Origin of the sequence: Streptomyces sp. NPDC048383, assembly GCF_040651775.1 — a bacterium.
Taxonomy (GTDB): domain Bacteria; phylum Actinomycetota; class Actinomycetes; order Streptomycetales; family Streptomycetaceae; genus Streptomyces.
The window spans coordinates 46,984-89,266 of record NZ_JBEZKS010000034.1; the positions used below are offsets into that span (position 1 = coordinate 46,984).

The window sequence follows — 42,283 nt, forward strand, 5'->3', positions numbered from 1 at the left end:
TGGTGCCGAGCAGAAGTCGCAGGGTGGCTCGCGGCCCGAGCCGGACGCCGGGCAGCAGCCGCAGGCCGTGCCCGGCACCGAGCGGAAGCCGCAGGGTGGCTCGCAGGCCGAGTCCGGTAGCGAGCGGCGGCCGCAGGGCGGCTCGCGGCCCGAGCCGGACGCCGGGCAGCAGCCGCAGGCAGGCTCGCGGCCCGCGCCCGGCGCCGGGCCGGACGCCGCTTCGGCTGGGGGCGGCGGTGAGCGGACCGCCGTCTTCCGGACGGTGAAGCCGGGGTCGGCGCCCGCCGCCCCGCCCGCCCCCGACAAGTCCGCACGGAGCGCTGCTCCGGCCGAGGACGCGCAGGACAGCCCGGGGGCCGAGGCCACCGACGCCCCCCGGGGCGGCGGTCCCGACAGCGAGCGGACGGCCGTCTTCCGCGCGGTGAAGGCGGACTCCGCCCCGCCCGCCCCGGCGAAGACCCCGCCCGCGGCCCCGGACAGCGAGCGGACGGCCGTCTTCCGTACGGTGCGGCCCGACGCGGCGCCTCCCGCCCCCGGGAAGACCCCGCCCGCCGCGCCCGACAGCGAGCGCACGGCGGTCTTCCGCGCCGTGAAGCCGGACTCGGCGCCCCCCGCCGGCCCGCGCGGCCCCGGCGCGGCCACGGCCGGGCCGAAGAAGCCCGCCGCGGACGCCGCCGACCCCACGAGCGCCGCAGCAGCCAAGGACGGCCCCACCGTCGGCAAGGCGGCCCCGAGCCCCACCGCGGGCAAGGGTCCGGGCGGCGGCAAGGACAGCCGGGACGGCGACGGCGCCGGCTCCGACAACGAGCGCACCGCCGTCTTCCGCGCCGTGAAGCCGGGCGGCGCTCCGCCGGCTCCCGCCGGGGAGGCCGCCAAGGCCGCGGGGGAGCGTGCGTCCAGCACCTTCGTCCCGCTGCGCGGTGACCTCCCGGCCCCGCCGAAGCCGACCCCGGTGGCCGGATCCCCGGCCCCGCCGAAACCCGCGCCGGCGTACCCGACCGGACCCAAGCCGTCGACCCCGTCGACCCCTTCGACCCCGTCGACCCCGTCGACCGCCGCCTCGGCCGCCGCCGCGGCGGCGAGCGGGCTCGACTCCAGCGAGCGGACCACGCAGCAGCCGCTGCCGCCCAGGCCGCCGCTCGACATGCTGGCGGACCTGACGAACAACCCGCCCCCGCCGCCGAGCCCGCTGCGCACCGCCGTCCGGCGGTTCAAGATCTACGCCCCGATCGTGCTGCTGCTGGCCGTCGTGCTCGCCGTCGTGCAGCTGGTGCGCCCGCTGCCCGCGCCGACGCTCGCGATGACCGAGAAGGCCTCGTACACCTTCCCCGGCGGGAAGCCCGACCTGCCCTGGCCCACCGAGGGGCAGGCCTCCATGGCCGCCGCCGGCCTCGGCACGATCGGGTCCTCCGGCGAGCAGAAACCGGTGCCGATCGCGAGCGTCACCAAGTCGATGACGGCGTACATCATCCTGCGCGACCACCCCTTCAAGAAGGGTGAGAAGGGCGCGATGATCGACATCGACAAGACCGCCGAGACCGAGGGCCAGAAGGACAAGTCGGACAACGAGTCGACCCTCAACACGGTCAAGGAGGGCGACAAGATCTCGGAGTACGACGCGATCGCGGCCCTCATGATCCCGTCGGCCAACAACATCGCGCGGCTGCTCGCGCGCTGGGACGCCGGTTCCCAGGAGGCGTTCGTCAAGAAGATGAACGACACCGCCAAGGAACTCGGCATGACCAACACCACGTACACGGACCCCTCGGGTCTGGACGCGACCACGGTCAGCACCGCCGAGGACCAGGTCAAGCTGGGCCTGAAGATCGTCGAGATGGATGCGCTGGTGGACATCACCCGCAAGCCGGCCTGGGTCGACCCGTACGGCAAGACCTGGTCGAACTGGAACCGCCTGGTCCCGCTCAACGACTCCCTCGGCATCAAGACCGGTACGACGACCAAGGCCGGCGGAAACCTGCTGTTCGCCGCCCAGAAGAAGGTCGGCGGCACCAACCAGCTGATCGTCGGCGCGGTCCTCGGACAGCACAAGCCGCCGATCATCGACAGCGTCATCGCGGCGAGCCGCACGCTGCTCATCGCCACCCAGAAGTCCCTCGAAGGCGCGGTCGTCGTCAAGAAGGGCGCCGTCGTCGGGTACGTCGACGACGGCCTCGGCGGCCGGACCCCGGTCGTCGCCACGGCCGACGTCCAGGCCGTCGGCTGGTCCTCGCTGACCGTGGACGTCAAGCTGGGCGACGGCGGTACGAAGCTCCCCGCGACGGCCAAGGCCGGCACGGAGGTCGGCGTGCTGACCATCGGCGACGGAGCCAGCCAGGTGAAGGTGCCCGTGGCGCTGAAGACCGAGCTGGCCGAGCCGGGCATCGGCAGCAAGCTCGTCCGCGTCGGCTGACCGCAGCCGCGCCGGACCGGCGCCCCGGGCAACCCCGGGGCGCCGCGGCGCGTCCAGGTAACCGGGACGGCACCCACGTGCGCGTGTCGGGGAGAGAGCGTCATCGGTGACCACCGCTGAGCAGCACCAGAAGTCCGGACAGCCCCGGCCCGCCGGGCCGTCGGGCCGGTCCGACGCGCCCCCGGGCGGTTCGGGCGCGTCCGGCGGGTCGGCGCCCGGCCCCTCCGGCGCGGGGGAGCAGCCGGCGGCGCCGGCCGGCCCCGACGGCATAGCGGCGCGTGCGCTCGCCGGTGCGCACCGGCACCCGGTGGCCGTCGCCACCGCGCTCGCCGCCGTGCTGCACGTCGTCTGGTTCTTCACCTTCGCCAACAGCGGCGGCGACCTGGCCGCGCAGGACGCGTGGGCCGAGTTCGTCGGCCGACATCCCGACACCGCGTACAACCTGGCCTGGTACGGGGGCATGCACCCGGTCTCGTACAGCGTCGTGTCCCCGTACGTCATGCACATGATCGGCGTCCGGACCACGATGATGATCGCCGGGACCTGCTCGGCAGGACTCCTCGCGCTGGTCCTCACCCGCTGCCGGAACACCGTCCGGCGCCCCCTGTGGCCGGCCCTGGCCGGGGTCTACGGGCTGCTGTGCAACGCGCTCTCCGGCCGGGTCACCTTCGGCCTCGGCGTGCTGTTCGCGCTCGGGGCCGTCGCCGCCGTCTTCTGCTGGCCCCGCAAGTGGGCCCACCGGCGCTGGGCGAAGGCCGCCGTCGCCGCCCCGCTCGCCGCGCTGGCCACCGCCGCCAGTCCGGTCGCCGGCCTGTTCCTCGGGGTGGTCGCCGCCGCGCTGTTCCTGAGCGGCCGGCGGCCGGGCGCGTACGCCCTCGGGCTGGCGCCGGTGGCCGTCGTCGGGCTGTCCGCGTGGCTGTTCCCGTTCTCGGGGACGCAGCCGATGAAGATCGGCTCGGCCTGGCTGCCCTTCGTGTTCGGCCTGGCCATCGTCTTCCTCGTGCCCAAGCGGTGGAAGACGGTCCGGATCGCCTCCGCCGTCTACGCCCTCGGGGTGTTCCTGACCTGGGCGATCGACTCCCAGGTCGGTTCGAACGTCACCCGGCTGGTCATGCTCTTCGGCGGCGCGGTGCTCCTGGCCGCCGTCCCGTACGCCGCCCCGCGCTCCCGGCGCCGACGCGCGCTGCTGCTCGCCTTCGCCGGCCTCACCGTCTGGATCACCACCAACAGCGTCACCGACATCGTCCGCACCACGCCGGTAGCCGCCTGGAACCGCGAGCTGGCCCCGCTGATCGCCCAGCTCCAGAAGGCCGGTGCCGACCGCGGTCGGGTCGAGGTGGTCCCGGCCAGCAGCCATCGCGAATCCTCGGCGTTCCCCGCGTACGTCAACCTCGCGCGCGGCTGGAACCGTCAGGCCGACCTCGAACGCAACCCGCTCTTCTACGACGACACCCTCACCGCCGAGACCTACCGGACCTGGCTGGACCGCTGGGCCGTGCACTACGTCGTCCTGCCCGCCGACAAACCCGACTCGGGCGGCGAGGACGAGGCGAAGCTCCTGCGCAAGGGCCTCCCGTACCTGCGCGAGGTGTGGGGCGACGCGAACTGGAAACTGTTCCAGGTCCAGGACCCGGGCAGTCTGGTGGCCGGCCCCGCGAAGGTCGTCCGGGCGGGCGCGGACCAGATGGTCATCGACGTCGAACGGCCCGGCCGGGTCCTGGTCCGCATCCCCCACTCGCCGTGGCTCGGCCTGGTCGACGCCACCGGCAAGCCGGTCCTGCCCCCGCAGGAAACCTTCGCCTCCCGCGCCCGCGGCGCCTCCGCGGCGCCGAAGGAGTACGCGAACACCGCCGGCTGCCTCTTCAAGGCGGCCCCGGACGACGCCGGCGACGTATGGACGGAACTGCTGGTCCCGGCCCCCGGCCAGTACCGGGTGTCGGCGAAGTACCAGATCCCGCGCGGCACACCCTGCCCCGAGCCACTGATCCAGGCCGGCCTCGGCACCCCGGAACCGGTACAGCCCTGAGCCCTCGTTCTTGCGGCAGCGGCTGCAAGCGATTTCTTTACGCGCGCTTCCGGGTGCATTGGTCCGCATATCTGCATACGATCCGAGTAGTCCGATTGGGTGCTTCCCGAGGGAGTTGACGACGGGATGAGCAAAGAGCACAAGCATGACGTCCAAGCGGCACGGGCAAGGATGACGGAGCAGCTCCCACTGCCCCCCACGCCCGCCGGGCACGGCTTCGACGGTCCGATCCGGAGCAAGGTGAAGGGCGGGGCCCACACCAAGGCCGCCCTCAAGCGCGCCGGCACTCCCCAGGGCGACCGCATAGGCGAACGCAGCAGAGGCCACAGCTGACCCGCCCGCCGAGGACGGCGACCCCTCCCGACCCGCAGGACCTTCTCGCACCGCCCGCCCCGCGAACGCCGAAGACCCCCCAGCCGACCGGCTGGGGGGTCTTCGCGTGGTGCCCCCGGCAGGATTCGAACCTGCGACACCCGCTTTAGGAGAGCGGTGCTCTATCCCCTGAGCTACGAAGGCATCGTGCGCGGTGCGGAGCCAGGGCCGCGCACCGGCGCCAGTGTAGCGGGTGGGGGCCACCGGTCGCTGTCGGATTCGGGGGGAAGTGATCTTGGGGGAGTGCGGTGGGCCTGCGGGGGGCGCTCCGGGTGTGCCGACGGCGGTTGCGCGGGGCCGTCGCGCGGTGCTGCGGCGAGGCGGTCGGGCGGTGGGGCGGGGGGCGGTCGGAACGTGCCGTGCCGGGGCGGGCGGTGTGTGGATGCGGGTTCGGCGGCGGGGTGAGTGGGTGGTCGCGGTGGGCGGGGTGTGGGCGGGGAGGGACGGGGCGGGCTCCGTGGGTCTCGTACGGGGGAAAGGGGGCGGTGACCGGGCGTCAAGATCGGCTTTCTGGTAGTTCTTTCAGCGGGGTACGGGTCGCAGGCCCGGGGGCGGCGTTTCGGTGATGCCGCAGGGAGGACGCACATGGGCACCACCACTCGGGACGAGGTCCTCGCGGTCGAACAGCGGGCCGTGGACCACGCGTACGACTGCTACGCGGCGCGACTGGCCGAGATGAGCGGCACGTCGGCGGCCAACGCCTCGGCGAGCGGCAAGGACGGGATCGCCAACCGGATGGAGGCGGAGGCGCGGGCCGCCGCGTACGGGGGACTCGGCGACGAGGCGCTCGTCTTCGCCCGGGTCGACGCGCCGGACGAACCCGGGTCCGAGCCGCGCCCCTGGTACATCGGGCGGCGAGGCGTGCGGGACGCGTCGAACGAGCCGGTGGTCCTGCTGTGGACGAGCCCGATGGCGAAGGGGTGGGCGGAGTTACGGGCCGAGGAACCGGGGGAAGTGACGCTGCGGCGCCAACTGCGCTGCGTGCGGCGCGTGGTCGACAACTACTTCGACGACATCGTGGTCGGAGCGGCCGTCACCGAACCCACGACCACGACCACGACCACAACCGCGACCCCGACCACCCCCACCACAACCCCGACCCCGACCCCGACCGCGACCGACCCCGAACCCGTTCCGGTCGCCCACCCCTCGCCCCCGCCCGTCCCGGAACCCCGCACGGCCCCCGACGACCGCACCGCCCCCGGGCAGCCGCCCCCCACCCCCGGCGACCTCGTCCGGCGGCAGCGGCGCAAGGCGCTCCAGCCGGACGACTTCCTGCTGCGCGAGCTCCAGCGCTCGCGCGGCGGCCGGATGCGGGACATCGTCGAGACCATCCGCCGCGACCAGATGGACCTGGTCACCGGCGCTCCCTCGGACATCCTCGTCGTGCAGGGCGGTCCGGGTACGGGCAAGTCCGCCGTCGGGCTCCACCGCGTGACCTGGCTCGTCAACAACGAGCACTTCAAGGCGCAGGACATCCTGGTGATCGGTCCCCACCAGCGGTTCCTCGACTACGTCGGCCAGGTCCTGCCCACGCTCGGCACCCGGGACGTCAACGCCGTCCAGCTGAGCCGGTTGTGGGACGGCGAGATCCTCGGCGCTGACTCCCCGCGGGCCCGGATCGTGAAGTCCGACGAGCGCATGGCTGCCGTGCTGCGGCGCCGCGTCGAGCACGACTACCGGCCCGAGGTGCTCGACGACCTCGTCGTCGCGCCCTCCTTCGAGGGCGACGAGCCCGCGGTCGTCGTCACCGCCGGCAGTACGACCCTGCGCGTACCGCGCTCCGAGGTCCGCGCCCTCCTGGACCGGGCGCACCAGGGCGACGGCCCCTACCGGGAGCGCCGTGACCGCTTCCGCGGCCTGCTCGTCGACCGTCTCCTCCAGGAGCTCTCCGGCATCGCGCCGCGTCGCGGGCAGGCCGGGACGATCCGCCGCGACCTGGAGCGCAACCGCAGGGTCGAGCGGCTCATCGAACGCGTCTGGCCGTCCCCGGGTGCCCGGGAGGCGCTGCGCGGCCTCTACGACTCGCCCGAACTGCTGCGCGCGTGCGCCGACGGCATCCTCGACGAGGGCGAACAGGCGGCCCTGCTGCGCGCCCGCGCCGCCAGCGCCGAGGACGATCCGTGGACCCTCGACGACCACGTCTGCCTGGAAGAGCTCAGGGTCCTCATCAGCGGGGAGGTGCCGAGGCGTTACGGACACATCGTCGCCGACGAGGCGCAGGACCTCACGCCCATGCAGGCCCGCGCCCTGCGGCGACGCTGCGCCGTCAACGGTTCCATGACCGTCCTGGGCGACCTCGCGCAGGCGACGGGGCCCCACGTCCCGGACGGCTGGGACCGGCTGGGCACGCTCCTGTCCGACGACGGTGACTGGCGGGTCGCCGAGCTCAACACCAGCTACCGCGTGCCCGCCGAGATCATGGAGTTCGTCGCCCCTCTCGCCCGGGCGATCGCGCCGACGCTGCCCTACCCGCGGGCCGTGCGCGAGGCCGGCGAGGACGCCGTGCGGACGGTGGCCACGGAGCCGTGGAAGCTCCTCGACGACACCGTCGCGCAGGTCAGCCGCCTCGTGGGGACCAGTGACGGGAACACCCCGCGCTCGGTGGCCGTGATCGTCCCCGACGACTCGCACTGGCTGGACGCGATCAGTGACCGGGTCGACGGGCCCGAGGACATCGGCCCCCGGAACCGTGGCGCCGTCTCCGTCCTGGCCGCCGCTCAGGCCAAGGGCATGGAGTACGACCACGTCCTGGTCATCGAGCCCGCCACCATCGCCGACCGAGGTCCGGCGGGCCTGCGGCAGCTGTACGTGGCCCTCACCCGCAGCACCCAGAGCCTGACCATCCTGCACACCGCCCCGTTGCCGACCGTACTGGCGGACTCCGGGACCGCGGCGCCCACGGCCGCCGCGGAGCCGGATGCCGAGGCTACGGCCCCCGAGCGACTTCCCCGGATCGGATCCGATCTGCGGGTCGAGGTCGTGGACATGGCTCCCGGCGGGCGCTTCAAGGTCAAACCCGTCTCCCCGGGGGTCGGTCGTCCGCTCGTTCTCGCCGTCCGCCACGGATCGGTTCCGCCGCGCCGCGGCGAGAAGCTGGACTGTTGGGTGTTCGCGAACGAGTCGAACCAGACGGTCCTCACCTCCGACCAGCGGGGCCGGTCGCCCGTCTCCCCGCGGATGGCGGGACGCTACATCGCGGCCCTGGACGTGCTGGGCGAGCTGACCGGCGGCGACGGGGACGTGCCCGATGCCCGGGGCCGGCTCTCCGAGTTGCAGGGCATGGCCAACCGCGTCCTGCGGCGTGACCAGGCCGACTGGGTCGACGTGCTCCACCTGTTCGGCTCGCCGGACAGGGAGAAGCTGGGCGTCCTGCGCGACCTCGCCGCGACGGCCAACCGCGCCTTGAAGGAGGGCACCTTGGACGCGGCCCGCCTCGGGGAAGCCCTGGCGGTCTCGGGCTGGACGCAGACGCTGACCGAGGCCCGACGCGCGCTCCGGGACCGGTTCGCCGCCGGCCATGAGGGGGCGGCCCCCGACGCCCCGGACCCCGACGCCGCGGCCCCCGACGCCGCAAACCCCGACGCCCCGGACCCCGGCCCCCCGCACCAGCCCGAGCCGAAGGACGAAGAGCAGATGACCCTCGCGGACAGCACGACCGCGCCGGCCCCGGCCCAAGCCACAGCCACAGCCCCGACTCCGGCCCCGGCCCCGGCCCCGGCCCCGGCCACGAAGGATGGCTTCCTGCGCGCGCTGGAGGCGTCGGCCGCCGCCGACCGGACGTGCACGAGGCACGAGGCGGTCCGCCACGCCCTGAAGTCGTCCCTGTTCTGGGCCGACCTCCAGCCCACCGACTCGCCCGTCGTCGACGTCAGTTGCGTCACCCCGCACGGCTTGTTCCTCTACGAGGCGCTGGGCTCGGGACTGGCCGGCTACGCGGACCTCCGCTCGGGAGCGACCCGCCTGCTGGAGATCAACCACACCCTGCCCACCCGGGCCGACGGCCTCTACCTGGTCCTGTCCGAGCCGCCCGCCGAGGAGTGGTCGGCGGACACCGTCCGCGACGTCTTCGACGTCCACGTCATCTGGCGGAGCCCCGAAGGCTGGGGCGGCCGGGACACGGACATCGCGTTCGGCTCCGCGCGGCCGTGACCGGGACGACCGTCAGAAGCGGAGGGACGCGACGACCGGTAGGTGGTCGCTCGCGGTCGCCGGGAGGGTCCGGGCGGAGACCGGGGTGAGGCCCCGTACGAGGATCTGGTCGATCCGGGCCACCGGGAAACGGGCCGGCCAGCTGAAGCCGAGGCCGACGCCCGCCTCCTCCTGCGCGGAACGGAAGCGGGACGTCAACGGGGCCAGGGCGGCGTCCGCGGTGGTGCCGTTGAGGTCGCCGAGCAGGAGCGTACGGCCGGCGGCGCCGGCGGGGTCCGCGCGCAGGGCGGCGTCCAGGTTGCGGGCGGCCGCGTTGCGGCGCTCGGTGACGAAGCCGCCGGGGCGCAGCCGGACGGAGGCCAGGTGGGCGACGTACACCCTGACGGGCCCCCTCGGGGTGTCGGCGGTGGCGCGCAGGGCCCGGGTCCACGGCATGATCGGGACGGCCTCGGCGTCGCGCAGCGGGAACGTGCTCCAGAGCCCCACCGTGCCCTCCACCACGTGGTACGGGTGGGTCGCGGCCAGCTCCCGCTCGTAGGTCCGGGTCGCGGGCCAGGTCAGTTCCTCCAGCGCGATCAGCTGCGCGCCGGACGCGACGACGGCCCGGGCGGCGCCGGCCGGGTCGGGGTTCGCGTCGTCCACGTTGTGGGTGACGACGGTCAGCTCGGCGGGGCCGCCCGTGCCCCGGTCGGTCAGCAGGGCCGGACCGTGCAGCCCCGTCCACGTCAGCGCGGGCAGCAGGACGGCGATCAGGGCCGTGCGCGAGCGGCGCAGCAGGGCGCCGACGAGCAGCGGTAGGACCAGCAGGCCGGTCCAGGGGAGGAAGGTCTGGACGAGGCTGCCGAGGTTGCCGGCGGCGGGGCCGTTCGGGATCCAGCGGTTCAGCGACACGGCCAGGGCGGTGAGCACGCAGCATCCGGCGATGACCCGGCCGCGGCCGGCTACGGTCCACCGACCCGCGGGTGGGGGCGGGAGCGGGGGTGGTGCGGGTGTCGCGTTCATGCCCTGGAGGACGCCGGGAACCGGCCGGGGGTTCGGCCGCGCCCCGCCGCATCCGCGCCCCGCACCCGAGCCCCCACTTTCCCCCGGCGCCTCACACCCCCATCGGAGTGTGCAGTTCCACGACCAGTTCCACCTCGACGGGTGCGTCGAGCGGCAGCGACGTCACGCCGACCGCGCTGCGGGCGTGGATGCCCGCGTCACCGAAGGCGGTGCCGAGCAGCTCGCTCGCGCCGTTCACGACGCCGGGCTGGCCGGTGAACGAGGGGTCGCTCGCGACGAAGCCCACCACCTTCACCACCCGCTTCACCGCGGACAGGTCCCCGGCGACCGACGCGACCGCGGCGAGCGCGTTCAGCGCGCACTGCCGGGCCAAGTCCTTGCCCTGCTCCGGGGTCACCCCGGCGCCCACCTTGCCGGTCAGCGGAAGGGCCCCGTCCACCATGGGCAGTTGGCCGGAGGTGTACACGTGGTGCCCGTTCAGCACGGCCGGTACGTACACGGCGACCGGCGCGGGGGCGGGCGGCAGGGTCAGTCCGGCCGCGGCCAGACGCTCTTCGGGGGTCGTGGGGGTCACGGTCACGACGGGCTCCTCCGGGGGAAGTGGACGATGGGTTCGACCATGCCCGGCTCCCGCGCCGAAAGCCGCCGAAAGGCCTGCTCCACCCGGGTGAAGGGGAATTCGTGGGTGGTCACTTCACGGCGGTCGGCCTCCCGGGGTCGTCGCGGTGCTGGTCGGGACCGGCCGACGGGCCGCGGCGAACGCCCCGACCCCCGAACCCGGCCCGGGCGCCGTGCCCGCGCCGTGCCCGCGCCGGGCCCCGGGCGCCGTCATGGCCGGGTGATGCGGACCTGGTAGCTGCCGTTGCGCAGTTCCCCCACCACCGAGACGCTGATCCCGGACTTGTCGTCGGTGAAGGTCTCGCCCGGCACGAACGGGGCGTCCGACAGTTCGGCGTGCACGTTGGGCCGCCGGGTGCAGCCACCGCTGTCGGCCGCGCTGTCCCGTACGGTGACGGGCCCGCGCCCGGTGTCCACGCCCGAGTCCACCTTGTAGATGAGCACGCCGGGCCGGCACACGGCCTCGTCGTTCCCGGCCCGCGTGCGCACCTCCACCGCGTACCCGGAGCTCTCCGACAGCGGGACGAAGGCCAGCTTCGTGCCGCCCGTCACGGCCAGCGGCGACAGGACGTGGTCACTGACCCCGGACTTGGAGGCGCAGCTGATCTGCTCCCCGTCCAGCCATCCCAGCTTCCACTTGTGCCAGCCGAGCAGGTCGTTGTTGGCACCCCAGTCCTCGCTCATGATGTCCCAGTGCCCGACCGTGCCGCCGCCGTCGGCGGTGTAGAGGTCGGGCAGTCCGAAGACGTGCCCGTTCTCGTGGGGGAGCACCCGGTAGCCGGTCTCCCGGTAGGAGCCCGAGCCGTCGTCCTGCCGGCTGTAGACGAACGAGGTGTTCGCGAGCGGTACGCCGTCCGCGACCGGGGCCTCGGCGTTGCCCGAGAAGGTCACCGACAGGACGGTGTCCAGGGCCGACGGGCCGGCGTTCGGCGTGACCAGGATGTTGACCAGGTCGTACTTGCCGAAGTCGACCTCGCTGTCGGCGGCCTTCGCGATGTGCTCGACGAGCTGGCGGTACCCCGGCTCGTACGGGGACCCGCGCTCGATCCCGTACTGCGCGAACGGCATCGGCATCCGCAGCCAGTCCGTTATCGGGGCCTCGGCCCGGTAGCTGAGCCGGCCGTAGGAGCTGGTCCGGAACCAGTCGGAGGTCTGCGGGAAGAACTCCGACAGGCGGTCCATCGCCGTGCCCTCGCCCTTGGCGTCCGGGAAGTCGATCATCAGGTTCAGGGCGCGCACCTCGCCGGTCGACCGCGAGTACCCGGGCGGTGTCGGCAGGCCCTCGGACATCTGCACGCCCATGGTCCCGGCGAGCCGGCAGGGCGCCAGCACCGACTCCGCGGTGGCGGCCACGGGGCCGGCCGCCGAGTGCCCGCGGCCGGAGATGCCGGTGCTCGCGGTCGCCGTGACGCCGAGGGCCAGCGCGGTCAGACCGACGTACGCGCAGGCGCGGCAGGGTCTGCGTATCCGGCGGCGGGTCTGCGGCATGGAGATCGCCTTCGGGTCCGCGGCAGCCGGCCGGGTCCGGACTGCGCTCTGTCCGTTCACCCTCCGTCGGCTGCGGCGCGCCCGCGCGTCGGGAGCGTCCAATCGGGCCCGGCCCCCGAACCGGCCGGTGGGCCGGCCCCGCGCCGCCCCCCGGCCTGTGAGTCAGGTCACACGCGCCGGCGAAATAACCGGGGACTCCCTCCCCGTTTGCACCTACGTCCCACGAAGCGGGGACGGGCTCCCCGTTTCGGACCGCGTAACGCGCAGGCGCCGAACCGGCGTCCGTGGCCCGAGCCGCAGTCCCGCCCGAACCCCGCCCGAACCTCCCGCCCGTCAAGGAAGGCCCCGGAATGAAGAGCCCGACCCGCACCCGCGCGGCCGCCCCCGCGGTGACGGTGGACCTCACCACCGCGCCGATCGCCGCCGCCCCGGAGCCGGTCGTCGTGGGCGCGGCCCCCACCCGGGTGCCGAAGCCGCGCGCGGACGCCGTGCGCAACCGGGAGCGGATCCTGGTCGCGGCCCGCGAGATGCTGGTGGAGTTCGGCTCGGAGGCGCCGCTCGACGAGATCGCCCGTCGCGCCGGCGTCGGCAACGCCACCCTCTACCGGCACTTCCCGGACCGCTCCGCCCTCGTCCACCACGTGGTGCTCTACGTGACGGGTCGGGTCGCCGCCCTCGCCGAGGACGCGCTGGCCGAGGAACCCGACCCGTTCACCGCGCTCTGCCGCTTCGCGCACGCCGCGGCCGACGAGCGCATCGGCGCCCTGTGCCCGATGCTCGCGGCCGGCTTCGACCCCGATCACCCCGAACTGATCGCCTCCCGCACCGCGTTGGAGGAGTCCGTGGAAGCCCTGGTGGCAGCCGGGCAGGACGGCGGTCTCGTCCGCGCCGACATCGGTGTCGGCGACCTGATGGTCGCCCTGTCCCAGCTGAGCCGCCCCCTCCCGGGCACCGGTTGCCCGGACCTGGACCGGTACGCGCACCGGCACCTCCAGCTCTTCCTGGACGGGCTGCGCGGCCCGGCCCGCTCCGAACTGCCCGGTGTGGCCGCCTCCTTGCGGGACCTCAGACGTAAAACCACGTGACGCGCCAAACCCTCGTTAACTAGGCTCTTTCAGTCATTCCGCACAGTGAAGCAGGTACCCCCATGTCAAAAACAGCCGCGACCGCTCCGCCGGTCGTCGCCGATCCCAATCGCTGGAAGGCGCTCGTCTTCATAGCCCTGGCGCAGCTGATGGTCGTTCTCGACGCGACCATCGTGAACATCGCGCTCCCGTCCGCCCAGACCGATCTCGGCATCTCGGACGGCAACCGCCAGTGGGTCATCACCGCGTACGCGCTCGCCTTCGGCGGGCTGCTGCTCTTCGGTGGCCGCATCGCCGACAAGTGGGGCCGTAAGAACGCCTTCGTCGTCGGCCTCGCCGGCTTCGCCCTGGCCTCCGCGCTCGGCGGCGCCGCCACCAGCGAGGCGATGATGCTCGGCGCCCGCGCCCTCCAGGGCGCGTTCGGTGCGCTGCTGGCCCCGGCCGCGCTCTCCCTGCTGGCCGTCAGCTTCACCGACGCCAAGGAGCGGGCCAAGGCCTTCGGCATCTACGGTGCCATCGCGGGCGGCGGCGGCGCCGTCGGCCTGATCCTCGGCGGCTTCCTCACCGAGTACCTGAACTGGCGCTGGACGTTCTTCGTCAACATCCCCTTCGCGATCGTCGCGGCCGTCGGTGCCTGGATGGTCATCCGCGAGCCGGCCGGCTCCCGCAACCCCGCGAAGCTCGACGTCCCCGGCGTGCTCCTGTCCACCACCGGTCTCGTCTCGCTCGTGTACGGCTTCACCCGCGCCGAGTCCGAGGGCTGGTCGGACCCGCTGACCATCGGCCTGTTCGTCGCCTCCGCGGTGCTGCTGATGGCGTTCGTGTACGTCGAGTCCAAGGTGAAGTCCCCGCTGCTGCCCCTGCGCGTCCTGCTGGAGCGCAACCGCGGCGGCGTCTACCTCTCGCTGGGCCTGGCCGTCATCTCGATGTTCGGCCTGTTCCTCTTCCTCACCTACTACCTCCAGGTCGTGAAGGGCTTCTCCCCCGTCAAGACCGGCTTCGCCTTCCTGCCGATGATCGCGGGCATGATCACGGGCTCCACCCAGATCGGCGCCCGCCTGATGACCCGCGTGCCGCCGCGCCTGCTGATGGGCCCGGGCTTCCTCGTCGCCGCGACCGGCATGCTGCTGCTGACCCAGCTGGAGGTCGGCTCCTCCTACCCGGCGCTGATCCTGCCGGCGCAGCTGCTGTTGGGCCTCGGCATGGGCACCGCGTTCATGCCGGCCATGTCGCTGGCCACGCACGGCGTAAACCCGGCCGACGCCGGTGTGGCCTCGGCCATGGTCAACACCTCGCAGCAGGTCGGCGGCGCGATCGGCACCGCCCTGCTGAACACGATCGCCGCCTCGGCGACGACCGCGTACCTGACCGACCACGCGGCCGAGGCCGCGGCGGGCGGGCCGGCCGCGCAGCTGGTGCAGGCCAAGGCCATGGTCGAGGGCTACTCCTCCGCGATCTGGTGGGCCGTCGGCATCCTCGTGATCAGCGCGGGCATCGCGTTCACCCTGATCACCACGGGCCGACCCGGCGCGGGCGCGCCCACCGCCGGCTCGGGCTCCGACTCCGAGGACGCCGAGTTCAAGATCCCGGTGATCGCCCACTGACCGGGACCCCGGTACGGGAATGACTGACGACCCCGCTTCGTTCAAATTTGAACGAAGCGGGGTTAGTCTTTCTACGGCATCCCCGGCAGCCCGGCAGCTCCGCCGACAGTCAGGGGAGGGCTCTGTCGAGGGCCCGTCCGCCGCCACCCGACGGCTCCCGCACCGACCTCCCGACCAGCACCGAGGAGCGCCCCATGACCTCCGCGCCCGCCCCCGCCCGCATGCCGGCGCTGTACCTGAGCCACGGCGCCCCGCCCCTCGCCGACGACCCCGTCTGGCCCGGCGAGCTCTCCGCCTGGTCGGCGGCGCTGCCCCGGCCGCGCGCGATCCTGATGGTCTCCGCGCACTGGGAGGAGGCCCCGCTGGCGCTGAGCGCCACCGAGCCCGTCCCCCTCGTGTACGACTTCTGGGGCTTCCCCGAGCACTACTACGCCGTGCGGTACGGGGCCCCCGGCGCCCCCGAACTCGCCGCCTCGGTCCGCGCCCTCCTGCGCACCCCCGGCACTCCCGTCCAGGACATGCCCGACCGGGGCCTGGACCACGGCGCGTACGTCCCCCTCGTCGAGATGTACCCCGACGCCGACATACCGGTCCTGCAGATCTCCCTGCCGACCCTCGATCCGACCCGCCTGATGGACATCGGCCGCCGCCTCGCGCCGCTGCGCGACGAGGGCGTGCTCATCGTCGGCAGCGGGTTCTTCACCCACAACCTCGCGGCGCTGCGGCACCCCGGCCCCGGCGTCCCCGGCTGGTCGGCGGAGTTCGACGACTGGGGCCGCGAGGCCCTCGCCGCCGCCGACGTCGACGCCCTGCTCGACTTCGAGGCCAAGTCCCCGGCGGGCCGGCTGGCCCACCCCCGGACCGAGCACTTCGCCCCGCTGTTCGTCACCCTGGGCGCCGCCGAAGCCGACCTCGGCGCCCAGAGCACCCCGGTGGACGGCTTCTGGCTGGGCCTGTCCAAGCGCTCCCTCCAGTTCGGCCAGGGCGCGGCGGGAACCTCGCGCACCGTGCCGGGTTAGGGCGGAACGCGCTGCTTGTCGGATATCCGGGCATTCGATCGCCAGTCCAGGCAACCAGAAGGCGGTGCGGCCCGTCTTCAGGGTGGGAGTGCGGCCACGGGCGGCGCTGTTCCGGGCCGAAGAGCGCCGTGTCGCATGTGACGGCGGTCTCACGGGCGTCGTTGTCGTACGGCCCCCGTGAGGGCTTCGCGGTCCGCTTCGATTCCGGGCCTGACCTGCACCCCTTCGGCTTCTCGCGGCCTTTCGCGCCCCTCCGTCACCGGGCGGGGGCGGGGCAGGATACTGCAAGATCTCGAAAAAGAGGGAGCAGCGTGGGAATTCTGTCCCGTTTCCAGTCGTTGTTTCCATCGGAAGCGGGCACTCGGGAGAGTGTCCGAAGGATGAACCGCCGCAGCGCCGGCTGTTCCGGTCCGTCCTCCAGCCGCACCGCGACCGACTCATCGCACCGCAAGGGAGCACGCATGGCAACCCGCGCCGTCGCCCGTCGTCAGTCCACGAGCAGCGCCCGCGCCGTGGGCGGGGAGATCGCCGACCGTGACCTGGTCGGCATGTACCTGGACGAGATCGCGCGCACCCCGTTGCTCGACGCCGCCAAGGAAGTGGAGCTCTCGCAGATCATCGAGGCGGGCGTGTACGCCCAGCAGATCCTCGACGAAGCGATAGAGCGGGCGGGGGACGCCCCCGCCCGCGAGGAGCTGGAGCTCCTGGCCGCCGAGGGCGAGCGCGCCAAGGAAGTCTTCATCCGGTCCAACCTCCGCCTGGTCGTGGCCGTCGCCCGCCGCTACCCGCGCAGCGGGCTGCCCCTCCTCGACCTGATCCAGGAGGGCAACGCCGGCCTGGTCCGCGCCGTGGAGAAGTTCGACTACGCCAAGGGCTTCAAGTTCTCCACGTACGCGACGTGGTGGATCCGGCAGGCCATCACGCGTTCCATCGCCGACCAGTCCCGTACGATCCGCCTCCCCGTCCACCTGGTCGAGGAGCTCGGCCGGATCCGTCGGGTGCAGCGCGAGTTCAACCGCGAGAACGGTCGCGACCCGGAGCACGCGGAGATCGCCGCCGAGCTCGACTCCACGGAGAAGCGCGTCGGTGACGTCCTGGATTGGGCGCGGGACCCGGTCAGCCTGAACATGTCGGTGGACGACGAGGGCGACACCCAGTTCGGCGACCTGCTGGAGGACACCTCCGCGATCTCGCCGGAGCAGTCCGTGCTCTCGTTGCTGCGCAGCGAGGAGCTGGAGGACCTGCTCGGCAAGCTGGACCAGCGCACCGCGTCCATCATCAAGATGCGGTACGGCATCGAGGACGGCCGGGAGCGGACCCTGACCGAGGTCGGCAAGCAGCACGGCCTGACCCGCGAGCGGATCCGGCAGATCGAGAAGCACGCCCTCCTCGAACTGAAGCGGATGGCCCGCGACACCGGCTTCGACGCCGTGGCCTGACCACGGCCTGACCGGTACGCGACCCCGCGGCCCGACCGGCCCGCGTCGCACCCCCCTGACGAGCCCCGGCACCTACCCCCCCCCAGGTGCCGGGGCTCCCCCCTGCCCCGCCCCCGCCCGAGCGGGGTCAGGCCGCGCCCGCCGCCTCCGACAGGCGGCCGGCCAGCGTACGGGCGGCGTCCGACAGGAACGCCGGCGCCAACACCGTGAACGGCAGTCCCGTCAGCGCCAGCCGGGCCACCAGCCACTCCGGGGCGTCCGCGGTCTCGAAGCGCACCCGCGCCCCGCCCGGCTCCTCCCGCGCCGCCTCCCGCAGCCAGCCCGGCAGCTCCGCCGGAGCCACCGCGAAGGACACGTCGACCCCGTACCGCTCCCCGCCCCGCAGCCCGCGCCGGACGAACTCGGCCGCCTCCATCGGCAGCTCCCGCGCCGCGAACCGGGCCCCCGTCGCGAACGGCTCGCTGACCCGGTCCACCCGGAAGGTCCGCCAGTCCTCCCGCTCCAGGTCGAACGCCACCAGGTACCAGCGGCTCCCCGTGCTCACCAGCCGGTACGGCTCCACCTGCCGCCGGCTGTCCGCCCCGTCCCGCGCCCGGTACGCGAACCGCAGCCGCTCCAGCCCCGCGATCGCGGCGGCCATCGTCGTCAGCGTCCGCGGATCCACGCTCGCCCCGTCGCCACGGGTCACGGCGACCGTCGCCGACTGGAGCGCGCCCACCCGGTGCCGCAGCCGCGACGGAAGCACCTGCTCCAGCTTCGCCAGGGCCCGTACGGAAGCCTCATCGACCCCCTCGATCGCGTGCCCGGCCCCCGCCCGCAGCCCGACGGCGATCGCCACCGCCTCCTCGTCGTCCAGCAGCAGCGGCGGCATCGCCGCCCCCGCCACCAGCCGGTACCCGCCCTCCGCGCCCAGCGAGGCCTCCACCGGGTAGCCGAGGTCGCGCAGCCGGTCGATGTCCCGCCGGATCGTCCGCGCGCTCACGCGCAGCCGCTCGGCGAGTTCGCTGCCCGGCCATTCGCGGGGGGTCTGCAACAGGGACAGCAGGGTGAGCAGCCGCGCCGGGGTGTCGTTCATGACCCCAGGCTGCCATCCAAATAGGACACCATCTGGCCTAGATGCCGTCTAGGTTTCTCTCCATGAGCACCGAGACGTCCCGGACATCGCCCGAAAGAAAGACCGGGCCCGTACGAGAAGAGCGGAACGAAACCACCGCCCCAGCACCGGACCCGGCCGCCGCGCCGGCCGCCGCCGCCGAGGAGGGCGCCGCACCGCCCGGCGACCGCCGACGCTGGCTGGCCCTCGCCATCGTGATGACCGCGGCCTTCATGGACCTGGTCGACGTCACGATCGTCAACATCGCGATACCCAACATGCGCGAGGGCTTCGGCGCCTCCACCAGCGCGATCCAGTGGATCACCGCCGGGTACGCGCTCGCCTTCGCCGCCGGTCTGATCACCGGCGGCCGTCTCGGTGACATCTACGGCCGCAAGCGCGTCTTCCTGATCGGCATCGCCGGGTTCACCGCCGCCTCGCTGCTGTGCGGCATCGCCGCCGACCCGTCCATGCTCGTCGCCTCCCGCATCCTCCAGGGCGCGATGGCGGCCCTGATGGTCCCGCAGGTACTGGCGATCATCCACGTCACCTTCCCGCCGCACGAGCGCGGCAAGGTCTTCGGCATGTTCGGCGCGATCGTCGGCCTCGGCGCCGTCTCGGGCCCGATGCTCGGCGCGCTGCTCACCCAGTGGAACCTCTTCGGCCTGGAATGGCGCCCGATCTTCCTGATCAACCTGCCCGTCGGCATCGCCGGGGTGATCCTGGGCCGCAAGTTCATCACCGAGTCCAAGGCACCCAAGGCCCTGCGCCTGGACCTGCTCGGCGTCGTCCTCGCCACCGTCGGTCTCGTCATGCTGATCTTCCCGCTCACCCACGGCCGGGAGAACGACTGGCCGCTGTGGGGCTTCCTGTGCATGGGCGCGGTGCCCTTCCTCTTCGTCGGCTTCATCGCCTACGAGAAGTACAAGATCAAGAAGGACGGCTCGCCGCTCGTCGAGCTCTCCCTCTTCAAGGTCAAGAGCTTCGCGGGCGGCATCGCCGTCCAGCTGACCTTCGGCATCGCGACGGGCATCTTCTTCCTCGTCTGGACCCTGTACATGCAGATGGGCCTCGGCTGGACCGCCCTGCGGGCCGGCGCCACGGGCATCCCCTTCTCCCTGGCCGTCTCGGCCGCCGCGGGCATCTCCGTCCAGAAGCTCGTACCGCGCTTCGGCCGCAAGGTGCTCCAGGCGGGCGCGCTGATCATGGCCTCGGGCCTGCTCCTCTACATCTGGGAGTCCGAGCACTACGGCATGGGGATCACCTCCTGGCAGATGGCGGCCCCGCTGGTCGCCATGGGCATCGGCATGGGCCTGATCGTCGCCCCGCTGACCGACACCGTCCTGTCCCAGGTCCCGCGCGAGCACGCCGGCTCGGCTTCCGGCCTGATCAACACCACCGGCCAGATGGGCAACGCCCTGGGCCTCGGCCTGACCTCCGTCGTCTTCTTCGGGCTCATCGACGACGACCGGGTCTACGGCGCCCCCTACGTCGAGGCCTTCCGCGGCGCGCTGTGGTGGGTCGTGGCGGTCCTCGTCGTGATCTTCGCGGTGATGTTCATGCTGCCGCGCAAGCAGGTCCCGATGGGCGAGCGCGAGGGCGGCGACCCGCAGGCCGCCCCGTCCCCGGAGAAGGCCCGCACGGTCTGACGGTCCCGCGCGGCCCGGCGGCGCGCACCCGTACGGACATGCCCGTCCCCGTGGACGGGCATGTCCGTTTTGCTTTGCTTCTCCGGGTCTGTGGGCGTACGGTAAGGATGAAGCCACACAGTCGGGCACAGGACGGACCGAAACCCACATGTACGGACCCGAGCGCCAGCAGGAAATCCTGCGCCTGGCCCGCGAAGCGGGGCGCGTGGACGTGCTCTCCCTGGCCGAACGTTTCCAGGTCACCGCCGAGACGGTACGTCGCGACCTGACCGCCCTCGACCGGGCCGGCCTGATCCGCCGCGTCCACGGCGGCGCCATCCCGTCCGGCCGCCTCGACTTCGAGCCCGACCTCAACGAACGCGAGGGCACCGCCGCCGACGAGAAGGACCGCATCGCGGCCGCCGCCCTCCTGCGGATCCCCGACGGCGCCGGCATCATCCTCGACGCCGGCAGCACCGTCGCCCGGCTCGCCGCGCGCATCCCCGTCGACCACGCGCTGACCGTCGTCACCCACGCCCTGCCCGTCGCCGCCCGGCTCGCCGACCACACCGGCATCGACCTGCACCTCGTCGGGGGCCGCGTACGCCACCGCACCCGGGCCGCCGTCGACGCCTGGGCGCTGCGCGCCTACGCCGAGGTCCGCGCCGACGTCCTCTTCCTCGCGACCAACGGCTTCACCCCCGAAACCGGCCTGACCACGCCCGACCTGGCCGAGGGAGCCGTCAAGCGGGCCGCGATCGCCGCCGCCCGCCGGGTCGTGCTGCTGGCCGACTCCGCGAAGGCCGGCCAGGAACACTTCGCCCGCTTCGGCACCTTCGCGGACGTGGACCTCCTCATCACCGACACCGGGCTCGCCCCGGCCCACAAGGCGGCGATCGAAGCCGCCGGTACGGAAGTCGAACTCGTATGATCGTCACCGTCACCCCCAACCCCTCCCTGGACCGGACGTACGAGGTCCCCTCGCTGGAGCGCGGTACGGTCCTGCGCGCCACCGGCGACCGGGTCGACCCGGGCGGCAAGGGCGTCAACGTCTCGCGGGCCGTCGCCGCGGCCGGCGTCCCCACGACGGCGGTCCTCCCGCTCGGCGGCACCCCCGGCATACTGCTCGCCGAACTGCTCGGCGCGCAGGGCGTGGACGTCACCGCGGTCTCCATCGCCGGCCGGACCCGCTCGAACATCTCGGTCGCCGAACCGGACGGCACCCTCACGAAGATCAACGCACCCGGCCCCGAGCTGCTGCCCGAGGAATCGGCCCTGCTCCTGGAAACGGTCCGCACCTGCTCCGCCGAAGCGGACTGGATCGCCTGCTGCGGCAGCCTGCCCGGCGGCGCCGGCACCGACTGGTACGCCGAACTCGTCACCCGCGCCCACGAGGGCGGAGCCCGCGTCGCCCTCGACACCTCCGGCCCGGCCCTCCTCGCGGCGCTCCCCGCCCGCCCCGACGTGATCAAGCCCAACGCCGCGGAACTGGCCGAAGCCGTCGGTCGCCCGCTGCCCACCCTCGGCGACGTGGTCAAGGCCGCCGAGGAACTCCGCTCGCTCGGCGCCGGATCCGTCCTGGCCTCCCTCGGGGCCGACGGACAGCTCCTCGTCTGCGCGGAGGGCACCTTCCACGGCACCGCGCCCGTCACCACCGTCCGCAGCGACGTCGGCGCGGGCGACGCGGCCCTCGCCGGGTTCCTCATCGCGGGCGGCAACGGCCCGGCGGCGCTCGCCTGCGCCCTGGCCCACGGGGCGGCGGCCGTACAGCTCCCCGGCAGCGCCATGCCCACCCCCGCGGACCTGCGTCCCGCGGAGGTCCGCGTCACCGCGGACCCGCCCCTGGACCTCCCGCTGACCGGATCCGCCGCGCTCTGATCCCCGGTTCCCCCGCCCGGGCGGGCAAGGGCGTCATCGCACCCGGGCGCGGACCTCCATGGCGCCGCGCGCGACGGCCTCGCTCTCGTAGACCTCGCACATGTGTCGGCCGTCCGGCGTGGCCGTGTGCTCGACCTCCCACAGGCTGAGCTCGCTGCCGTCCAGCAGCACGAACGCGTGCTCGTACAGGCTGAACCCCGCGTCCCGCCCGTCGGCGAGGCACTGCCGGCCGCCGAACGCCTGCGTGATCCGGTGCCCGTACGCCGACCGCAGCAGCGCCGCCACCGACTCACCGGGCCGGTCGAGGTTCTCGGCGCGCCGCAGCACCCGGCGGGCGTGGTCCGCCGACTCCTCCATGGCGTACTCGCGGTTGCGCTCCTGCGGGGTCGACGCCGCGAACAGGGCGCTCAGCGCGGAGAGGTCGTCCTCACCTTCGCCGTCGTGCCCGCCCGCCGGCGAGGGATCCAGCACCGACTCGGCGGGCGCCTCACCGAACAGCCCGGTCACCGCGAGGCCCAGCTCCGCCTTGCTCGCGAACACCTCGCAGCGGGTGTCGCGATCACCCCGCAGCCGGTAGGCGAGCTCCCACAGGGACGCCGAACCGCCGTCGGCCAACAGGTAGGTGTGCCGGTGCGTCTCCCGCCACAGGTCCGCCGCGGGACTGTGATGCGTGGTGTACAGCGAAGAGCTGTGGGCGAGCGCGGTACCCAGACGCTCCACCAACGGGTCCGGCAGGTCGAAGGAGTTGAGTGCGCGGCCGAGGAGTCGGTCGAGGTGCGCCTCGGTTGTCTCGTACGGATCGCTCAAGGTGGGTCTCCAGGCCGTCGCAGGTTGTCACTTCGCAGACGCTCAACGTAGCCCCTGGTTCTGACATCACGTCCGGGGTTCGGTAAAACGTCCGGGAAGTACCAGGGGTTCCCGCCACACCTTCAGGTCAACTTCCTGCTGTATAGGCATGATTCAGGCCCCTCTGTGCAACTGCGGGGGACTATGGGTGACATGGCAACGAATACAGTGGGCGTCCCCCGGCAGCAGGGGCTGCCCGGCAGTCGACCCGAGGACGAAGCCGCACCGGCCCCGAAGGGGCCGGCATGGCTGCTGGTGCTCACCGGCGCCGCGGGACTGCTGGCCTCCTGGGTCATCACCCTGGACAAGTTCCTCCTGCTGGAGGACCCGGACTTCAAGCCCGCCTGCAGCCTCAACCCCGTGGTCTCCTGCGGCAGCGTCATGAAGAGCGACCAGGCGGCCGTCTTCGGCTTCCCCAACCCGATGCTGGGCCTGGTCTGCTACGCCGTCGTGGTCTGCGTGGGCGCGGGTCTGCTCGCCGGCGCCCGCCACCGCGGCTGGTTCTGGCTGGGACTGAACGCCGGCACCCTCTTCGGCACCGGCTTCTGCGCCTGGCTGATGATCCAGTCACTTTACGAGATCAACGCCCTGTGCCTGTGGTGCAGCCTGGCCTGGGTGGCGACGCTGCTGATGTTCTGGGCCGTCACCGCGCACAACGTCCGCGCCGGACACCTGCCCGCGCCCGCCCCGGTACGGGTCTTCTTCGCCGAGTTCGGCTGGGCGCCGCCCGCCCTGCACATCGGGGTGATCGCCATGCTCGTCCTGACCCGGTGGTGGGACTTCTGGACCGGCTGACGGCCCCGCCCCACCACGCACGGGAGCCCCGGCAGCCGCAAGCTGCCGGGGCTCCCTCGTCACCCGGTCACGACCGGGGCACCCCCTGCTCCACGGGCACCGGGGGCCCGGCCGGAGGGGGCGGTGATCAGCTGCCGATGGAGCCGTTGCCCGAGAGGACCGGGATGTTGCTGAGGATGTGCGAGAGCGGCTCGTCACCCTTGGCCTGGGTGGAGTTCTCGGCGCACTGCTGGTTCTGCGGGTTGGACAGGACGTTGATGTCCTGGACACCGACGTTGACCAGGGCCAGGACGGACTGGACGTTGAGCTTCGCCGGCAGGCCGATGCAGGGCTTGTTGAGCGTGCCCTGGACCAGGCCGAGCTGCGGGCTCTGGTCGCCGTGGGTCTTCTGGTTGCCGTAGACCTGGGAGGCGCCGTTGCCGTTGACGGTGTTGATCCCGTTGTCGTTGCCGATGGCCATGGCCGGAGCCGCGGCCGCGGCTCCGGCGCCGATGGCAACGGCGGAAACCGCGGCAGCGGTCATGATCTTCTTGAACATCGTTGGTCCTTTTGTCGCACGAGTGCCCGTTGGCGGAGCTCCCTGGACAACTCCCGCTCGCGGGGTTGGTTCCGCTCGTTCACTCAAACGGCCCGTTCGCGCCGCGCCATTCGCCGGAGCGGGTGAGCCCGCCCCGGACGCGTGCGCGAAGCCCGTACGCAACCACCGGTTTCCACCCGGGCGCCTCCCGTCCGGTTGCGGTCCGTGGAAGGTGTTCGCACGGTGGGTAAGGAGGCGGATCGCTCGGGTCCGCTTCTGGACGACCACTTCCGAAGGAATCTCCATGCAGCGCACCAAGCCGTCCCGCTTCCGCGTCCTCGTCCCGTCGGCCCTCGCCGTCGTCATACTGTCCGGCGCGGTCGGCCCCGCGGTCGCCGCGGACGGCGAGGGTTCGGCCGCCCTCACCAAGAAGGTGGAGGCCGTGCAGGAGCAGCTGGACACCCTTGAGGGGCTGGAGTCGCGGGTGGCGGCCGGCCCGATCGACGACCTCCTCGCCGGCATCGGCACGACCCTGTCGGACCTCCTCAAGTCGCTCCAGGCGCTGCTGCCCGGCGTGACCCTGCCGGAGATCAAGCTGCCGACGCTCCCCACCCTCCCGGAGATCCCGGCGCTCCCCGCGCTTCCGGGCCTCCCCACGGCCCCGACCGTCCCCGCGGTCCCGGGCGTGCCGCCGGCCCAGGTCCCGCAGCTGCCCGTGGCCAACCCGGCCGTCCCCCCGACGGGCGGCCTCACCCCCGCGATCCCGGAGATTCCGGCGATCCCCGACATTCCGATCCACTAGCAGTTACGACTATTGGGCTGAACAGGTCTGATCGGTTCCGCAGCCGTGTCGTCCGGGACGGTGGACCGTTTCGCTCGGTGTGAGCCCCGGCATCGGGGCAGGACATCGAACAGAAGGTGCACTTCCCATGAACTCTGCTGCTGCCAAGAAGGCCGCCCTGGTCCTGGCCACCGCTGGTCTCGCCGCGGCCGGTGCCGCCGGCTCCGCCGTCGCCGACTCGTCGGCCGAGGGCGCGGCCGTGGGTTCCCCCGGTGTCATCTCGGGCAACCTGGCTCAGGTTCCGGTCCACGTCCCGGTCAACGTCTGCGGCAACTCCGTCAACGTGATCGGCCTGCTGAACCCGGCCTTCGGCAACGTCTGCGTCAACGACTGACGTTCGTCGCAGTCGGCACACATGACTGTGGGCGCCACCGGCATCGCCGGTGGCGCCCACAGTCATGTCGGCGACGGTTCAGTGCGCGCCGCCGTTGAGCTTCACACCGCCGAGCAGCTCGGGGGACGCCTGGGGGGCGACGTTCGCGACCTCCAGCACCTGGCCCGGGAGGTTGTTGCGGGCCTCGTTGACCTTCTGGACGGTGCCGAAGACCTTGTCGACGCCCTCACCCTGCTCGGCGAGACCGTTGCCCACCGTCTGGGGGAGCGCCTCGGTGACGGGGCCGACGGCGTTCAGCGCGTCGGACAGCCCGCTCGTCGCGCTCATGGGGGGCATCGACGCCGGGGTCTCGGTGGCGAAGGCGGGGGTCGCGGCGCCGAGGGCGGCGATGGAGCCGACGACGACAGCGGCGACCTGCTTGATCTTCATTATCGAAATCCTCGTCTTTCGGGGGCGGAGCCGTCAGCGGCGACCGTCGCGCCGCTTTCGCCCTGGGTAACGATTACCGGCCGCTACGGAAACGCCGGGTTTCGGGGCACGACAGCGGCCGGAGAATCCGACAAGGGATTCTCCGGCCGATATTTCTTCTGATGACCGGTATTCCGGGTCAGGAGATCCGGGACCTCCGGTACAGGATCGCGCCGCCCAGCAGCAGGGCCGAGGCGAGCGCCGCCGCGGCCGCCGGCCGGCCGGCTCCAGTATCGGCCAGCTCCGGCGCCCCCGCGTGGGCCGGCGCGGGGAAGGCGGGGACGACCGGCGCCGGGGCGGACGGGAACTCCGCGGCCGGTACCGGCCCGGGGGCGGGTGCCGGAGCCGGTACGGGGGGCAGCGGCGCGGGGGCGTCACCGCCGGGGGCGGCCGGGGGTTGGTCGCCGGGACGCACCTGCTCCGGTACCGGGACGGGCGCCGGAGCGGGCCGCACGGGCAGGCTGCCGCGCGGCGGTCCCGTCTCGGGCGGCTCGTGCGCGGCGGGCGGCGCGGGGGCGGGCAGCGGCGCCGGGTGCTCCGCGACCGGCTCCGGCAGCGGCGCCGGGTGGGGGGCCGGGTGCTCGGCGTGCGGCGGGGGACCCGCGGGGTGGTCGTCGCACTCCTCCTCCGGCTGCTGCTCGCCCGGGCCGCCGTAGCCGCCGTCGTCGTGGCCGTGGTGGCGCGGCTCCTGGTGGCGCGGCTCCTCGGGGCGGGGCGCCGCGTGTCGGGGGAGGTTCGCGCGGGGTTCCTCGTGGCCGCGCTCCTCCTCGTGGCGCTGGGAGGGGAGCGCGTGCCGGCCGCCTCCGCCGCGCCCGTCGAGGTAGCGCTCGAAGGTTTCGGCGTGCTCGGGGCTGAGGTGGCGCCCGTGGTCGTGGTCGACGTCGGAGCCGGTGGTCGTGGCGCAGGTGTTGCCCATCGCGGGGTTGAGGGCGGCGCCCCCGTCCACGCTGTTGCCGCACACGTTCGGGGCGAAGGTGATCGGTACCGAGACGCTGTTGCCGGACAGCACACCCGGCGAATGCGAGGCCTCGGACGTCGCCGCGGGGTGCGCGTGGGCCGCGCCGGTCGCGATCGACAGCAGGCTGGACGCGGCCGCCGCCGTGAGCATCCCCTTGCCCAGTACCTGTCGGCTCAGTACCTGTCGCATGGGTCCTTCCCTGTCTACCGGCGATGGTGCCGGTGCTGAATCGAAGGTGGCCCCGGAGTGCACCGCCGTGCACTCCGGGGCCACCCCGAGGAGGTTCGCCCTCGCGGGCGCAGGCGCTTCGTCAGGCGTTGACGCAGGTGTTGCCGAACGCCGGGTTCAGCAGCGCGATCACGTTGACGGTGTTGCCGCAGACGTTGACCGGGACGTGCACCGGGACCTGGACGAGGTTGCCGGAGAGGACACCGGGGGAGCCGGCGGCCACACCGTGGGCATCCGCGTCGGCCATGGCGGGGGAGGCGACACCAGCGGCCATCAGCGCGCCGGCGGCCAGCACCACTGCCTTCTTGTACGTCATTTGATTTTGATCCTTTCCCGCAGGGGCGTATCCACTGCAAAAATAACAACGAGCGGCGCCGGGAAAAGAAACCGGAGATTTTCGGGGGTCGTCGGGCAATTCACTCCGATGCCCCCCGGGTCCGTGTGCGGAATTCCGAACGGATTCGGTCCGGAATTCGAGAGGTCCTATACGCGGCGAGGCCGCCGCGACCCGAGGGTGCGACGGCCTCGCCGGGGCGGGGCTGAGGGGGTCAGCTGCCGGAGGAGACGTTGCCCGAGAGGATCGGGATGTTGTCCAGGATGTGCGAGAGGGCCTCGTCGCCCTTGGCCTGGGTCGAGTTCTCGGTGCACTGCTGGTTCTGCGGGCTGGACAGGACCGGGATGTCCTGGACGCCGACGTTGACCAGGGCGAGGACCGACTGCACGTTGGCCTTGGCGGGCAGGGCGATGCAGGGCTTGTTGAACGAGCCCTGGATGAGCGCCATCTGCGGGCTCATGTTGCCGTACGTGGCCTGGTTGCCGTAGATCTGCGAGGCGCCGTTGCCGTTCACGGTGTTGATGCCGTTGTCGTTCCCGATCGCCATCGCCTGCGGGGCCATCGCGGCACCCAGACCCACGACGGAGGCGGCAACCGCTGCGCCAGCCACAAACTTCTTGATCATTTTCGTCCCTTTTTTGCAGGATTGCCCGGTACTGGAGCACCCGGATCAACGGCCCCGCCCCGGCCCGGGTTGCGTCGATTCACCCGGATGCCGACGTTTCGGATCGGAAGGTTGACGCTCAGGCGTTCCCGCGCCCGCTCCCGGGGTGGTCGCGGTGCGGGTCCGGCCCGACTTTCGCGGTGATTTCCGCTATCCGTTCGCGTGGTGCTGCGCGGCCTTAACGACCCGCCGACCGCGAGGGTGCGTGGCATCGCCCAAAAGGCCGTACGAGCGAGTCCGACGTGATTTCCAGCCTGATTTCTGACAAAGTTCACTCCTGTTTTGCCCCCTTGGTCGAAAATGGAGACAGGGACATGGGTTCACCCCGCAGAATCCTCGGCACACTCGGCCTGTTGTCCTGCCTCGCACTTTCCGCCAACGCCCCCGCGGCGCAGGCGGTGGAACCGGTCGGGCCGCGCGAATTGCCGCGGGTTCCGTTCACGCAGCGTTATCAAGCCGTCCAGCACGGCGGGCTCGTCCGGGCCTCGAACTCGGGCATCAGCTGCCGCAAGGAGGAGTCCCCGCAGGCCGAGCCGTGCGCCGAGGTCAAGCGGGGCGCGGCCGGGGTGAACAGCGACTTCGAGATGTTCTACAGCGAGGTCGACAAGGATCCGGACACCTACAACTCCACCCGCGCCGAGCTCAAGGTCCCGCAGGGGGCGAAGGTTTCGTACGCCCGGCTCTACTGGGGCGGGAACCTGCGGGTGGGGGAGCAGAAGCCGCCGCAGGACAACGGGCGGGTGCTGGTCGCCGAGCCCGGGGGCGCGTACAAGGCCGTCCTGGCCGACACCGTGATCGGGCACCGCGCGGACGCCGGCAGCGACGCCTACCAGGCCTCGGCCGACGTGACCCCGCTGGTGCGCAAGGGCGGCGCCGGTCTGTGGACCGTCGCCCAACTGAACATCGCCATGGGGCACTCGGAGGTGGGCGCCTGGGGCGGGTGGACGCTGGTGGTCGCCTACGAGCACCCGCGGGAGCCGCTGCGGCGGATCTCGCTGTGGGACGGCTTCGAGGGGTTGGTGGCCGGCGGCGGCGAGGCGGCCGGGGAGACGGTGGAGATCGCCGGGCTGGACGCGCCGACCGGTGCCGCCGGGCGGGCCGGGGTGGTCGCTTACGACGGGGACCGCGGGACCCTGGGTGACTCACTCACGGTGACCGCCGACAGTGGTCGTCGGATCAGCCTCAGTGATGCAGAAAATCCTTTTAATGATGTTATGAATTCCACGATCACGGAATTCGGGCGTCCCTCATTCGTGCGACAGCCCGAACATGTGAACAATCTCGGATATGACGCGGACGTGTTCGACATCGGTCCCGCGCTGTCCGGTGGTGCCCGCAGCCTGAGTTTCACGTTCACAGGCGAAAGTCAGGGTCAATTCCTCGGTGTGCTCTTCGTTCAGACAGACGCGCGCCGCTGAACGCAGGAGTCCACTCCACGTGCCGACACAGCCATCAGCGCAACCCTCACACCCCTCCCAGCCCTCCCCGGCACCTTCCGGAGCCGGTTTCACCGTCCTGCACCTCGTGCAGCCCGTGGACGGCGGCGTGGCCCGGGTGGTCACCGACCTCGTACGGGCGCAGGCCGCCGGCGGACTGCGCGTCGTCGTCGGCTGCCCGCCGGGCGGGCGGCTCGCCGACGAGGCCCGGGACGCCGGAGCCGAGGTGCTCACCTGGCGCGCCGGGCGGGCCCCCGGTCCCGGCCTGCCCGCCGAAGTGCTCGGCGCCGGCCGGCTGGTCCGCCGGGTCCGACCCGACCTGCTGCACGCCCACAGCGCCAAGGCGGGACTCGCCGGGCGGCTCGCCGTACGGGGCTCCTTGCCCACGGTGTTCCAGCCGCACGCCTGGTCCTTCGACGCCGTCGGTGGCGCCACCGCCGCGCTCGCGCTGCGCTGGGAACGCTTCGGCGCCCGCTGGGCCGACCGGGTGCTCTGCGTCAGCGAGTCCGAGCGCCGGGAGGGGGAATCCGAGGGCATCGCCGGCCACTGGTCGGTGATCCGCAACGGCGTCGACCTCGACCACTTCCGACCCGGCCGGCCCGATCCCGAGCAGGACCGGGCCGAGGCCCGCGCCGGACTCCCCCTGCCCGACGGGTTCGGGGGCGACGGACCGCTCGCCGTCTGCGTCGGCCGGCTATGCCCGCAGAAGGGCCAGGACATCCTGCTCCGGGCCTGGCCGGAGCTGCTCGGGGCCGTTCCGGAGGCCCGGCTGGCGCTGGTCGGGGACGGCCCGGACGGCGAGCGGCTGCGCCGCACGGCGCCGCCCGGGGTGTTCTTCGCGGGGGCCGCCGCGGACATCCGACCGTGGCTTCGGGCCGCCGATCTCGTTGTACTGCCGTCGCGGTGGGAAGGAATGGCGCTCGCTCCGCTCGAGGCCATGGCCTGTGGCCGACCGGTCCTGGTCTCCGACGTCAGCGGTGCGCGGGAGAGCCTGCCCTCCGGCCAGGGACGGCTCTGCCTGGTGCCGCCGGAGGACCCGACGGCCCTGGCCAAGGCCCTGGGACGGCTCCTCGCCGAACCGCGGCTGCTCGCCGAACTCGGGGAGCAGGCCCGGCAGCACGCCCGGACCGACTTCGACGTGCGGCGGACCGCCGACGCGGTCACCGGCCTGTACCACGAACTGCTGGGCAGGCCCCGGCCCTCGAACCAGGAGCGCATCAGCCGATGACGATGGACAGCGCACCCGCCCGGCACGGTGGGCAGGGCGGCACGGGGCCCGCCGGCGGCAGCGCCTTCGCGCCCGCGCCGCCGGCGGAAGCCCGCCGTTCCGTGACCGCGATCCACCCCCCGCGCCGGCCCCGGGCCGAGCGGGCCCGGCCCGTCCTGCGTCCGCAGCGGGTCCGTCGCCGCAGTGGCGTCGGCCCGTTGCTGACCGTGGACGCGCTGGCCGTCGCGGCCGCCGCGGCCGCCGTACCGGCGTCGACGCTGCCGCCCGGCGCCGGCGCCCCCGCCGTCGTCCTGCTCGCCGCCACGTACACCGCCCTGCACGCGCAGGCCGGCCTCTACCGGCCCCGGCTCGCGCCCTCCGCCCTGTTCGAGCTGCCCGTGCTGCTCGGGCGGGCCGCCGTGCTGTGGTGCGCGGCCGCCGCCGTCCTCGCCGCCGCCCTGCCGGGGCACGCCCTGGGCTGGAACGCCCTGCTCGGCGCCGTCTGCCTCCAGGCCCTGCTGGCCTGCGCCGGACGCGGATTCGTCCATCAGCTGCACCGCCGCTCCGCCGTGCGCAGGCCGCTCTCCGCGCTCGTCGTCGGCCCCGGCGAGGGCGCCGGCGCGGTCGCCGCCGCCCTGCACGGCCGTCCCGAGTACGGGCTGCGCCCCGTCGGCATCGCCGACACCGCGCCCACCGCCGACGGGCCGAGCGGGCAGCTGCCGCTGCTCGCCACCCACGAGGACATCCGCCGGGCCGTCATCCAGAACTCCGTGCGGCACGCCGTGTTCACCCGCCCGCCCGAGGCCGACGAGCGCACCGCCTCCCTGGTCCGGCTCTTCCACGACCACGGCTGCCGGCTCTGGCTCGCCGACCCGGCCGGGACCGCCAAGGTCACCGGCATGCGGGTCGCGCAGCCCGCCGACCAGCTGTGGGGGTACGCCGTCCAGCCGCTGTTGCCGCGCCCGTCCCGGCCGTTGGAGCGCTTCGTCAAGCGGGGCATCGACTCCTCCCTCGCCGCCCTGGCCCTGCTGGCCGCGGCCCCCGTCATGGCCGCCTGCGCGCTGGCCGTACGGCTCGCCGACGGACCCGGCGTGATCTTCCGTCAGGAGCGGGTCGGCCTGTACGGGCGCCCCTTCACCCTGCTGAAGTTCCGCACCCTGCGCGCCGACGAGCACGAGGCCGCGACCCGTTGGACCGTCGCCGGCGACCGCGGCATGAGCCCCGTCGGTTCCTTCCTGCGCAAGTCCTCGCTGGACGAGCTCCCGCAGCTGTGGAACGTCGTCCGGGGTGACATGAGCCTGGTCGGCCCCCGCCCCGAACGACCTTTCTTCGTCGCCAAGTTCAGCAGCATCCACCCCGGCTACGAGGCCCGCCACCGGATGCCCGTCGGGATCACCGGCCTCGCGCAGATCAACGGCCTGCGCGGGGACACCTCCATCGAGGACCGGGCCCGCTTCGACAACCACTACATCGACACCTGGTCGCTGTGGCAGGACCTGTGGATCCTCGCCCGGACCGCGGCCTCCTTCTTCCGCTTCCGGCTGGGAGGGAGTTGAGCATGAGCCTCGCCGCATCCGCCGCGGTCCGTCTCCCCGGGCTGCCGGGCCTGCTGCGCCGACACTGGCCGCTGGTGCCGCTCGCCGCTACCGTGCTGTTCCTCCTCGCGCCCCTGCCCGCCGGGGACGCGAGCGCCTCCGGGAAGGTCGGCCCCGCCGACGCCGCCTCGCTGCTCCTGGCCCTGATCTGCGCGGTGCAGGCGCTGCGGGGCCGGGTGCGGCCGCTGAGTCCGCTGGGCGTCCTCGTCCTCGGGCTGCCGGCGGTCGGGCTGGCCGTGGCGACGGTGACCGCCGGTGACCCGTACGCCGCGCTGCCCGGCTTCGTCCGCTACCTCCAGGTGTTCGTGCTGGCCCCGGCGGCCGTGGTGCTGCTGGTGCGCGACGCGCGGGAGTTCCGGCTGGCCGCCGGCTGCTTCGTGGTCCTCGCGCTGGTGCAGGGGGCGGTGGGGGTCGTGCAGTACGCGACCCACACCGGGGCCTCGTACCAGGGTGAGGACATCCGCGCCGTGGGCACCTTCGGCCCCGGCGACGTCATGGGCATGGCCACGGTGGTGGCGTACGGGCTGATCGTGGCGACCGCCGCGGCGCTCGCGCCGGGGCTCGCGCCCCGGGTCCGGCGGATCGCCGGGGCGTGCGCGCTGGTGCTCGTGGTGCCGCTGGTGCTGTCGTTCAGTCGGGGCGCCTGGATCGCCACCCTCGGCGCGGCCGTGCTGGTGATGCTGCTCGCCGGGATCCGGCGGGCGTTGAAGGTGCTGGTGGCGCTGGGCGCCGCCGCCGTGGTCCTGGTCGGGGGACTGGGCGTCGGCTCCGAGATGGTGGCCGAGCGGCTGACCTCGATCACCCAGGTCTCAAGCGCCCCCGACCAGTCGGTGACCGACCGCTACACGATGTGGGCGGCCGCCGGGTCGATGTGGCGGCAACGGCCGGCCGCGGGCGTGGGCCTCAAGGGCTTCCCCGCCCACCGTGACGGACACTCCTCGCTCGGCCTGTCCTCGGGCAGCGACACCGCCGGCGCCGGACAGGCCTACCTGCGCCAACCGCTGCTGTCCCCGCACAACATGTACCTGCTGATCCTCAGCGAACAGGGACTGATCGGGCTCACCGCCCTGGTGGGCGGCTGGGCGGTGCTGCTCGTCGCGGGTTTGCGCCGGTACGCGGCCGGGCGCGGGATCCGCGACTGCGGGCTCGTCGCGCTGGGGCTCCTCGTCTGGCAGCTGACCGACTTCCTCTACGCCGACATCGGCGGCCCCTCCACCGTCCTGACCGGCGTGATCATCGGACTCGCCGCCTGGTGGGCGCTGCCCTCGCCCGGGGACCGGTGGGCACCGGGCTCCGGAGGCCCGCTCCCCGAGGGACCGGCCGGCCGGTGACCGACACGACGCCCCGGCGACGGCCCGCGGCCGCGGCGACCGAAGTCGCCGCGACCGCGGGCCGTCCGCCGCGCCCGGCGCCGGTCACCGGCGTCGTCGCCGGGGCCCCGCGCGGCGGACCGGCCCGCGGGCCGGTGCTCTCCGCCGCCGGTCCCGGGCCCGACGCCGACGGCGGGTCCGACGCGGCCCGCGCCGGGGCGGGCCCCGAGCCGGACGGCGCCGCGCCCGCCCCCCGCAGGCCGGTGCTCGCCCGGACGGGCCGCGGCGGCGCGGGGGCCGCCGCGGTACCGGCGCGGACGCCCGGCGCGCGGAGGGACGCTGCGCGGACGGCCGCCGGCGCGGCCGCCGGCGGGGGTACGGCGGCCGCCGGGAGCGGGCCGGGCGGCGGCGGATCCGGATCGGGCTCGTCCGGCAGCGGGCCGGCCGCGGCCGCGCCCCTCGGCCGGTTCCTGGCCAAGGCCGCCGCGGTCACCGCGGGGCTCACCGTCGCCGGGGCCGTCCTCGGCCTCGTACGCGACCAGACCATCGCGCACCTCTTCGGCGCCGGACACGACAGCGATGCCTTCCTGATCGCCTGGACCGTGCCCGAAATGGCCTCGACGCTGCTCATCGAGGACGCCATGGCGCTGCTCATGGTGCCCGCCTTCAGTCACGCGCTGGCCCGCCGGGCCGCCGCCCGCGCCGGCTTGACCCGCCGCGAAGCCCGTACGCAGGACCCCGTACGGCTCCTGATCGCGGCGACCCTGCCGCGGCTGCTGGTGATGCTGGCGGCCGTGGCCTCCGTCCTCGTCGTGGCCGCGCCGTTCGTCGTGGGGGCGCTCGCGCCCGGCCTGCCCGACCCCGGGCTGGCCGTCGAGTGCACCCGGTTGACCGCGCTCACCGTGGTCTCCTTCGGCATCGCCGGGTACTTCAGCGCCGCCCTGCGGGCCCACCGCTCCTTCCTGCCGCCCGCCGCGATCTACGTCGCGTACAACGTCGGGATCATCGGCACGATGGTCGCCCTGCACGCCCTGTGGGGGGTGCGGGCCGCCGCCGCCGGGGTCGCCGTGGGGGGGCTGCTCATGGTCCTCGTCCAACTGCCCGCGTTCATCCGGAACGTGGGCTTCGGGCCGCGCCGGGTCAGGTTCGCCCCGCGCGGTCGGCGCGACCGGGACCGGCCCACCCTCATCGCCTTCGGCGTCATCGCGCCCGTCATCTTCTTCGCGGTGTTCCGCCAGTCCCAGGTCCTCGTCGAACGCTTCCTCGCCGCCTCGCTGCCCTCGGGCGCCATCTCGCACCTCAACTACGCGCAGAAGGTCGCGCAGATGCCGATGGTGCTGTCCCTGATGATCTGCACCGTCACCTTCCCCGTCGTCGCCCAGGCCATGGCCGGCGGGGAACGGGAGAAGGCGCGGCGCCGGGTGGAACGCGACCTCGCGCTGGCCTCGCTCGCCGTGCTGATGGGCACCGCCCTCGTCATCGGCTACGCCCCGCAGATCATCCAGGTGCTCTTCGAACGCGGTGCGTTCACCCACCGGGACACCCTCGCCACCGCCTCCGTCATGCGGGTCTACGGCCTCGGGCTCCTCGGCCACTGCCTCGTCGGCGCGCTGTCCCGGCCCTTCTTCTCGACCGCCCGGCCCATCTGGTTCCCGGCGCTCGCGATGGGCGCCGGGCTGCTCGTCAACGTCGTCGCCGGAGCCTTCGCCGTCGGCTGGTGGGGCACCTGGGGCATCGCCGCCGCCAACGCCGCCGGCATCTCCACCACCGCCGTCCTACTGCTCACCGGGCTCGGCTCCCGGATCATCGCCATCCAGGTCCGCCGGGTCGCCGTCAGCATCGGCCGGCTCGCGGTCGCCGCCGTCGCCGCCTGCGGCACCGGTTGGCTCGCCGGGCCGATGATCCCCGACCCGCTGCTCAGCGCCGCCCTCGGCTGCCTGCTGGTCCCGGCCATGTTCGGGGCGACCGGCATGGCCATACGGGCCCTCGAAGTCACCGCCCTGCCCGCACAGCTCGCCCAGCTCACCTCCCAGCTCACCCAGAGGTTCCGCAATGTCCGCTGACACCGACACGGCGCCCCCCGCCGCGGTGGTCCCCGCCCGCCGCACCGCGGCGCCGTGGGTCCTGATGTACCACTCGGTCGCCGAGTTCACCGACCCCGCGGAGGACCCGTACGGCATCACCGTCACCCCCGCCGCCCTGGAGGCCCAGCTGCTGTGGCTGCGCGCCCGCCGACTGCGCGGGGTGTCCGTCGGCGAACTGCTGCGGGCCCGCGCCGCCGGCCGCGGCCGCCGACTGGTCGGGCTCACCTTCGACGACGGGTACACCGACTTCCTGACCTCCGCCCTGCCGCTGTTGCGCCGGCACGACTGCACCGCCACCCTGTTCGTGCTCCCCGGCCGGCTCGGCGTCGACAACGTCTGGGACCCGCTGGGCCCCCGCAAGGCACTGCTCACCGCCGAGGGCATCCGCGAAGTCGCCGCCGCCGGCATCGAGATCGGCTCCCACGGACTGCTCCACCAGGACCTCACCGCCGCCTCCGACGACGTCCTCCAGCAGGAACTCCGGGGCAGCCGCGACCTGCTGCGCGAGCTGACCGGCACCCTCCCCGAAGGGTTCTGCCACCCGTACGGGCACCTCGACGCCCGCGTCACCGCCGCGACCCGGGCCGCCGGCTACGCGTACGCCTGCGGCATCACCCCCGGCCGGCTCGCCGGCCCGCACGCCATGCCCCGCACCCACGTCAGCCAGGCCGACGGGGCCGCCCGACTGTGGATCAAGCAGCTCCGCCACCGGGTGGCCGACCTGCGCCGGGTGGTGCTCCCGTGAACACGGTCAAGGCACTGCACATCATCACCGGGCTCGGCGTCGGCGGGGCCGAACAGCAACTGCGACTGCTGCTCCGGCACATGCCGATGCCCTGCGACGTACTGACGCTGACCAACCCCGGCCCGGTCGCCGAGGGCCTGCGCGCCGACGGGGTGCGCGTCGTGCACCTCGGGATGACCGGCAACCGGGACCTGGGCGCCCTGCCCCGGCTGGTGACGTTCATCCGGCGCGGCCGCTACGACCTCGTCCACACCCACCTGTACCGGGCCTGCGTCTACGGGCGCCTCGCGGCCCGGCTCGCGGGCGTCCGCGCCACCGTCGCCACCGAACACTCCCTCGGCGAAGCCGAGATCGAGGGGAGGCCGCTGACCCGGGGCGTCCGGGCCCTGTACCTGGCGGGCGAACGGCTGGGCGCGGCCACCGTCGCCGTCTCGGACACCGTCGCCGCCCGGCTGGAGGGGTGGGGGGTGCCGGCGCCCCGCATCCACGTCGTGCCGAACGGCATCGAGGCCGCCCGCTTCCGCTTCGACGAGGGCGTCCGGCGGGCCACCCGGGCCCGCACCGGACTGTCCGACCGGGCCTTCGTCATCGGCGGGGTCGGCCGGCTGGTGCCGGGCAAGCGGTTCGACGTCCTCATCCGGGCCGTCGCCGCCCTGCCCGGCGCACACCTGCTGCTCGCCGGCGACGGGCCGGAGCGGGCCGCGCTGCGCGCGCTCGCCGCCGAACTGGGCGCCCAGAGCCGGATCCACCTGCTCGGGGAGCGGGACCCGCTGGGCGACAGCGCCGACGGGCGCACCCCCGGCATCCCCGCCCTGCTGGCCGCCATGGACGTCTTCGTGTCGCCCTCACGGGAGGAGGCGTTCGGGCTCGCCGTGGTCGAGGCGCTGGCCGCCGGACTGCCCGTCCTGCACGTCACCTGCCCCGCCATCGACGACCTGCCCGCCGCCCAGGCGCCCGGCGCCCGCCGCATCGGGCCCGGTACCGAGGAACTGGTCGCCGCGCTGCGCGGGCACATGGAGGCCGGCGCCCGCCGGCTGCCGGCGCCGCCCGTGGCGCGCCGCTACGACATCGCCGGCAGCGCGAGCCGCCTGCTCGACGTCTACGCCCTCGCGCTGGCCGCCCCGGTGCCCGGCGGGACGCCGACCCCGCCCCTGCCCGCGCCCCCCACCCCGGCGGGACGGGGCCCGGCCGCGCCGCGCTCCGGGCCCGCGGGCAACGGCTGACCCCGCACCTTCCCACCCGGCCCGCGCAGCGGCCGGGTCCGTCGCACTCCCCCGACCCGCCACCCGCCCAGGAAGTGAGCACCGCACATGGCCGACACCGCCGACCAGAAGAAGTCCGACCACCGCTCGGAGAAGAAGCGCCGCTCCCCGCGCCCGCCCGCGTGGTGGCCGTTGCCCGCCTGCGCCCTGCTCGGCATGGCCGCGGGCGGGGCGTACGGGGTGCTCAAGGCGCCCGAATACGCCGCCACCAGCTACGTCGTCGCCGTCCCGGACGACACCACCGAACCGGCGACCGCGCTCGGCTTCGCGCAGGCCTATGCCCGCATCGCCACCAGCAGCTCCACCCTCGCCTACGCGCAGCCGCGCGCGGGCATCGACGCCAAACGGCTGCGGACCCAGGTGCGCGCGGAAACCTCCCCCGAGTCCCCGATGATCGCCATCACCGGGACCTCCAAGAGTCCCGCCGAAGCCGCCGACATCGCCAACGCCGTCGCCGACGCGCTGTCGCTGAGCAGCAATCAGGCCGCGAAGAACACCGGTGTGCAGCTGCTCCTGTTCAACCAGGCCGTCGCCCCCACCGACGCGGCCTCGCCGTCCGCGCCGATCAGCGGCGCCGTCGGGCTGTGCGCGGGCGGGCTGCTGGGCGGCCTGTGGCTGCTGGCCCGGCCCACCCGGACCGGACGCCCCGTACGGCGCGCGGACGGCGAGGGGACCCAGCCGGCCGTCGAGGAGTACGCCTCCCTGCCCGCGCAGGGCGAGCACACCGAGACCAAGGAGAAGGAGTCCGCGCGATGAAGCGGGGCTCCACCGGGGCCCTGTCGGTGACGTTGTGCCGCGACCCCCGACAGTTCGCCGCCCTGGAAGAGCAGTGGAACCGGCTCTTCCGCGGCTGTCCCACCGCCACCCCGTTCCAGAGCCACGCCTGGCTGCACTCGTGGTGGCTGTCGTACGGCAAGGAGGGCCGGTTGCGGACCGTCCTCGTGCGGCGCGGGGAGGAACTGGTCGGGGCGGCCGCGCTGATGCTCGTACACCGGCCGCTGCCGCGGCTGGTGGCGCTCGGCGGCGGGATCACCGACCACTCGGACGTGTTGGTGGCCGCCGAGCACGCCGAGGAGGTCGTCCCGGCGCTGGCCCGCGGGCTGCACCGGGCCGCCCGCAGGGCGATCGTCGACCTGCGCGAGGTGCGGCCGGGAGCCGCCGCCGAGGCGCTGTACGAGGCGTGGCCCGGGGTGCGCAGCAAACTGGCCGACTCCACCTGCATGGAGCTGCCCGCGCTGCCCTTCGACGAGTTGGTGAAGCGGATGCCGTCCTCCGGCGCCCAGCGGGTGCGCGCCAAGCTCCGCAAGACGGACGCCGCCGGGATCGAGGAGCACGAGGTCACCGAGCCGGAGGTGCCGCAGGCCGTACGGAACCTGCTGCGGCTGCACGAGAAGCAGTGGCGCGGGCGCGGGGTGACGCCGGAGCACCTGAGGCCGCGTTTCGCCGAGCACCTGACCCGGGCCACCCGGCGGATGGTGCGCGCCGGGGAGGGCCGGCTGACCGAGTTCCGGTTGGAGGGGAAGGTGGTGGCGGCGAACGTCACGCTGTTGTCCGCAGGCCTGAGCGGCGGCTACCTGTACGGGGCCGATCCGGACCTGCGGGACCGCAAGGTGGACGTGGCGACGCTGCTGCTGCGCTACGAGACCGGGCGGGCGCTGGCCGACGGCCGGCCGGTGGTGAGCTTCCTGCGCGGCAGCGAGCCGTACAAGAACCACTGGCGCCCCGAAACGGTGGTCAACCAACGGCTCCTGATGTCCACGGCCGCGCTCGCGCCCCTGCTGCGACTGCACGAGGCGCAGGTGACGGGGCGCGAGCGGGCGGTGGAGGCGCTGCGCGAGGCGATGCCGGCCGCGCGGGACTGGCGGGCCCGGCTCAACGAACTCCGGGTCCGGTGACCGCGGCGGTGCGCCCGCCGCGCGGGGGGCGGGGGCTAGAAGGGCCAGACCCAGGAGTCCTTGCCCCATTTGAGGTCGAAGCAGACGGCCTGGTTGCCGACCAGCTTCGACAGCCACTCCCCGAAGTTGAGCGGTACGCACCACTGGTTGCTGTTGTTGGGCTGCGGCTTGGGCGGCTGCGGCTTCGGCACCAGCGGGCTGGGCGTCGGCTTCGGCGGCACGGGCGGGGGTACGGAGACCGCCGGCGAGGGCACCGGCGGGAACACGGGCGGCACCGGGACCTGCGGCGAGGGCAGCGGGGGGACGACCGGCGGCACGGAGACGTCCGGCTTCGGGACGACGGGCGTGGGCTCGGCCGGCGTGGGCTCGACGGGACCCGGGACCGGGGTCGGCACCTCGGGGCTCGGCACCGGAACGGGTACCTCCGGCGAGGGGACGGCGGGCGTGGGGATCTGCGGGGTCGGGACGGCCGGGGTCGGGATCTGCGGCGTCGGGATCTGCGGGGTCGGGACCACCGGAGTGGGAATCACGGGCGTCGGGACCACGGGCGTCGGGACCACCGGGGTCGGGATCACCGGGCCGGGCAGGTCCGGCGTCAGGGCCTCGCGGAACACCCGGGAGGACTCCGGGTTCGCCTTGCACTGCCACACGCCGTGCGGGCAGTAGTCGGTGATGGTGTGGTAGAGCGGCTTGTGCTGCTCGATCCACTTCAGCATCCGCCGCACGTACTCCGGGTTGTCCCCGTTGCGGAACAGGCCCCACTCCGGGTACGAGATCTCCTTGCCGTGTGCCTTCGCGAAGTCGACGTGCTGCTGGAGCCCGTACGGCTGGGTGATCTGCTCGTCGAAGTTCCGGCCGGGAGCCTGGTCGTACGAATCCATGCCGACGATGTCGACCCAGTCGTCGCCCGGGTAGCACGTGGTCCAGCCGATGGCGTCCGTGCCCCGGTTGGGGGCGAAATCGAACTTGAACGCCTGTCCGGGCACGGCGCGCATGGTGTTGACGACGCGCTTCCAGTACGCCTTCCAGTTCTGCGGGTCCGGCCCGCAGCGGTGGGTGTAGGTGGTGCCGTTCATCTCCCAGCCGAGCACGATCACCGTGTCCGGGACGCCCAGGTTCACAAGCCGCTCGGCCAGCCTGCGGAAGTGCTGGTCGTGCTCGCCGTTCGCGCCGGCCCTGATCAGCTGCGCCACCTGACGGTCCGGGATCCGGCTCTCGTTGCGCGCCTGCATGGGCACGTTCAGGACGAACAGCCGGTCGGCCCGGGCCCTGCGCCAGGCCGCCCAGTCCGCGAGGAAGCCGACGTTGCCCTCGATGCCGCCCCACACGTCGCCGGGCAGATAGGTGTGCCCGACCCGGATCTCCTTGCCGCCCAGCCAGCGCGACAGGGACGGGATCCGGGCCACCCCCGGGGGCCCGAAGTCGAGGTACGCGCCCATGGCGACGTCGGAGGTCCTGGACGTCTCCTCGTCGGGTGCCGACAGTGCGGCACCCGTGGCGAGCAGTCCGGCCGTGACGGTACCGATGCAGGTGCTCACCAGTCGGCGGCGTGGTCTGGGCATGGCGTCTCCCGAGCTTTCCTGAACCGGTGTGCTTACCAGAGACGTTAGGCATCAGATCTGACGAATGGCCTGTCCGGTGGCCACTGCGTAGGCCATTCGCAGGTGCGTATCCATCCCGCTTGGTCCGACTAGGTGAAAGACACCGTTTCCATGCACGCGTTCGCCAACCACGTCCCCGCGGTTCTGCTCAGACTCGATCGGAACCCGTTCCACCACGGAACCCTCGGCGCCGTCAGATCGCTGGGGCGCAAGGGCGTGGAGGTCCATGCCGTCGTCGAGGCCGGGGGAGGTCCCATGGGGCGTTCGCGCTACCTGAGGGCCACCCACCCGGGGCCGGACGGAGGCGTGGACCCCGAGGCGCCGGACGCGTTGCGCGCATGCCTCGTACGGGTGTCGGAGCGGATCGGCCGGCCGGCCGTGCTCATCGCGATGGACGACCTGAGCGCCATCGCGGTGTCGCGTACGGCAACGGACCTGACGGACCGTTTCCGGATTCCCCATCAACCCGACAACCTGCCCGCGCGGGTGGCCGACAAGGCCGAACTGTCCCGGCTGTGCGCGCGCTGGGACGTCCCGCACCCGGAGACCGTGATCCCGGCGAGCGGGGCCGAGGCGGCGGAGGCCGGCCGGCGGCTCGGCCTGCCGGTGGTGGCGAAGTGGAGTCGGCCGTGGTTGCTGCCCGCCGGCGCCGGGCTGCGCAGCACCACCCTCGTGCACACCACCGCCGAGGCGCGGGGGCTGTACGAGCGGTCCGCGCAGGCCGGGAGCCGGCTGTTGCTCCAACGGTTCCTGCCGGCCGGTCCGGACACCGACTGGTTCTTCCACGGCGCCTTCGCCCGGGGCGGACACCCGCTCCTCGTCGGATCGGGCCGCAAGGAGCTGTCCTGGCCCGTGCGCACGGGGCTGACGGCGGTGGGCCGCTGGCTGCCGGACCCGGCGGTGGAGGAGGCCGGGCTGCGGCTCGCCGACCGGCTCGGCTACCAGGGCATCCTCGACCTCGACTTCCGTCGGGACGAGGCGGGCTGCTTCCGGCTCGTGGACTTCAACCCGCGCCCCGGAGCCCAGTTCAGGCTGTTCACCGACGACACCGGGCTCGACGTGGTCCAGGCGATGTACCTGGACCTGACGGGCCAACGGGTGCCGGAGCCCGTCGGCGGCCCGGGCCGGGTCTTCGTCGCGGAGAACTACGCGCTGCTCGCGGCCGTAAGGGGGCGCTCGCTGCCGCGGCGTCGCGCGGGCGCGGGTGCCGGCGCGGGCACGGTCGGCGCGCCGTCAGGGGCGTCCGCGCCGAACGGTGTTGCCGACGGCGAGGCGCCGCGGGCGCCCGCCGCGGCCCCGGAGCCGCCGCTGCTGCCGGGCGGACGGCGGCCCCGGGGCGGCTCGGACGT

General features: G+C 73.6%; 35 protein-coding genes and 1 tRNA gene. 24 read left to right on the plus strand and 12 right to left on the minus strand.

What is annotated here, in order from left to right:
• The 3 genes from AB0D46_RS22815 to AB0D46_RS22825 all read left to right on the plus strand — a co-directional run.
• Window positions 1-2,410 (plus strand): hypothetical protein (locus tag AB0D46_RS22815; protein WP_362879921.1); only part of this gene is annotated, 2,410 nt, incomplete at its 5' end.
• A gap of 106 nt (window positions 2,411-2,516) precedes the next feature.
• Window positions 2,517-4,436: an MFS transporter gene (locus AB0D46_RS22820; protein WP_362879922.1), complete on the plus strand. Its 1,920-nt coding sequence runs from the start codon at window positions 2,517-2,519 to the stop codon at window positions 4,434-4,436.
• 126 nt (window positions 4,437-4,562) lie between these two features.
• On the plus strand, window positions 4,563-4,769 hold the full coding sequence (locus tag AB0D46_RS22825) for a hypothetical protein (RefSeq protein ID WP_362879923.1): 207 nt from the start codon (window positions 4,563-4,565) through the stop codon (window positions 4,767-4,769).
• A gap of 107 nt (window positions 4,770-4,876) precedes the next feature.
• Here the strand turns inward: AB0D46_RS22825 and AB0D46_RS22830 are convergent.
• Window positions 4,877-4,952, minus strand: a tRNA-Arg gene (locus tag AB0D46_RS22830).
• Between the two features lie 441 nt (window positions 4,953-5,393).
• On the opposite strand from AB0D46_RS22830, the gene AB0D46_RS22835 reads away from it, so the two are divergent.
• Window positions 5,394-8,960: an ATP-binding domain-containing protein gene (locus AB0D46_RS22835; RefSeq protein WP_362879925.1), complete on the plus strand. Its 3,567-nt coding sequence runs from the start codon at window positions 5,394-5,396 to the stop codon at window positions 8,958-8,960.
• Window positions 8,961-8,972: 12 nt separating this feature from the next.
• On the opposite strand, the gene AB0D46_RS22840 is transcribed toward AB0D46_RS22835, so the two are convergent.
• The 3 genes from AB0D46_RS22840 to AB0D46_RS22850 form a co-directional block, all read right to left on the minus strand.
• Entirely contained in the window at window positions 8,973-9,869 is an 897-nt protein-coding gene (locus tag AB0D46_RS22840) for an endonuclease/exonuclease/phosphatase family protein (protein WP_362879926.1), read from the minus strand.
• Between the two features lie 184 nt (window positions 9,870-10,053).
• Complete coding sequence (locus AB0D46_RS22845; RefSeq protein WP_362879976.1) at window positions 10,054-10,536, minus strand: RidA family protein; 483 nt, start codon at window positions 10,534-10,536, stop codon at window positions 10,054-10,056.
• Window positions 10,537-10,790: 254 nt separating this feature from the next.
• Complete coding sequence (locus AB0D46_RS22850; RefSeq protein ID WP_362879928.1) at window positions 10,791-12,068, minus strand: M6 family metalloprotease domain-containing protein; 1,278 nt, start codon at window positions 12,066-12,068, stop codon at window positions 10,791-10,793.
• A 350-nt stretch (window positions 12,069-12,418) separates the two neighbouring features.
• Between AB0D46_RS22850 and AB0D46_RS22855 the strand changes: the two genes are divergently transcribed.
• From AB0D46_RS22855 to AB0D46_RS22870, 4 genes are all read left to right on the plus strand, one after another.
• A complete protein-coding gene (locus AB0D46_RS22855; protein WP_362879929.1) occupies window positions 12,419-13,153 on the plus strand; it encodes a TetR/AcrR family transcriptional regulator in 735 nt (244 codons plus the stop codon).
• A gap of 62 nt (window positions 13,154-13,215) precedes the next feature.
• On the plus strand, window positions 13,216-14,757 hold the full coding sequence (locus tag AB0D46_RS22860) for an MFS transporter (protein WP_362879931.1): 1,542 nt from the start codon (window positions 13,216-13,218) through the stop codon (window positions 14,755-14,757).
• Window positions 14,758-14,951: 194 nt separating this feature from the next.
• Complete coding sequence (locus tag AB0D46_RS22865) at window positions 14,952-15,776, plus strand: class III extradiol ring-cleavage dioxygenase (RefSeq protein WP_362879933.1); 825 nt, start codon at window positions 14,952-14,954, stop codon at window positions 15,774-15,776.
• Window positions 15,777-16,237: 461 nt separating this feature from the next.
• Window positions 16,238-17,215 (plus strand): sigma-70 family RNA polymerase sigma factor, encoded by a 978-nt coding sequence (locus AB0D46_RS22870; protein ID WP_362879935.1) that lies wholly within the window; start codon window positions 16,238-16,240, stop codon window positions 17,213-17,215.
• Window positions 17,216-17,342: 127 nt separating this feature from the next.
• Here AB0D46_RS22870 and AB0D46_RS22875 read toward each other — a convergent pair whose 3' ends face one another.
• Window positions 17,343-18,290 carry a YafY family protein gene (locus AB0D46_RS22875; protein ID WP_362879937.1) on the minus strand — a complete coding sequence of 316 codons (948 nt, stop codon included), beginning with the start codon at window positions 18,288-18,290 and terminating at the stop codon, window positions 17,343-17,345.
• A gap of 62 nt (window positions 18,291-18,352) precedes the next feature.
• Between AB0D46_RS22875 and AB0D46_RS22880 the strand changes: the two genes are divergently transcribed.
• The 3 genes from AB0D46_RS22880 to pfkB all read left to right on the plus strand — a co-directional run bounded on the left by AB0D46_RS22880 (window position 18,353) and on the right by pfkB (window position 21,814).
• Complete coding sequence (locus tag AB0D46_RS22880) at window positions 18,353-19,957, plus strand: MFS transporter (protein WP_362879939.1); 1,605 nt, start codon at window positions 18,353-18,355, stop codon at window positions 19,955-19,957.
• 148 nt (window positions 19,958-20,105) lie between these two features.
• Window positions 20,106-20,867, plus strand: coding sequence for a DeoR/GlpR family DNA-binding transcription regulator (locus tag AB0D46_RS22885; protein WP_362879941.1), 762 nt, complete (start codon window positions 20,106-20,108; stop codon window positions 20,865-20,867).
• Window positions 20,864-21,814 carry a 1-phosphofructokinase gene (gene pfkB, locus AB0D46_RS22890; protein WP_362879943.1) on the plus strand — a complete coding sequence of 317 codons (951 nt, stop codon included), beginning with the start codon at window positions 20,864-20,866 and terminating at the stop codon, window positions 21,812-21,814. The genes AB0D46_RS22885 and pfkB overlap by 4 nt, the downstream gene beginning before the upstream one ends.
• 33 nt (window positions 21,815-21,847) lie before the next feature.
• On the opposite strand, the gene AB0D46_RS22895 is transcribed toward pfkB, so the two are convergent.
• Window positions 21,848-22,621 (minus strand): DUF6227 family protein, encoded by a 774-nt coding sequence (locus tag AB0D46_RS22895; RefSeq protein ID WP_362879945.1) that lies wholly within the window; start codon window positions 22,619-22,621, stop codon window positions 21,848-21,850.
• Window positions 22,622-22,813: 192 nt separating this feature from the next.
• Between AB0D46_RS22895 and AB0D46_RS22900 the strand changes: the two genes are divergently transcribed.
• The gene (locus AB0D46_RS22900) at window positions 22,814-23,455 is read left to right on the plus strand and encodes a vitamin K epoxide reductase family protein (RefSeq protein ID WP_362879946.1); all 642 of its coding nucleotides are present in this window, start codon (window positions 22,814-22,816) and stop codon (window positions 23,453-23,455) included.
• Between the two features lie 127 nt (window positions 23,456-23,582).
• Here AB0D46_RS22900 and AB0D46_RS22905 read toward each other — a convergent pair whose 3' ends face one another.
• Window positions 23,583-23,993 carry a rodlin gene (locus tag AB0D46_RS22905; protein WP_362879948.1) on the minus strand — a complete coding sequence of 137 codons (411 nt, stop codon included), beginning with the start codon at window positions 23,991-23,993 and terminating at the stop codon, window positions 23,583-23,585.
• 283 nt (window positions 23,994-24,276) lie between these two features.
• Between AB0D46_RS22905 and AB0D46_RS22910 the strand changes: the two genes are divergently transcribed.
• Both AB0D46_RS22910 and AB0D46_RS22915 read left to right on the plus strand, forming a co-directional pair.
• Window positions 24,277-24,774, plus strand: coding sequence for a hypothetical protein (locus AB0D46_RS22910; RefSeq protein WP_362879949.1), 498 nt, complete (start codon window positions 24,277-24,279; stop codon window positions 24,772-24,774).
• 127 nt (window positions 24,775-24,901) lie between these two features.
• Entirely contained in the window at window positions 24,902-25,147 is a 246-nt protein-coding gene (locus AB0D46_RS22915) for a chaplin (RefSeq protein ID WP_362879951.1), read from the plus strand.
• Between the two features lie 78 nt (window positions 25,148-25,225).
• Here AB0D46_RS22915 and AB0D46_RS22920 read toward each other — a convergent pair whose 3' ends face one another.
• The 4 genes from AB0D46_RS22920 to AB0D46_RS22935 all read right to left on the minus strand — a co-directional run bounded on the left by AB0D46_RS22920 (window position 25,226) and on the right by AB0D46_RS22935 (window position 27,760).
• Complete coding sequence (locus tag AB0D46_RS22920; RefSeq protein ID WP_362879952.1) at window positions 25,226-25,576, minus strand: hypothetical protein; 351 nt, start codon at window positions 25,574-25,576, stop codon at window positions 25,226-25,228.
• A 178-nt stretch (window positions 25,577-25,754) separates the two neighbouring features.
• Entirely contained in the window at window positions 25,755-26,762 is a 1,008-nt protein-coding gene (locus tag AB0D46_RS22925) for a chaplin (RefSeq protein WP_362879954.1), read from the minus strand.
• Between the two features lie 121 nt (window positions 26,763-26,883).
• Window positions 26,884-27,117: a chaplin gene (locus AB0D46_RS22930; RefSeq protein ID WP_362879955.1), complete on the minus strand. Its 234-nt coding sequence runs from the start codon at window positions 27,115-27,117 to the stop codon at window positions 26,884-26,886.
• A gap of 232 nt (window positions 27,118-27,349) precedes the next feature.
• Entirely contained in the window at window positions 27,350-27,760 is a 411-nt protein-coding gene (locus AB0D46_RS22935; protein ID WP_281209869.1) for a rodlin, read from the minus strand.
• Between the two features lie 281 nt (window positions 27,761-28,041).
• On the opposite strand from AB0D46_RS22935, the gene AB0D46_RS22940 reads away from it, so the two are divergent.
• The 9 genes from AB0D46_RS22940 (at window position 28,042) to AB0D46_RS22980 (ending at window position 39,333) form a co-directional block, all read left to right on the plus strand.
• Complete coding sequence (locus tag AB0D46_RS22940; RefSeq protein WP_362879957.1) at window positions 28,042-29,217, plus strand: DUF3344 domain-containing protein; 1,176 nt, start codon at window positions 28,042-28,044, stop codon at window positions 29,215-29,217.
• Between the two features lie 97 nt (window positions 29,218-29,314).
• Window positions 29,315-30,463: a glycosyltransferase gene (locus AB0D46_RS22945; protein ID WP_362879977.1), complete on the plus strand. Its 1,149-nt coding sequence runs from the start codon at window positions 29,315-29,317 to the stop codon at window positions 30,461-30,463.
• Window positions 30,464-30,465: 2 nt separating this feature from the next.
• Window positions 30,466-31,998, plus strand: coding sequence for an exopolysaccharide biosynthesis polyprenyl glycosylphosphotransferase (locus AB0D46_RS22950; RefSeq protein ID WP_362879979.1), 1,533 nt, complete (start codon window positions 30,466-30,468; stop codon window positions 31,996-31,998).
• 2 nt (window positions 31,999-32,000) lie between these two features.
• On the plus strand, window positions 32,001-33,368 hold the full coding sequence (locus tag AB0D46_RS22955; RefSeq protein ID WP_362879959.1) for an O-antigen ligase family protein: 1,368 nt from the start codon (window positions 32,001-32,003) through the stop codon (window positions 33,366-33,368).
• Window positions 33,365-35,410, plus strand: coding sequence for a lipid II flippase MurJ (locus tag AB0D46_RS22960; protein WP_362879961.1), 2,046 nt, complete (start codon window positions 33,365-33,367; stop codon window positions 35,408-35,410). Before AB0D46_RS22955 ends, AB0D46_RS22960 begins: the two co-directional genes overlap by 4 nt.
• Window positions 35,400-36,176, plus strand: a complete 777-nt coding sequence (locus AB0D46_RS22965) for a polysaccharide deacetylase family protein (RefSeq protein WP_362879962.1) — start codon at window positions 35,400-35,402, stop codon at window positions 36,174-36,176. Before AB0D46_RS22960 ends, AB0D46_RS22965 begins: the two co-directional genes overlap by 11 nt.
• Window positions 36,173-37,399: a glycosyltransferase gene (locus AB0D46_RS22970; RefSeq protein ID WP_362879964.1), complete on the plus strand. Its 1,227-nt coding sequence runs from the start codon at window positions 36,173-36,175 to the stop codon at window positions 37,397-37,399. Before AB0D46_RS22965 ends, AB0D46_RS22970 begins: the two co-directional genes overlap by 4 nt.
• 87 nt (window positions 37,400-37,486) lie before the next feature.
• Window positions 37,487-38,194 (plus strand): lipopolysaccharide biosynthesis protein, encoded by a 708-nt coding sequence (locus AB0D46_RS22975; RefSeq protein WP_362879966.1) that lies wholly within the window; start codon window positions 37,487-37,489, stop codon window positions 38,192-38,194.
• Window positions 38,191-39,333, plus strand: coding sequence for a GNAT family N-acetyltransferase (locus tag AB0D46_RS22980; RefSeq protein ID WP_362879967.1), 1,143 nt, complete (start codon window positions 38,191-38,193; stop codon window positions 39,331-39,333). Before AB0D46_RS22975 ends, AB0D46_RS22980 begins: the two co-directional genes overlap by 4 nt.
• A gap of 35 nt (window positions 39,334-39,368) precedes the next feature.
• Here the strand turns inward: AB0D46_RS22980 and AB0D46_RS22985 are convergent, their stop codons facing one another.
• Window positions 39,369-40,895 (minus strand): glycosyl hydrolase, encoded by a 1,527-nt coding sequence (locus tag AB0D46_RS22985; RefSeq protein ID WP_362879968.1) that lies wholly within the window; start codon window positions 40,893-40,895, stop codon window positions 39,369-39,371.
• A 150-nt stretch (window positions 40,896-41,045) separates the two neighbouring features.
• On the opposite strand from AB0D46_RS22985, the gene AB0D46_RS22990 reads away from it, so the two are divergent.
• Window positions 41,046-42,283 (plus strand): ATP-grasp domain-containing protein (locus tag AB0D46_RS22990; protein ID WP_362879970.1); only part of this gene is annotated, 1,238 nt, incomplete at its 3' end.

Coding starts and splice junctions, on each gene's coding strand:
- AB0D46_RS22825 (WP_362879923.1), top strand. CDS start 4,563: ATGAGCAAAGAGCACAAGCATGACGTCCAAGCGGCACGGGCAAGGATG.
- AB0D46_RS22835 (WP_362879925.1), top strand. CDS start 5,394: ATGGGCACCACCACTCGGGACGAGGTCCTCGCGGTCGAACAGCGGGCC.
- AB0D46_RS22850 (WP_362879928.1), bottom strand. CDS start 12,068: ATGCCGCAGACCCGCCGCCGGATACGCAGACCCTGCCGCGCCTGCGCG.
- AB0D46_RS22855 (WP_362879929.1), top strand. CDS start 12,419: ATGAAGAGCCCGACCCGCACCCGCGCGGCCGCCCCCGCGGTGACGGTG.
- AB0D46_RS22860 (WP_362879931.1), top strand. CDS start 13,216: ATGTCAAAAACAGCCGCGACCGCTCCGCCGGTCGTCGCCGATCCCAAT.
- AB0D46_RS22865 (WP_362879933.1), top strand. CDS start 14,952: ATGACCTCCGCGCCCGCCCCCGCCCGCATGCCGGCGCTGTACCTGAGC.
- AB0D46_RS22870 (WP_362879935.1), top strand. CDS start 16,238: ATGGCAACCCGCGCCGTCGCCCGTCGTCAGTCCACGAGCAGCGCCCGC.
- AB0D46_RS22875 (WP_362879937.1), bottom strand. CDS start 18,290: ATGAACGACACCCCGGCGCGGCTGCTCACCCTGCTGTCCCTGTTGCAG.
- AB0D46_RS22880 (WP_362879939.1), top strand. CDS start 18,353: ATGAGCACCGAGACGTCCCGGACATCGCCCGAAAGAAAGACCGGGCCC.
- AB0D46_RS22885 (WP_362879941.1), top strand. CDS start 20,106: ATGTACGGACCCGAGCGCCAGCAGGAAATCCTGCGCCTGGCCCGCGAA.
- pfkB (WP_362879943.1), top strand. CDS start 20,864: ATGATCGTCACCGTCACCCCCAACCCCTCCCTGGACCGGACGTACGAG.
- AB0D46_RS22900 (WP_362879946.1), top strand. CDS start 22,814: ATGGCAACGAATACAGTGGGCGTCCCCCGGCAGCAGGGGCTGCCCGGC.
- AB0D46_RS22905 (WP_362879948.1), bottom strand. CDS start 23,993: ATGTTCAAGAAGATCATGACCGCTGCCGCGGTTTCCGCCGTTGCCATC.
- AB0D46_RS22910 (WP_362879949.1), top strand. CDS start 24,277: ATGCAGCGCACCAAGCCGTCCCGCTTCCGCGTCCTCGTCCCGTCGGCC.
- AB0D46_RS22915 (WP_362879951.1), top strand. CDS start 24,902: ATGAACTCTGCTGCTGCCAAGAAGGCCGCCCTGGTCCTGGCCACCGCT.
- AB0D46_RS22920 (WP_362879952.1), bottom strand. CDS start 25,576: ATGAAGATCAAGCAGGTCGCCGCTGTCGTCGTCGGCTCCATCGCCGCC.
- AB0D46_RS22925 (WP_362879954.1), bottom strand. CDS start 26,762: ATGCGACAGGTACTGAGCCGACAGGTACTGGGCAAGGGGATGCTCACG.
- AB0D46_RS22930 (WP_362879955.1), bottom strand. CDS start 27,117: ATGACGTACAAGAAGGCAGTGGTGCTGGCCGCCGGCGCGCTGATGGCC.
- AB0D46_RS22935 (WP_281209869.1), bottom strand. CDS start 27,760: ATGATCAAGAAGTTTGTGGCTGGCGCAGCGGTTGCCGCCTCCGTCGTG.
- AB0D46_RS22950 (WP_362879979.1), top strand. CDS start 30,466: ATGGACAGCGCACCCGCCCGGCACGGTGGGCAGGGCGGCACGGGGCCC.
- AB0D46_RS22955 (WP_362879959.1), top strand. CDS start 32,001: ATGAGCCTCGCCGCATCCGCCGCGGTCCGTCTCCCCGGGCTGCCGGGC.
- AB0D46_RS22965 (WP_362879962.1), top strand. CDS start 35,400: ATGTCCGCTGACACCGACACGGCGCCCCCCGCCGCGGTGGTCCCCGCC.
- AB0D46_RS22975 (WP_362879966.1), top strand. CDS start 37,487: ATGGCCGACACCGCCGACCAGAAGAAGTCCGACCACCGCTCGGAGAAG.
- AB0D46_RS22980 (WP_362879967.1), top strand. CDS start 38,191: ATGAAGCGGGGCTCCACCGGGGCCCTGTCGGTGACGTTGTGCCGCGAC.
- AB0D46_RS22985 (WP_362879968.1), bottom strand. CDS start 40,895: ATGCCCAGACCACGCCGCCGACTGGTGAGCACCTGCATCGGTACCGTC.